44 protein-coding genes (2 of these 44 only partly in view) are annotated in these 57,671 nt (G+C 71.7%); 19 read left to right on the top strand and 25 right to left on the bottom strand.

Annotated elements, in window-relative coordinates; all coding sequences use genetic code 11:
- The 5 genes from ACIGXJ_RS19335 to ACIGXJ_RS19315 all read right to left on the bottom strand — a co-directional run.
- Positions 1 to 1,176: the 5' portion of a PP2C family protein-serine/threonine phosphatase gene (locus tag ACIGXJ_RS19335; RefSeq protein ID WP_399646655.1), read on the bottom strand. 51 nt of this gene lie to the left of the window's left edge; only the first 1,176 of its 1,227 coding nucleotides appear in the window; its start codon is at positions 1,174 to 1,176; the stop codon falls past the left edge of the window.
- Between the two features lie 180 nt (positions 1,177 to 1,356).
- Positions 1,357 to 3,861 (bottom strand): SpoIIE family protein phosphatase, encoded by a 2,505-nt coding sequence (locus ACIGXJ_RS19330; RefSeq protein ID WP_399646975.1) that lies wholly within the window; start codon positions 3,859 to 3,861, stop codon positions 1,357 to 1,359.
- A gap of 280 nt (positions 3,862 to 4,141) precedes the next feature.
- Positions 4,142 to 5,386, bottom strand: a complete 1,245-nt coding sequence (locus ACIGXJ_RS19325; protein ID WP_399646653.1) for a sugar ABC transporter permease — start codon at positions 5,384 to 5,386, stop codon at positions 4,142 to 4,144.
- A 115-nt stretch (positions 5,387 to 5,501) separates the two neighbouring features.
- Positions 5,502 to 6,290 (bottom strand): ATP-binding cassette domain-containing protein, encoded by a 789-nt coding sequence (locus ACIGXJ_RS19320; RefSeq protein WP_399646651.1) that lies wholly within the window; start codon positions 6,288 to 6,290, stop codon positions 5,502 to 5,504.
- Positions 6,291 to 6,307: 17 nt separating this feature from the next.
- On the bottom strand, positions 6,308 to 7,369 hold the full coding sequence (locus ACIGXJ_RS19315) for a substrate-binding domain-containing protein (protein ID WP_399646649.1): 1,062 nt from the start codon (positions 7,367 to 7,369) through the stop codon (positions 6,308 to 6,310).
- Between the two features lie 446 nt (positions 7,370 to 7,815).
- On the opposite strand from ACIGXJ_RS19315, the gene ACIGXJ_RS19310 reads away from it, so the two are divergent.
- Complete coding sequence (locus ACIGXJ_RS19310; RefSeq protein WP_399646646.1) at positions 7,816 to 11,064, top strand: ATP-binding protein; 3,249 nt, start codon at positions 7,816 to 7,818, stop codon at positions 11,062 to 11,064.
- A 10-nt stretch (positions 11,065 to 11,074) separates the two neighbouring features.
- Here ACIGXJ_RS19310 and ACIGXJ_RS19305 read toward each other — a convergent pair whose 3' ends face one another.
- The gene (locus ACIGXJ_RS19305) at positions 11,075 to 12,442 is read right to left on the bottom strand and encodes a peptidase M23 (protein WP_399646643.1); all 1,368 of its coding nucleotides are present in this window, start codon (positions 12,440 to 12,442) and stop codon (positions 11,075 to 11,077) included.
- Positions 12,443 to 12,483: 41 nt separating this feature from the next.
- On the bottom strand, positions 12,484 to 13,920 hold the full coding sequence (locus ACIGXJ_RS19300; protein WP_399646641.1) for a hypothetical protein: 1,437 nt from the start codon (positions 13,918 to 13,920) through the stop codon (positions 12,484 to 12,486).
- Between the two features lie 202 nt (positions 13,921 to 14,122).
- Between ACIGXJ_RS19300 and ACIGXJ_RS19295 the strand changes: the two genes are divergently transcribed.
- Complete coding sequence (locus ACIGXJ_RS19295; protein WP_399646638.1) at positions 14,123 to 15,799, top strand: carboxylesterase/lipase family protein; 1,677 nt, start codon at positions 14,123 to 14,125, stop codon at positions 15,797 to 15,799.
- A gap of 330 nt (positions 15,800 to 16,129) precedes the next feature.
- Positions 16,130 to 19,558, top strand: coding sequence for an NB-ARC domain-containing protein (locus ACIGXJ_RS19290; RefSeq protein ID WP_399646636.1), 3,429 nt, complete (start codon positions 16,130 to 16,132; stop codon positions 19,556 to 19,558).
- Between the two features lie 717 nt (positions 19,559 to 20,275).
- Here ACIGXJ_RS19290 and ACIGXJ_RS19285 read toward each other — a convergent pair.
- The 6 genes from ACIGXJ_RS19285 to ACIGXJ_RS19260 form a co-directional block, all read right to left on the bottom strand.
- The gene (locus ACIGXJ_RS19285; protein WP_399646634.1) at positions 20,276 to 21,139 is read right to left on the bottom strand and encodes a MurR/RpiR family transcriptional regulator; all 864 of its coding nucleotides are present in this window, start codon (positions 21,137 to 21,139) and stop codon (positions 20,276 to 20,278) included.
- A 116-nt stretch (positions 21,140 to 21,255) separates the two neighbouring features.
- Positions 21,256 to 22,551, bottom strand: a complete 1,296-nt coding sequence (locus ACIGXJ_RS19280; RefSeq protein WP_399646631.1) for a cyanophycinase — start codon at positions 22,549 to 22,551, stop codon at positions 21,256 to 21,258.
- 363 nt (positions 22,552 to 22,914) lie between these two features.
- Complete coding sequence (locus ACIGXJ_RS19275) at positions 22,915 to 24,162, bottom strand: M20 family metallopeptidase (RefSeq protein ID WP_399646629.1); 1,248 nt, start codon at positions 24,160 to 24,162, stop codon at positions 22,915 to 22,917.
- Positions 24,159 to 24,911, bottom strand: a complete 753-nt coding sequence (locus ACIGXJ_RS19270; RefSeq protein ID WP_399646973.1) for an amino acid ABC transporter ATP-binding protein — start codon at positions 24,909 to 24,911, stop codon at positions 24,159 to 24,161. Before ACIGXJ_RS19270 ends, ACIGXJ_RS19275 begins: the two co-directional genes overlap by 4 nt.
- A 56-nt stretch (positions 24,912 to 24,967) precedes the next feature.
- Positions 24,968 to 25,933: an amino acid ABC transporter permease gene (locus ACIGXJ_RS19265; protein WP_399646626.1), complete on the bottom strand. Its 966-nt coding sequence runs from the start codon at positions 25,931 to 25,933 to the stop codon at positions 24,968 to 24,970.
- A 2-nt stretch (positions 25,934 to 25,935) separates the two neighbouring features.
- Entirely contained in the window at positions 25,936 to 26,883 is a 948-nt protein-coding gene (locus tag ACIGXJ_RS19260) for an ABC transporter substrate-binding protein (protein ID WP_399646623.1), read from the bottom strand.
- 283 nt (positions 26,884 to 27,166) lie between these two features.
- Here ACIGXJ_RS19260 and ACIGXJ_RS19255 point away from each other — a divergent pair, with 283 nt between their 5' ends.
- The 3 genes from ACIGXJ_RS19255 (at position 27,167) to ACIGXJ_RS19245 (ending at position 30,382) form a co-directional block, all read left to right on the top strand.
- A complete protein-coding gene (locus ACIGXJ_RS19255; RefSeq protein ID WP_399646620.1) occupies positions 27,167 to 28,213 on the top strand; it encodes a hypothetical protein in 1,047 nt (348 codons plus the stop codon).
- 219 nt (positions 28,214 to 28,432) lie between these two features.
- Complete coding sequence (locus ACIGXJ_RS19250; protein WP_399646617.1) at positions 28,433 to 29,098, top strand: TetR family transcriptional regulator; 666 nt, start codon at positions 28,433 to 28,435, stop codon at positions 29,096 to 29,098.
- Between the two features lie 84 nt (positions 29,099 to 29,182).
- The gene (locus ACIGXJ_RS19245; protein WP_399646615.1) at positions 29,183 to 30,382 is read left to right on the top strand and encodes an alkane 1-monooxygenase; all 1,200 of its coding nucleotides are present in this window, start codon (positions 29,183 to 29,185) and stop codon (positions 30,380 to 30,382) included.
- Between the two features lie 204 nt (positions 30,383 to 30,586).
- On the opposite strand, the gene ACIGXJ_RS19240 is transcribed toward ACIGXJ_RS19245, so the two are convergent.
- The 3 genes from ACIGXJ_RS19240 to ACIGXJ_RS19230 are packed head-to-tail and all read right to left on the bottom strand — an operon-like array spanning position 30,587 to position 31,802.
- Positions 30,587 to 30,895, bottom strand: coding sequence for a sulfurtransferase TusA family protein (locus tag ACIGXJ_RS19240; protein WP_399646612.1), 309 nt, complete (start codon positions 30,893 to 30,895; stop codon positions 30,587 to 30,589).
- Positions 30,892 to 31,554: a class I SAM-dependent methyltransferase gene (locus ACIGXJ_RS19235; protein ID WP_399646610.1), complete on the bottom strand. Its 663-nt coding sequence runs from the start codon at positions 31,552 to 31,554 to the stop codon at positions 30,892 to 30,894. Before ACIGXJ_RS19235 ends, ACIGXJ_RS19240 begins: the two co-directional genes overlap by 4 nt.
- A gap of 35 nt (positions 31,555 to 31,589) precedes the next feature.
- Positions 31,590 to 31,802 (bottom strand): hypothetical protein, encoded by a 213-nt coding sequence (locus tag ACIGXJ_RS19230; RefSeq protein ID WP_399646971.1) that lies wholly within the window; start codon positions 31,800 to 31,802, stop codon positions 31,590 to 31,592.
- Positions 31,803 to 32,177: 375 nt separating this feature from the next.
- Here ACIGXJ_RS19230 and ACIGXJ_RS19225 point away from each other — a divergent pair, with 375 nt between their 5' ends.
- The 3 genes from ACIGXJ_RS19225 to ACIGXJ_RS19215 all read left to right on the top strand — a co-directional run bounded on the left by ACIGXJ_RS19225 (position 32,178) and on the right by ACIGXJ_RS19215 (position 34,154).
- Positions 32,178 to 33,020 carry an SH3-like domain-containing protein gene (locus tag ACIGXJ_RS19225; RefSeq protein ID WP_399646608.1) on the top strand — a complete coding sequence of 281 codons (843 nt, stop codon included), beginning with the start codon at positions 32,178 to 32,180 and terminating at the stop codon, positions 33,018 to 33,020.
- Positions 33,021 to 33,102: 82 nt separating this feature from the next.
- A complete protein-coding gene (gene scnC / locus ACIGXJ_RS19220; RefSeq protein ID WP_399646605.1) occupies positions 33,103 to 33,768 on the top strand; it encodes a thiocyanate hydrolase subunit gamma in 666 nt (221 codons plus the stop codon).
- Between the two features lie 17 nt (positions 33,769 to 33,785).
- Positions 33,786 to 34,154: a hypothetical protein gene (locus ACIGXJ_RS19215; RefSeq protein ID WP_399646602.1), complete on the top strand. Its 369-nt coding sequence runs from the start codon at positions 33,786 to 33,788 to the stop codon at positions 34,152 to 34,154.
- A gap of 40 nt (positions 34,155 to 34,194) precedes the next feature.
- Here ACIGXJ_RS19215 and ACIGXJ_RS19210 read toward each other — a convergent pair whose 3' ends face one another.
- Complete coding sequence (locus ACIGXJ_RS19210) at positions 34,195 to 35,151, bottom strand: hypothetical protein (protein ID WP_399646600.1); 957 nt, start codon at positions 35,149 to 35,151, stop codon at positions 34,195 to 34,197.
- A gap of 803 nt (positions 35,152 to 35,954) precedes the next feature.
- On the opposite strand from ACIGXJ_RS19210, the gene ACIGXJ_RS19205 reads away from it, so the two are divergent.
- On the top strand, positions 35,955 to 36,536 hold the full coding sequence (locus tag ACIGXJ_RS19205; RefSeq protein ID WP_399646597.1) for a snapalysin family zinc-dependent metalloprotease: 582 nt from the start codon (positions 35,955 to 35,957) through the stop codon (positions 36,534 to 36,536).
- A 415-nt stretch (positions 36,537 to 36,951) separates the two neighbouring features.
- Here the strand turns inward: ACIGXJ_RS19205 and ACIGXJ_RS19200 are convergent, their stop codons facing one another.
- Both ACIGXJ_RS19200 and ACIGXJ_RS19195 read right to left on the bottom strand, forming a co-directional pair.
- Positions 36,952 to 37,110: a hypothetical protein gene (locus ACIGXJ_RS19200; protein ID WP_399646594.1), complete on the bottom strand. Its 159-nt coding sequence runs from the start codon at positions 37,108 to 37,110 to the stop codon at positions 36,952 to 36,954.
- 2 nt (positions 37,111 to 37,112) lie between these two features.
- Positions 37,113 to 38,024 (bottom strand): hyaluronoglucosaminidase, encoded by a 912-nt coding sequence (locus tag ACIGXJ_RS19195; protein ID WP_399646591.1) that lies wholly within the window; start codon positions 38,022 to 38,024, stop codon positions 37,113 to 37,115.
- A gap of 396 nt (positions 38,025 to 38,420) precedes the next feature.
- Between ACIGXJ_RS19195 and ACIGXJ_RS19190 the strand changes: the two genes are divergently transcribed.
- Positions 38,421 to 39,131, top strand: coding sequence for an MOSC domain-containing protein (locus tag ACIGXJ_RS19190; protein WP_399646588.1), 711 nt, complete (start codon positions 38,421 to 38,423; stop codon positions 39,129 to 39,131).
- 451 nt (positions 39,132 to 39,582) lie between these two features.
- On the opposite strand, the gene ACIGXJ_RS19185 is transcribed toward ACIGXJ_RS19190, so the two are convergent.
- From ACIGXJ_RS19185 to ACIGXJ_RS19160, 6 genes are all read right to left on the bottom strand, one after another.
- Positions 39,583 to 40,884 carry a chloride channel protein gene (locus tag ACIGXJ_RS19185; protein ID WP_399646586.1) on the bottom strand — a complete coding sequence of 434 codons (1,302 nt, stop codon included), beginning with the start codon at positions 40,882 to 40,884 and terminating at the stop codon, positions 39,583 to 39,585.
- Between the two features lie 556 nt (positions 40,885 to 41,440).
- Positions 41,441 to 42,304, bottom strand: coding sequence for an oxaloacetate decarboxylase (locus ACIGXJ_RS19180; RefSeq protein ID WP_399646582.1), 864 nt, complete (start codon positions 42,302 to 42,304; stop codon positions 41,441 to 41,443).
- Between the two features lie 305 nt (positions 42,305 to 42,609).
- The gene (locus tag ACIGXJ_RS19175; RefSeq protein ID WP_399646579.1) at positions 42,610 to 44,076 is read right to left on the bottom strand and encodes a rhodanese-like domain-containing protein; all 1,467 of its coding nucleotides are present in this window, start codon (positions 44,074 to 44,076) and stop codon (positions 42,610 to 42,612) included.
- Positions 44,077 to 44,394: 318 nt separating this feature from the next.
- Positions 44,395 to 45,294 (bottom strand): universal stress protein, encoded by a 900-nt coding sequence (locus ACIGXJ_RS19170; RefSeq protein WP_399646577.1) that lies wholly within the window; start codon positions 45,292 to 45,294, stop codon positions 44,395 to 44,397.
- Positions 45,295 to 45,518: 224 nt separating this feature from the next.
- Positions 45,519 to 46,400 carry a universal stress protein gene (locus tag ACIGXJ_RS19165; protein ID WP_399646574.1) on the bottom strand — a complete coding sequence of 294 codons (882 nt, stop codon included), beginning with the start codon at positions 46,398 to 46,400 and terminating at the stop codon, positions 45,519 to 45,521.
- 179 nt (positions 46,401 to 46,579) lie between these two features.
- Positions 46,580 to 48,955 carry a glycoside hydrolase family 65 protein gene (locus ACIGXJ_RS19160; protein ID WP_399646572.1) on the bottom strand — a complete coding sequence of 792 codons (2,376 nt, stop codon included), beginning with the start codon at positions 48,953 to 48,955 and terminating at the stop codon, positions 46,580 to 46,582.
- A 449-nt stretch (positions 48,956 to 49,404) separates the two neighbouring features.
- Between ACIGXJ_RS19160 and ACIGXJ_RS19155 the strand changes: the two genes are divergently transcribed.
- The 8 genes from ACIGXJ_RS19155 to ACIGXJ_RS19120 all read left to right on the top strand — a co-directional run.
- Positions 49,405 to 49,857: a universal stress protein gene (locus tag ACIGXJ_RS19155; RefSeq protein WP_399646570.1), complete on the top strand. Its 453-nt coding sequence runs from the start codon at positions 49,405 to 49,407 to the stop codon at positions 49,855 to 49,857.
- A 416-nt stretch (positions 49,858 to 50,273) separates the two neighbouring features.
- On the top strand, positions 50,274 to 50,915 hold the full coding sequence (locus tag ACIGXJ_RS19150) for a CBS domain-containing protein (protein ID WP_399646567.1): 642 nt from the start codon (positions 50,274 to 50,276) through the stop codon (positions 50,913 to 50,915).
- Positions 50,916 to 51,018: 103 nt separating this feature from the next.
- Entirely contained in the window at positions 51,019 to 52,089 is a 1,071-nt protein-coding gene (locus tag ACIGXJ_RS19145; RefSeq protein ID WP_399646564.1) for an alcohol dehydrogenase catalytic domain-containing protein, read from the top strand.
- A 1,054-nt stretch (positions 52,090 to 53,143) separates the two neighbouring features.
- Complete coding sequence (locus ACIGXJ_RS19140; protein ID WP_399646562.1) at positions 53,144 to 53,638, top strand: hydrogenase maturation protease; 495 nt, start codon at positions 53,144 to 53,146, stop codon at positions 53,636 to 53,638.
- Positions 53,635 to 55,923, top strand: coding sequence for a carbamoyltransferase HypF (gene hypF / locus ACIGXJ_RS19135; protein ID WP_399646559.1), 2,289 nt, complete (start codon positions 53,635 to 53,637; stop codon positions 55,921 to 55,923). Before ACIGXJ_RS19140 ends, hypF begins: the two co-directional genes overlap by 4 nt.
- Before the next feature lie 6 nt (positions 55,924 to 55,929).
- The gene (locus ACIGXJ_RS19130; protein ID WP_399646556.1) at positions 55,930 to 56,271 is read left to right on the top strand and encodes a HypC/HybG/HupF family hydrogenase formation chaperone; all 342 of its coding nucleotides are present in this window, start codon (positions 55,930 to 55,932) and stop codon (positions 56,269 to 56,271) included.
- Between the two features lie 43 nt (positions 56,272 to 56,314).
- A complete protein-coding gene (locus ACIGXJ_RS19125; RefSeq protein WP_399646553.1) occupies positions 56,315 to 57,457 on the top strand; it encodes a 4Fe-4S dicluster domain-containing protein in 1,143 nt (380 codons plus the stop codon).
- Positions 57,454 to 57,671: the start of an FAD/NAD(P)-binding protein gene (locus ACIGXJ_RS19120; RefSeq protein ID WP_399646551.1), read on the top strand. 589 nt of this gene lie beyond the right edge of the window; 218 of the gene's 807 nt are visible here — the first part of the coding sequence; its start codon is at positions 57,454 to 57,456; its stop codon lies off the right edge, out of view. The genes ACIGXJ_RS19125 and ACIGXJ_RS19120 overlap by 4 nt, the downstream gene beginning before the upstream one ends.

Raw genomic sequence — 57,671 nt, 5'->3', positions numbered from 1 at the left:
GAGCAGCTCGAGCAGGAGCGTGTCGGCGAGACCTTCGGTATCGGCAGCGCGGTGCCGGGTGAGCGATGCGGCGAGGCGGGCGAGACCGGCGTCGATGTCCTCGCGGCGGCGCTCGATCAGACCGTCGGTGTAAAGGACGAGGATGTCGCCCTCGGTGAAGGCGGCGGTGGCCTGGGGGCGGTCGACGTCCTCGGCGCGGGCACCGAGCGGCGGGTCGGTGGCCTGGTCGAGGAATTCCACGGTGCCGTCCGAACGGAGCAGAGCGGGCGGGGGATGGCCGGCACTGCTGTAGGTCAGGGTGTGGCTGTCCCAGTCGATGCAGGTCTCCGCGACGGTGGTGTTCTCGGCCCCCTCGATGGAACTGGCGTACAGACCGAGGACCTCCAGCGCCTTGGCCGGGCCGTCGGCGACGCGGGAGGCGGCGGACAGGGCGCTGCGCAGGAGGCCCATGACACAGGCTGCGCGCAGGCCGTGACCGACGACATCACCGACGGCGACACAGATCCGGTCGCCAGGCAGGTCCACGAGGTCGTACCAGTCGCCGCAGACGTTCAGAGAGCCCACGGCGGGCCGGTACCGCACGGCGGCGCGGTGGTGGCCCACAGGGCCGGGTGCGGGGAGCATCGCTTCCTGCAGGGCGAGGGCGACCTCGCGTTCACGGGCGTGGGCCTCACGGAGCCGTTCGTTGACTTCCTGCAGTTCCCTGGCGCGTGTATACAGTTCCGCCTCGAGCACCCGGGCGCGGCTGCCCTGCTGCCCGCCCCGTGCTCTGATCAGCTCGGTGACCTCCTCGACCCGGTGCACCAGCAGCTTCACCCGGTTGTCCGCGTCGAATATGGGAGCGTTGACCGGGCTCCAGTACCGCTCCTCCCACTCACCAGGGCGCTCCATCGACTCCACGTCGTAGCGCTGCAACGCCATCGTGTCCCGCTCTCCCGTGGCCAGCACCCGTCCGAGCGACGCCTGCAGATTCCGTGCGCCCGTCGCGGCGGCATCGTTGGGGTTGTCCGGGAACACATCGAACAGATACCGGCCCAGCAACTGTTCGCGCGTACGGCCGGACAAGCGCGCGAACTCATCATTGACGTCCGCGTACACCAGCTCAGGCGTCAGCAGAGCCACCATGCCGGGCAGCGCCCGGAACACCGCCGCGTAGTCGATTTCCGCCTCCGCCATGACTACCTGCCCAGAGTCGATACTGTCAGCTGTTTCCAAAGTAGGAGCGCAGCGGATGCAGCGCAGGCAACCCTCGGGTGCGGAGCCGCAGAGCCTGGAGCAGCGCCCGACAGGCATCCAAGATCCTGCTGCAGCGGTGGATCACGCACAGGGGCCGGACCTCAGGCGCGGGTTCGGCGGTCACCCCGCGCCCCCGGGGCGGTACGGTGCCGGGTCCGGGGGCGGTGGCACGCCGGGCGGGGGCTCGTCGCGTGGCGAGAGCGCGATGTCGCACCACACCTGTTTGCCGCCGCCGAGGGGCACTGAGCCCCAGGCCGAGGACATCGCTGCGACGAGGAGCAGGCCGCGCCCACCGGTCTCCTCCCAGTCGACGCTCTCGGCCTTGACCGGTGTGCGCGGAGAGGCGTCGTTGACGGCGATGCGCAGCCGGTCGCCGGTCAGCGTCAGGTCCAGGCGCACCTCGCCCGTGGTGTGCGCAATGGCGTTGGTGACCAGCTCGGAGACGACCAGCAGGGCGACGTCGCTCTCCTCCACCACGGACCAGGTGCGCAGGGTGCGGGCGGTGAAACGACGCGCGTGCATGACCGCGTCGGGGAGCCGCCATACCGCCCAGTGGGCCCGGACGGGCCGGACCCGCATGCCGTCGTAGCGCAGGATCAGCGCAGCCACGTCGTCACGTCTGTGGCGGGCGGAGGCGACGAGCTGGTCGGCCACCCGCTCGGGATCGGCGGGATCGGCGGCGGCGAGCACTTCGCGCACGGCCCGCATGCCGTCCTCCAGGGGGAGAGTCGCCGACTCCACCAGTCCGTCCGTGAGTAGCGTGACGAGAGTGCCGGGCGCAAGGCTGAGCTGGGTCATCGGGAAGTCGCCGTCCGCGATCACACCGAGCGGGGGTCCGCCCTCGATCTGCGGCTCCTCGGTCGTGGCGTCGGGCAGCCTCAGCAGCGGTGGCAGATGTCCCGCCCGGACGACCCAGGCGGTGCCCTCCTCCATGTCCAGGTCGACATAGGTGCATGTGGCGAAGAGATCGGTCTCCATGCCGACGAGCAGCTGGTTCGCGTGCGCCACCACGACATCGGGCGGATGGCCCTCGACCGCGTAAGCCCTGATGGCGGTACGCATCTGCCCCATGATGGTCGCGGCTGCGGCGCTGTGCCCCTGCACGTCGCCGATGACCAGTGCCAGACGGCTGTCGGAGAGCGTGACCACGTCGTACCAGTCGCCGCCCACTTCGAGGCCCACGGTCGCCGGCAGGTACCGGGCGACGGCCACCCCTCCGTCCAGTTGCGGCAGCTTGCGGGGCAGCAGACTGCGCTGCAGCATCGTGGCGAACTCGTGGCCGGCGTCCAGGGCGTGGGCGCGTGCCAGGGCCTGGCCCATCACACCCGCGGTCGCGGTCAGCAGGGAGCGGTCTCCGGGTCCGAACCGGTGCTCGCCGTCCCACCCCACAAGGCACACCCCTACCATTCGGCCGTCCGCGGGCAGCGGCAGGACGGCTAGGCCGCCGGGTCCGACGCACCTGAGGTCGGGTTCGAGCTCGGTGGCCGCGGGCCAGAGGCTGACGTGCCCCTCCCGCAGAGCGTTCCGCAGGGTGCGTAGGTCGTGGCAGGTCGCTTCGGGCCGTTGCGCGCGCCACGACCGCGGCCAGGCGTCCGGCTCCGGCGGGTCGAGGACGGTCACCACGAGGTGGTCGCCCTCCAGCTCAGCCACCGTTACCCGACCTGCGTCGAGGTGGGCGCGCAAGAAGTCGACCACCACCCTGTTGACGTCGCGAACGGTGGTCGCGCCGGACAGCGCGGCGGACAGTCGCTGGACGAGCGACACGTCGTCGGCACCGGGGCGCAGGTATGAGGCGTCGCTCACCACACCCAGCACCTGCCGCGGCCGGCCCTCGGGCCCGGCCAGTACACGGCAGCGCAGGCCCAGCCAGCGCAGTTCACCGTTGCGGTGGCGAATGCGGAATGCCAGGTTCTGATCGGAGTCGTTCTGCTGGGGCTCCACGACGGACATCAGCGCGGGCACGTCGTCCGGGGCGGTGCACTCGAGCAGGGCCGAGACATCGCCGTCGAAGTCCTGCGGGGGGACGCCGAACAGGTCCAGGACCGCCGGGTCCACGTCGATGTGCCCGGTGCCCGGGTCGAGGACGAAACAGCCGCCGCGCGCCGACAGCAGGGCGGGCCTCGGCCCGGGTACCGACCGGGTCCGGCATGTGACGCGGGCGGAGGCCGCCGCGAGACCCGCGGCCGCCTGGCCTGCGTGCAGCTCCAGCAGCGTGCGCTGATCGGCACTGAAACCGCCTCCGGCCCGGCCCATCACGAGCAGGCAGCCCAGCAGGCGGGCCTCTCCGCCCAGCGGCAGCGCGCCCACCGAGAGGGCGTCGGCCGGAGCGGCGTCATGGGGACTGCCGACGGGGGTGTGCGGAGCGGCGTCATCGGGACTGCCGACGGGGGTGTGCCCTGGCCGGCCGTACCGGGCGGACTCCTCGGTGGTCAACCACAGGGGGCGGCCGAGGCGGCAGGCGTCGGCAACCGGTGAGGGGCCGGCGAGGGCATACGCCGTCGCCGCCCAGCCCCCTTCGTCGACGCCCTCGACCACCTCGGCGAGACGGAGCTCGTGACCACTCTCGGTCAGCACGTAGAAGGCGGCGAGCCCGACCCCGCAGGAAGCAAGAATGTCCCCGTCCAAAGACACGCACCGCCTCCGTACGCCCGGGCCCCCGCCGGTCACCGCTGCCACCCGCTGTACTCCATGTTCCACGGGTCGGGTGGAGGCAGCCAATCAGGGTGATCACCGCAACGAGGGTGAAGCAGTCGCCGCGAGGGCGGCGCACCGCTGTGGCCCGTCCCCCGGGTCTTCGTCACCCGGCTCACAGGCAGCTGCCGGAACCGGGCGCCCAGCGATCGTCCGACACCAGGTGAGCGACAACGCCGTCCCCCGGGAGGACGTGAGGCCGAGCACCGCCGGGTCAGGCCGAGGCATCCGCGCGCAGGGCGAAGCGGGCTCGACGTGAGAGCGAGTCGGCGATGACGGCGATCAGGAGGATACCCGCGGTGATGGTGATCTGAATGGCGCCCTGGAGGCCCAGGAGCGCCATGCCGGAGGCGACCGACTGGATGACCAGGATGCCGAGGAGCGCGGACCAGGTGCGGCCGCGGCCGCCGAACAGGCTGGTGCCGCCGATCACCGCGGCGGCAACCGCGTTGACCAGCAGAATCAGGGTGGGCGAGCCCGCCCCGACGGTGCTGGTCCGTGAGGCCAGAAACAGGCCACCGAGCGCGGCCGTCGTCCCGGAGACCATGAATACCGAGATCTGCACCGCCACCACACGCAGTCCGGCGCGACGGGCTGCCTCGACGCTGTCACCCTGGGCGTAGACGGAGCGTCCGTACGAAGTGCGGCGCAGACCGTAGTCCAGCCCGGCGACGATCAGCAGGAAGATCAGCAGGGCCAGCGGCAGCCCTTGGTACTGGTTGAGTACGGCGGCTCCGGCAAAGGCGATGAGGCCGAGGGCGGCCGTACGGGCGGTGATCCTTCCGGTGGACGAGAAGGCCGCGCCGGAGGCACGGTGGTACCGCGACCGCTGGTGGGCTGCGAGGAAGTAGGTGCCGGTCACCGCAGCGGCGAGACCGTAGGCAGCGGCAGGATGGCCGAAGTGGTGGCGGGTCAGTGTCGCCACGAACCCTTCGTCGTCGAAGACAACGGTGCCGCTGCCGCCCAGCACGATGACCAGCATGCCGCTCCAGCCGAGCCCAGCGGCGAGGGTCACCGCGAAGGATGCCACGCCCAGGCGGGCGAAGACGACGCCGTGCAGCGCTCCGGCCGCGCAGCCGACTGCGACCGCGAGGAGCGCTGCGAACTCTTCCGGGATGCCGTGGTGGACGTTCAGCACGGCGAACAGTGCGGCCGTGAATCCGCTCAGCGCACCGATCGAGAGGTCGATCTCGCCGATCAGCAGCACGAAGACGAGGCCGGTGGCGATCAGACCTGTGCCGACGATGTCCACGCCGAGGTTGGAGAGGTTGCGGGGGGAGAGGAAGCTGGGGTCGAGGATCTGGAAGACGGTCCAGACGACGATCAGGACGACGATCGCGGGCACCGGGCCGAGCCCGCCGGTGAGCAGTTTGCTCCGCCGGGCGTCGAGGTGGCTTCGCACACCCTGCTCGCGCAGGGTGCGAAGCCGGTCGGCGAAGGTGGGTGGAGGTGTGTTCACCGCGCCCCCTCGTTCTTGCCGAGGACTCCGCTCCGGGGGGTGCCCGCACTTCCCTCCGCACGGCGGGCTCGGCGGGTCGAGAGCGTCTGCGGTCCCGCTGCCGCGCCCGCATCGCTCACGTTCCGCCGCCCTTCCGCTCCGTGCGGCGATGAGCCACGGCGTGGTCCGTGGCTCCGCTGATCGCGGAGATGATCAGTTCCTGGGAGGCGGTGTGCACGTTGAAGACGCCGTTGTTGTGGCCGAGGCGGAGCACCGCGACCCGGTCCGCGACCGCCTTGATGTCACCCATGGCGCGGCTGATGAGCAGGATGCCGAGACCGCGGTCACGCAGTCTTTCCACCATGTCGAGGAACTGGTCGGCCTGTTGTGCGCTCATGGCCTGGGTGGGTTCGTCCAGGAGGAGCAGGTCGGGTTCCCTCAGCAGCGCGCGGGCGATCGCCACGATCTGCCGCTGGTCGGCGGGGAGCGAGGCGACCGGGACGCGGGCGTCGGGGATGCGGATCGACAGTGTGTCCAGCAGGGCACGGGTACGGCGCCCCATCTCCATCTCGTCGAGGACGCCGTACCGGCGGAGCTCACCGCCGAGGAAGAGGTTGCCGACGACATCGAGGTTGTCGCACAGTGAGAGATTCTGGTACACGGCGGAGATGCCGAGGCTCTGGGAGTGCTGGGGGCGGGCGAGTTGCACCGTGCGGCCTTTCCAGCTGAACACGCCCGTGTCGGCCGGCTCGACGCCAGTGATCACCTTGACCAGGGTGGACTTGCCCGCACCGCTGTCCCCCATCACCGCCACCACTTCGCCCGCACGGATCTCCAGGTCGATGTCGGTCAGCGCACGGACGGCCCCGAAGGACTTGACGACGCCGCGCAGGCTGAGCAGGGGTGAAGCCGATGTCTGGGCCATTTGGTCCTTCCTCGCGGTCAGTCGGTGAGTCCGGCCTTCTCGCAGTCGGGCCGGTACTTCGGACTGCAGATCTCGTCGATGGTGTACATGCCGTCCCGGACCACGGTCTCCTTGATGGTGTCGATGGTCACCAGGGTCGGCGCGAGCTCGACGCTGGGGACGTTCTCGGCCGTATCGGTGCTGATCCTGCCCGTGGTCATGGAATCGAGGGACTTGCCGTGGGCGAGGGCGAGTGCCATGTCCGCGGCGGCAGCCGCCTGGATCCGGTAGGGCTTGTAGATGGTCATGTACTGCTCTCCGCTGACGATGTGCTGCACCGCGGAGAGGTCGGCGTCCTGTCCCCCGACCGGGGGCAGCGGGCTGATGCGTGCGCCCTTCAGGGCGGAGATGGCTCCGGCGGCCATTGCGTCGTTGGCGGCCCAGACGGCGTCGACTTTGTCGACGCCCAGGTCGGCGAGGGCGCCGACCATGATGGCGTACGCGTTCTCGGGGGTCCAGCCCGATGCCACATAGGTCCTGCTGATGTGCGCCCCCGCCCGCTCGAGCATGGAGACCGCCACATGTTCGGGGTTCCACAGGGGTCCCTCGACCCGGACGATCCCTGCCCCGTCGACCCGGTCGCCAAGGCCGTCGAGCATGCCCTCGCCCTGGAGCGCACCGATGGCGTCCGCGTCGAAGGAGACGTAACCCGAGATGGGCCCCTCGGCGACCCGGTCGTAGGAAACCACCGGCACGTCCATCTCTGCCGCTTCGGTGATCAGGCCGCGGAGGTAGACCTCCTGGACCGGGTCGAGGATCAGCACATCGACGCCCTGGGTGAGCATGGCGTTCATCTGCCGGTGCTGGATCTGGACGTCGTTCTCCGCATTGGCATAGCGAACGATGCAGTCCGGGCACCGGTCTTCGACCGCCTGCTCGATCAAGGGCCGGTCAAAGGTCTCGTAGCGGCTGGTCTCGGTCTCCGGGAGCAACAGGCCGATGGTGAGGCCGTTTCCCCCTGGGGCGCCGGTGGGTCCGCAGGCGGTGCACGCCAGAACGAGAGCGGCGATCATGGCGATGCCGACAGCCCATGGCTTCATACGGGACCTCCGCCATCCGTAGCCACGGCCGGCGCTTTGAGCGAGAACGTCCTTGCCTGAACGTTGCACCGCAGTTTATCCGGGTCGGCTTCCCGGCGAGCACGAACGACCCGCCGACGAGGCGGGCGGCGGCGCCTCCTGCCCGCGCGCAGCGAGGCGCGGCCTGGCGATCTCGCACGGCCCGCTCGGCACGATCCGCTCCGCGCTCCCCCGCGTTCCGGTGCCACGTCTGCCTCACCACGCAGAACGTGCCCTGAGCCATCGGTAGCCCCGTCGACCGGTGGGCCCGCCCGCTCCGCCCCGGCGCATTGCGCGAAGTTGATCCACTTTTCGAACAGCTACTACGCTCCCGAGCAGGAACGACGGCTGCGGTCGCAAGGCCGCGGACGCTGCGGGGGTGGTGGCATGGGTTGCTCGGGGAGCGGGTGCCGTGGCCGGTGCCGGACATGAGCGCACCACCGTCCGGACAGGCGCTGCTGGGGCGCGACGACTTCCTGCGCGCGGTGCGGGCCCATGTCGAACGCGCGGTCGCCGGACACGGAGGAGTGCTGCTGCTCACCGGTGAGGCGGGCATCGGCAAGACGTCCCTCGCCGGCCGCGCAGTCCAGGAGGCGCGGAGCAAGGGCCTGGCCGTGCTGCGCGGAGCGTGCTGGGACGCCGACGGCACTCCCGGCTACTGGCCCTGGACGCAGGTCGTCCGCAGCCTGCGCAGGTCCGCGCGGGCGGATACATGGGAGGCTGCCTCGGCGGCGGCCGGGGTGGCCTGGGAGATCCTGCTCGGGGGGAGCGGGGCCGAGGCCGAGGACGTGGAGCGGTTCCAGTTGTTCGACGCGGTCACCACCCTGCTGGTCACCGCCGCGCAGCACCAGCCCGTGCTGGTCGTTCTGGAGGACGTGCACTGGGCCGACCCGGCTTCGGTGGCGCTGCTGGAGTTCGCCGCCCAGCACCTGTCGCTGGAACGGGTCCTGATCCTGGTCACCTGCAGGGACGTGGAGATCGAGCGGCCCGACCATCCCTCGCGCGACCGGCTGCGCTCGCTCATGACCCGGGCCACGACGCTCGCACTCCCCGGCCTGGAGGCGGCGGACGTCGCCGAACTGATGCACCGCACGGCGGGGAGGGCTCCGGACGGCACCCTGGTCACCGAGGTCCTGCGCCGCACCGGAGGGAACCCCTTCTTCGTCCAGGAGACCGCCCGTCTGTGGGCCGGCGGCCACGAGGTGACGGCGGTGTCGCCGGGTCTGCACGCCTCGCTCCAGCAGCGGCTACGGCTGCTGGAGGACCCGGTGGCGGCCTGCCTCGGTGCCGCGTCGGTGCTGGGTCGCCGATTCCGCACCGACATCCTGGCCCGCGTCCTGGGCAGCCCGCCGACGCAGGTACGCCGTTGGCTGGCCCAGGCGACCGACGCCCAGCTGGTCGAGCGGGAGCGCTCCGGAGCAGTCGTCTTCAAGCACGACCTGGTGCGCGAGACGCTGTACGGGGATCTGGACGCACAGCGCGCCCGCAGGCTCCACGCGGCCGCCGTGCACGCGCTGCGCAACACGGCGGCGGCCTCGATGGACGTGATACTCCCCGTGGAGCTGGCCCGCCACGCCCATCTCGCGTTCGAGGAACTGGACCGGGACGAGGCCGTGGAGCTCATGCTGTCCGCGGCGCGGCACGCGGAGCACCGCATGGCGCACGAGGAAGCGGTGGGCCACTACGGGCGTGCCATGGACCGCCTCGCCGACGCGGACCCCGCCCGGCGCGTGCTGATCGGCCTCGACCTCGGGCTCGCGCTCCAGCTGACCGGCGAACAGGAGCGCTCCTGGCGGGTGTTCGCGGACGCCGCCACAGCGGTGAGAGGCCTGGGCCGACCGCTGCTCATGGGACGCACGGCGCTCACGCTCTACGGCGCCGACGGACGTGGCGACACGACGTCGCTGAAACTGCGCGCCCTTCGCTGGGCGCACGCGCAGCTCGTCGCTTCGGACATGCTGACGGCTACCGCAGTCACGACGGCCACCGGGGGACCACTTGGCGCCGGGGGCGAGGAAGCCGCACCGGCCCTGGACCGCGGTGAACCCCCGCTCTCCGAGTCCCGCTTGGCCGGCGGCGTCGCGGCGGCGGTGGTCGCCAGGGCCCGCACGGCGGGCGACGACGACGCCCTGCACATCGGACTGTGGGCGCGCATGCAGGCGGAGTGGGGTCCACAGGCCGCGGGCGGCCGACGCGACCTGGCGGCGGAACTCGTCGCGGTGTCCCGGCGGCGTGGCGACCGCTGGACCGAACATGTGGCGATGTCCATGCAGTGGGTCGCGGCGCTCGAGGCGGACGACCCGCGGTTCCTCGAGGCCTTCCACGCCATGGTGACCGTGGCCGCCACCGACGGCTCCCCCCGTCTGCGGCTGACCTCCGTCATCGACCGCAGCGTCGTCCACGCCATGGCGGGCCGGTTCGCCGAGGCGGCGCAGCTGCTCGACGAGTCGGAGGCCTTGAGCGTCCCCGGCCCGAACTACCACCGGCACTTCCTCGACCACCACCGCTGGGCGCTGCTCGTCCTGCGGGGCGAGTTCGCCGAGGCGAGGCGGTCACTGGACGCCTTACGGCGCAACCAGCACCCCTACGTCCACCTCCTGGAGGCTCTCACCGAGCTGGAGGCCGGTGAGCGGCTGCGCGTGCCCGTTCCCTGGCCGGGCGCGGGAGCCGATGGGGACACGGCGCTGTACCGCAGCCTCACCCCGCTCTGGCTGCGCCACCAGGCTCAGGCGGCCGCCGCCTCGGGCGACCCGGCGTGGTGCGACGACGCCCTCGCCGCGCTGGCCCCGTACGAGGGCCAGTGGCTGGTGTCCCTGCTGGGATGGGACATCGGCGGCCCGGCGACCCTGTGGCTGGGTGTCCTCGACGCCGCCGGCCGACGGTGGGACAGCGCGATCCGGCGGCTCACCGCGGCCCTCCGGTCGGCGGAGCGGCTCCACGCATCGCCCTGGTCGCTGCGGGCTCGGATCGAACTGGCCCGCGTGCTCGCGGAGCGGGGCACCGACGGTGAGCATGACCTCGCCGCCCTGCTCGACGAGGCGACGTCGCAGGCGCAGCGCCTGGGCGTGCCCCATCTGCTCGGCCGCGTCGAGCACCTCACCGCGCGCCCGCCCGGAAAGCGACCGGTATCCCCGCCCTGCGAGTTCCGCCGCAACGGCGAGGTGTGGCGCCTGACGTACGAGGGCCTCACCGTGCACCTGCCGGACGCCAAGGGCCTGCGGGACCTGCACCTCCTGCTGAGCCTCCCCGGCCAGGACATCGCCGCCGTCCACCTGCTGAACCCGCACGACGACTCCGTGGCCACGGCGCACGGCCTGGGCGCCGACGAGGTCCTGGACGAGGAGGCCCGCCGACGCTACCGCCGTCACCTGGAGCGGCTGGAGACGGAGATCGAACGGGCGGTGGAGCGGGGCGACGACGCACGCGCGGCCGCATACGACCGGGAACGCGCCGCCCTGCTGGACGAACTGCGTCGTCACGCGGGCCTCGCGGGCCGCCCACGCCGTCTGGGCGACCCGCGCGAACGCGCCCGCAAGAATGTCACCGCTCGTATCCGCGACACCCTGCGCAGACTGGACGAACAGCACCCGGCGCTCGCCGCGCATCTGCGCCGCGCCGTCTCCACCGGGACGATGTGCCGCTACACCCCGGACCGGGACATCCACTGGCACCTGTGAACGGTGGGTGTCAGAGGGGCTGCCAGTCGTGCCAGGTGCTGCCGGGCTGGTGCTGCCAGCGGTGGTGGACGCCGCCGGGGTTGTTGGCGACGATCTCCAGGCGGCCGTCGCGGTTGCGCACGGCCCGCACGAAGTAGCCGCCGCCCCCGAAGTCCTGCCAGGTCCGCCACGCCCCGGACTGGTCCACCTGATAGTTGTGCTGCAGGAGATCGTCGTTCATGGCGAACACCTCCAGCCGCCCGTCATGCGACTCCACCACCGCCAGCCGCGCCCCGGACGGCCCCCCGAGCGGCTGCCACTCGTACCAGTCACCACCCGGCACGTTCTGCCAACGGTGATGCACACCCGAGGAGTTCGACGCGAACACCTCCAGCCGCCCATCGCGGTGCCCGCCCACCACCACATGCTCGCCGCCCAGACCGAAGTCCACCCACTGCCGCCACGTCCCCGACAGATCCGTCTGACAGGTGTGCCGGAACACGTCATCGGTCAGAGCGAACACCTCAAGCCGCCCGTCCGACGCCGGCGCCACCGCCAGCCGCGCACCCGCCGGACCACCGAGCGGACGCCAGTCGTGCCACGTACCACCCGGCGTGTCGTGCCAACGATGATGCACACCCGAGGAGTTCGACGCGAACACCTCCAGCCGGCCGTCATGGTTGCGGCCCACAGCCACATGCTCACCCCCACCCCCGAACGTGTACCAGTCCGCCCACTCCCCCGACACCTTCGCCTGATACCGGTGAACGAACGTCTCACCGTTCATCGCGAACAACTCCAGCCGCCCGTCCGGCGCCGCCGCCAACGCGATCGTCGCCGACGCAGGCCCACCGAACGCCCGCCAACCCGACCACGCACCACCCACCGCCACCTGATACGTGTGATAGATCTGATCCACCGCCGCATGGAACACCTCCACACGACCATCCGCCGACAACCCCACCGCCAACCGCTGCCGCCGATCCGGCACCACCGGAGTGACCGCTTCCCTCGCTTCCGCGAGGAGGGCTCGTGCCTTGCCCTCGGCCTGGTCGTAGCGGTCGGGGAACGCGGAACGCTGTACCTTCTGCGCCGTCTGGCCGGCCGTCAGATGCGGCTGCTGACCCTCGACGCGGATGGCGCGAGTGAAGAACTGCTCGGCGGCGTACGGCACATGCATGATCTGTTGCGGTGTGCCCCAGCCCTGGCTGGGGCGCTGCTGAAAGACGCCGAGCGAGTCCCGGTCGCCGCAGTCGAGGTTGTTCATATGCGACTCGACCCATCCGGCTTCGAAGCCGGCGAGCATGACCTTGTCGGACACGCCCAGATCACGGCCGACGGTGTACACGGTCTTCGTGACGTCCAGGTCGCGATCCGGTGGGACGTGGCAGGGTGCCATGAAGTGCTCCTGTTCTGTGGGGAGGGTGGAGTGGGGAGGTCTCAGAGGGGCTGCCAGTCGTGCCAGGTGCTGCCGGGCTGGTGCTGCCAGCGGTGGTGGACGCCGCCGGGGTTGTTGGCGACGATCTCCAGGCGGCCGTCGCGGTTGCGCACGGCCCGCACGAAGTAGCCGCCGCCCCCGAAGTCCTGCCAGGTCCGCCACGCCCCGGACTGGTCCACCTGATAGTTGTGCTGCAGGAGATCGTCGTTCATGGCGAACACCTCCAGCCGCCCGTCATGCGACTCCACCACCGCCAGCCGCGCCCCGGACGGCCCCCCGAGCGGCTGCCACTCGTACCAGTCACCACCCGGCACGTTCTGCCAACGGTGATGCACACCCGAGGAGTTCGACGCGAACACCTCCAGCCGCCCATCGCGGTTCCCGCCCACCACCACATGCTCGCCGCCCAGACCGAAGTCCACCCACTGCCGCCACGTCCCCGACAGATCCGTCTGACAGGTGTGCCGGAACACGTCATCGGTCAGAGCGAACACCTCAAGCCGCCCGTCCGACGCCGGCGCCACCGCCAGCCGCGCACCCGCCGGACCACCGAGCGGACGCCAGTCGTGCCACGTACCACCCGGCGTGTCGTGCCAACGATGATGCACACCCGAGGAGTTCGACGCGAACACCTCCAGCCGGCCGTCATGGTTGCGGCCCACAGCCACATGCTCACCCCCACCCCCGAACGTGTACCAGTCCGCCCACTCCCCCGACACCTTCGCCTGATACCGGTGAACGAACGTCTCACCGTTCATCGCGAACAACTCCAGCCGCCCGTCCGGCGCCGCCGCCAACGCGATCGTCGCCGACGCAGGCCCACCGAACGCCCGCCAACCCGACCACGCACCACCCACCGCCACCTGATACGTGTGATAGATCTGATCCACCGCCGCATGGAACACCTCCACACGACCATCCGCCGACAACCCCACCGCCAACCGCTGCCGCCGATCCGGCACCACCGGAGCGTTCCACCAACTGGTCTCCTTGCGGGCGCCGGCCCAGGAGAAGCTGAAGTGGACGTGATCGGTGTGGGGGTTGGCACCGCGGTAGGGCTGCCAGCCGGCGTCGGGGCGATTGGCCATCCAGATGCGCCGGTTCCAGATCATGTACATGACGCCGAAGCGGCGGGCGAGGGCGTGTGCGTTGCCGTGCCGGTCGGTGGCGTGGAGCCAGCCGATCAGATCGTCGGCCAGATGGCCCTGACCGTTGACGCTCACGCCCCAGTCCCAGGCGCGGCCCTCCTTGTGTTCGCTCTGGCCGCCGCTGCCACAGGCCCTGCTGATCCCCATGCTGGTCGTGCCGGGGTAGGCGGCGAGCACCAGGTCGCGGAAGCCCAGCAGACCGGGTTTCGCGTCGGGGTCGCAGTCGCGTTGGGGGTCGTAGGGGGCGTAGGGGTCGATGTCGGGGCCGAAATCGGGTGTCGTCGGCGCCATGCCGGGCTCCTTCGGGCTGCTTCCCCCGCCCAGTGCGAGGGTCCGTACCCCGGGTGCGCGTGATCGGAACGCGCGGGTGTCAGACGCGATCACGCGCCCCCTCCACGACCGGACCGCCCGGCTGGTGCGCGAGCAGCGGCCGATCAGGTCACACCGGCGCGTCCGTGCGCCAGGGCCGATGGCCACAAGGAAGGCTTCCGTCGTGACGAATCGCAGAACTTCCCGCCGGTCGTACGTCGTGATGACGGTGTGCGCCCTGACGCCGACCACGATGGTGTCCGCCCCCTTCGCCTCCGCCGCGCACCCCGCCCACTCGGCCGTCCAGGTCCGGCACACCGCTCCGGCCGGCGCCGTCGTCGGCGAGACGGTGCACACGGCGGCGGGGCTGGTGGCCGGGACCCGGTCGGGCGCGTACCGGATCTTCCGGGGCATCCCCTACGCGGGCGCTCCCGTGGGACCTCATCGGTGGGCGCCGCCCCGGCCCGTTCAGCCGTGGAAGGGCATCAGGGACGCGACGAAGCCGGGGCCGCTGTGCCCGCAGGTGCCTTCCGCGTACGCGCAGATCTCCAGCACGAACGAGGACTGCCTGGTCCTCGACGTCACCACACCACCGGCAGCCGACCGGCGGCGGCCCTCGCCCGTGCTCGTATGGATCCACGGGGACGGCGCGGTGGGCGGCGGCTCCTTCTTCGACGGGCGTCGGCTGGCCGGCCGGGGACTGGTGGTCGTCAGCCTCAACTACCGTCTCGGCGTCTTCGGCGGCCTGGCCCTGCCCGGGCTGGAAGGGTCGGGCACCTTCGGACTCCAGGACCAGCAGGCGGCGCTGAGGTGGGTACGGGACAACGTGCGCGCCTTCGGCGGTGATCCCGGCAACGTCACCGTGGCGGGGGTGTCCTTCGGCGCGTCCGCCGTCGCCGGGCATCTGACGTCACCAGCGTCCAGGGGCCTGTTCCACCGGGCCGTCATGGCGAGCGGGGAGGGCATGATGGACATGCCGGCCGGTGCGATGGGCCCGGATGTGCCGGGATACCCCTGGTACGTCTGGCGGAGCGCTCGGGAGATGGAGGACATCACGACCGAGATGACCCCCTCCCTCGGCTGCCGCGACGACCTGCCCGCACGCACCCTCGCCTGCCTGCGCGCGCTGCCGGTGAAGACGATCCTCAAGGTGCCGTACATCATGAACGCCTTCCAGGCGTTCGGCTACGGGAACACCACGCTGCCCCAGCTGCCGCCCGCGGCCCTGCGCGCGGGACGTTTCCACGCTGTGCCCGTTCTGTCGGGGGCGACCCTGGACGAGCACCGCGTCTTCGTCGGGATGACGTACGACGCGGTGGGCAAGCCGTTCACCGAGGCCGACTACGAGCGCGCGCTGCGCACCGCCTTCGGCCGGTCGGCCGGGCGGGTGCGAGAGGAGTACCCGACGGCCGCCTTCCCCTCCCCCGCCCTGGCGTGGGCCACCGTGATCACCGACCGCATGTGGGCGCGCGGCACCCAGGCCATGCACGACGCCTTGGGGCGGCATGTGCCGCTGTACGCCTACGAGTTCGCCGACCGTGAGGCGCCGATGTTCCTGCCGCTGCCCGGTGCCTTCGACTTCGGCGCCTTTCACGCGGCGGACATCCCGTATCTGTTCGAGGACGAGGCGGCCGAGCCGCTGTTCACCCCGGAGCAGCGTCGGCTGTCGGCGGCGATGACCCGGTACTGGGCCTCGTTCGCCCGCACCGGCGCACCTCACAGCCCCGGGTTGCCCGCCTGGCCGGCCCACCGTCCGGGGGGCGCGGGCCGGCCGTACACGCAGTCCCTGGCGCCGCGGCGTATCGGCCCCATCGACTATCACCGCACGCACAACCTCGGTTTCTGGCACCGCACGCCCTGACCCGGGCCGGCGCCCGGCCCTCTCGTTCGTGTGGAGGTCGGGCGTCGTCACGGGACATCGGCGCCGGCGCTCCCGGGGGGGGCAGGCCCACAGTGCCGTCGGCCTGCGTCAGCACCGGCGAGGCCGGCACTCGTCCTGGACGATTGCCGCGTCCTGCCCGGGCGCTGTGCCCGGTCTCGTGCAAGCGGCGCACGGTGTGCGCGAGACTGGGCACGGCGCACCGTCTCTCGGTCGTGACGAGCGATCACAGCTGGACCGGGTCCCCGGCCGGACCCCGAGCACGTGAGAGGTGCCCGCTGTCGGCATCGTGACGACCAGTAGGGGTGGGGCTTGAGACGGCTGGGGTGGAAGAGGATCGCGGGCGGCCTGATCCTTGTGGGCTCGCTGGGCTTCCTGGCATGGACAGTCCTGCGCAAGGGATGGGATGCGGGGGATCCGGTCGCCGGCGTGATGGGGGGCGTCTTTCTCCTCGGGTCCACGGCGATGGTCGTCCTCGGCCGCCCTCCCGCGGCGCCCGCACCTGTCGCGCCTGCCCCGATGGTGGTCCCGGACGGATGGGTGGACCGTGCGGAGGCCGACCAGGTCGTCGATGCCGTGCTCGCGCGTACGCGCCGGCACTGGCGAGGGGGCGATGCCGTGGCCATCACCGCCGGTCTGCACGGGGCGGGTGGATTCGGCAAGACGACGCTCGCCCGGTACGCGGTCGCCCAGCAGAAGGTCCGCAGGGCGTTCCCCGGCGGGATCTGGTTCATCACCATCGGGCGTGACGTCCGGGGCAGAGCTGCGATCGCAGCCAAGGTCGCCGCCGAGATGGCGCGTATCACGGGGGTCGAGTCGACAGGCGGCGACGATCCGGAGCAGACCGGCGCTCAGCTGGGCAGACTTCTCGCCTCGCTGCCGCGGACCTTGCTGGTGATCGACGACGTGTGGGAGGAGGAACAGCTGCGGCCGTTCCTCATCGGTGCGGAACGACGCTGTGTCCGTCTGATCACCACCCGCAGTCCGAGAGTGCTTCCCGCCCATGCCGCGCGGATCACCGTGGACCGGATGACGTACGACCAGGCCCGCCTGGTCCTGACGAGAGGACTGCCGCAGCTGCCTGAACAGGCGGTGGTCGACGACCTGGTGGAGGCGACCGGGCGGTGGGTGCTTCTGCTGCGGATCACCAACCGCGTCCTGCGCGAGCAGCTCTCGACCGGGGCCGATGCCGATGGTGTCGGTCGACGCCTTCTGGACCGGCTGCGGGTGCACGGGCCCGCAGCCGGCGACCCGCAGAGGGACTTCGACCTCGACGACACCGACGAGCGCAACAGGGCTGTACGGGCCAGTCTCGCAGCCGCCCTGGAACTCCTCCCCGGCGAGGGGGAGCAGAGGTTCGCGGAGCTGGGCGTCTTCGCCGAGGACGAGGCCGTGCCCATTGCGCTGGTGGCCCGCCTGTGGGAGGGGACGGCCGGGCTCGACGAGACGACCGCGCGAAGCCTGTGCGGGCAGATGGCCGATCTGTCCCTGTTCCATCTCGACTCCGGCGTCCCCGGCGGCACGGTGGCGCTGCACGACGTGATCCGCGACCACCTGCGGGCAGAGCTGGCGGCTCGGCTGCCGGGGGTGAACGCCGTTCTTCTCGACACCCTCACCTCTGCCGGTGAAGGCGGGCCCGAGTGGTGGACGACGCCTCACGAGTACCTGCGCAACCACCTCATAGCCCACCTGGTGGACGCGCAGCGCACCGAGGACGCGGCCGCCCTGGCCACGGATTTCCGGTGGGTCAGCATGCGCTTGCGCCACCACGGCCCCACCGCACCTCTGCGAGACCTCTCCCTGGTCCCTCACCCCGAGGCGAGTGCTCTCGCTTCCCACCTGGAACGTGCCGCGCACCTCCTCACCCCGACCACACCGCCCCAGGCTCTCGATGCTGTGCTGCGCAGCCGCGTTCCTGGAGGTCCGCAGTGGTGCTCGGCCGCCGACGGGGTCTTGTCGGGGCCGGCGCTCGTCGACCGGTGGACACCGCCCGATCTGCCCAGCTCCGCGCTCCTGCGCACCCTTACGCATCAGGCACCGGTCGAGGGGATGGCCTTCAGCCCTGACGCCTCCCGCCTCGCCACCGTCGAGACCGGTGGCAGAGTGCGTGTCTGGGACGCCGTGAGCGGGGTGCAGGTGTGTGAACTGCCGCGTCGCAGCCGCATGAGGGACGTGGCGTTCAGCAAGGGGGGAACGCGTCTGCTCACCATCGATGTGCGTGGCACCGTCCACGGGTGGGAGCTTGCCACCGGGTCGGAGCTGCCTCCGTTCTTCTCAGGTGAGCACAGTGCTGCCGTCTTCAGTGCCGATGGTTCTCGGCTCTTCACCGGGCAGGAGCACGGAACGGTGGCGACCTGGGACACGTCCACCGGGGCCCGGCTCGGCGAGTTTCAGGTGCCCGCGAGCAGAACGGGCCACCGCCTGCTGGTGAGCCAGGACGGCACGAAGCTGGTCTTGTCCATGCGTGGCGGCTTGCGGTGCTTCGCCTGCGACGCCGCTACCGGCGGCGATCTGCAGTCCTGGCGAGGCAGGCCTGTGGCGGTCACAGCGGACGGGGCCCGCGTCGCCACGGCCCTGGGGCGAAACGTGGGGATCTGGTGTACGTCGTCCGGGGCGCGCCTGTACGAACTTCGCGACTGCCTCGACGTGACCGTGGCGGCCTTCGATGCCGGCGGTACACACCTGGCCGTAGGAAACCGTGAGGGCGTCGTGCAGGTGTGGGACCTCGACACGCGTACACAGGTCCACCGCTTCCACCACGGGTCGACATGCACATCTCTGGGTTTCGGTCCAGACGGTTCGACACTCACGAGCGCCGGCCTCGACAGGACCGTCCGGATCTGGAACCTCGCCGCCGGTTCTCCCCGGCCGCCGGAGATCGCCGTCGGTGTCGCAGCGGTCTCGGCTGACGGATGCCGCGTCGTCACCGTGAGCCGTGACGGCTTCGGCGTCTGGGACGCTGCGAGCGGAGCGCAGGTGCAGCGCTTCGCGGAAGGCGACGGAGTCACCGGGCAGGAGTTGCAGTTCGTGCCTCCCCTGTACGGAGACAGGGCCGATGTGCTCTCGGCGGCTTGCACGGCGGCAGGCATTCGCTTCGCCGCGGCGACCGACCGCGCCCGCGTCGGTGTGTGGGACGCCGCCGGCGCACTGCTCGTACAACTGGACTGTCCCGGGCCGCTGGAGGCACTGGAACTCAGCCCGCCGGGAGATCTTCTGGCCACGGTCGACCGGCAGGGAACCGCAAGCGTCTGGAAGACCGCCGACGGCACGCTGATGCACCAGTTCCCTCACCACAGGGTTCACCCGCTGGTGTTCAGCCCCGACGGATCCCGTCTCGCCACGTACGATCGCAATGACGGAACCCGCATCTGGGACACCGCGTCAGGCGCGCAGGTCGCTCGACTCACGCGCCGCTCGGCACGGGCATTGGCGTTCAGCCCGGACGACTGCCGGCTGGCCGTCGTCGACCGTTCGGCCGTTCTCCGGGTCGTGGACATCGCCACAGAAGCGGTCGTCCACCGGTTCGGCCGCGTCCGAGCCACGACAGCGGCCTTCAGCCCCGACGGCAAGTACCTCGCCCGCGCGGCCGCCAACACCCTCTCCGTCCATGACTCCACGACAGGCGAACCCCTCACCGGCATGCGCGCCGACAGCGACCTCGAATCCGTGATCTGGCATCCCTCCGGCTGTGCGCTCTTCGTCGGCGGCCGTGGCCTGCTCGGCTACGAGTTCACGGCATAGACCCGCGCGACGCACGAGGTCGAGCAGTGGCCCTCCCCCGCCGACTGCTCGGACGGCTTGGTGGAGGCCATGGTCTTCCGGCGGCAGTCACTCGGATCGGCGGCAGTCACAAGGGAGGGGGGGCTTCCGGCTCGTCGGCGGTGCGGTACGACCGGGCCGGTGCCCACAAGGCGCCGTCCGCGGCCACCGCCTCCGTCCCGGCCGCCATGGCGGGCAGGTCCGTCCACGGCCAGACGTGGCCGCCGGCGCCTGGTTCCGGGCCGTCAGCCGAGCCGCGGCTCGGCCGCGACACCGCGCCCCGCACGGGCCGCTGTTCCCAGCGGGGCCTTCTGCCGCAGCCTTCGGCCGTCGTGCGTGGGGGGGGCGGCTGCCCAGGTCCTCCCCAGCCGCCGTCGGGCACCGTGCCCGCCGGCCGGGTGCCCGGCATCGCGATGACGTCCCCGGCAGAGTCCCACCGGCCAGGGTTCTCGGCGACCTTGACCGGCTTGCGGCCGTGGAACAGTCCCCGGACGGGAGTGGCCCGTGGAGCAGGGCCCGGCCGAGCCCGCACCGCTCCGGGATGGCGGGCGGTCCGGCCGGGGCTCGGGACCGAAGTCCCTCAGTACCGCACCGCGGTTGCGGTCTGCCCGTCGCCGGAGAGCTCGTGGTGCTGCGTGCCCGTCGTCGAGCCGGCCGAGAGGGACTGACCGGGGAAGCCCTCGGGACAGCGGCGTCCGGTCACACCAGTCCGACGCGGCGGGCGACGTCCTCGGTGCGCTGCATGTGCTGGTGTGCCTCGTCGCCGAGGACGATGAGCAGACCGGCGACGACGGTCTCGACGACCGCGAGCGTCGGCACCAGACTGTCGTACGGGGACGGGGCGGTGACCTGGCTGGGCAGGACCACCTCGGCGTGTGCGCTGGCGGGTGACAGCCAGGTGTCGGTGAAGACGACTACCTTTCCGCCGCGTTCCTGGGTGAGCTGGGCGAGAGACACCTTGTCGTGCTCGTAGCGCCGGTAGTCGAAGACGACGATGACGTCGCGGCGGCCGAGCCGGGCGAGGGCGGCGGCTCGCTCCACGTCGCGTTCGGGCAGGACGTGGACGTCGTCGCGCAGCTGCATGAGATGCAGGCCGAGGTACTGGGCGAGCAGGTGGGTGAACCGGCCGCCGACCAGGGTGATCCGGCGCTTGCGGTCGGACAGCAGCGCGATCGCCCGCTCCAGGTCGTGCGGCGGGGTCTCGGCCAGGGTCTGGGCGACGGCGGTGGTGAACAGTCTGCTGCTGCGGGCCATGAGGCCCGCCGCCGAGTCGTCGCCCGAGGTGTCCTCCGTCTCCTCGTACAGGGACAGCGGCGAGGCGTTGCGCTGGTCGAGCTCGGCGCGCAGAGCGGCCTGGAACTCGGGGAACCCGCTGTAGCCGAGGCGGGCGACGAAGCGCAGCACCGTGGGCGCGCTGACGGCGGCGCGCTCGGCGATGGTGGCGACGGTCTCGAAGCCCGCGGCGGGGTAGGCGGCCAGCAGCACCCTCGCGACCTTCCGCTCGGCGGGGCTGAGGGTACCCAGCTTGAGACGGATGTCGTCGGCGAGTGTGCCGGAGGCCATCAGGGCTCCTTTCGGATAGTGCGGTGCGCCGGGGCCGAGCCTAGCGCCCGCACGGGCGGCCGGGGCCGGCCCGAGACACTGGCCGGCCCGGGCCGCACCGGGCGTGCGGGACCGGGTCACCGGGGTGCGATGTCGATGCGCAGTCCCACCAGGGTCCGGGCGGTGGTGCCGTCGCTCGTCCAGGCCGTGAAGCCGGGCCGCTTGGCGAAGGTGACGGTGAAGCGCGGCGCGCTCTCGTAGGTGGTGGCCGTGGCGGTGCGCCGGCTGCTGGTCGTGGCGAGCGCCCGGGCGGTGCGCAGGAAGGAGTACGGGACAGCGGCGGGGTTGTCGAGCGAGGAGAACACGTCGTTGTTGGCGGGCACGGGGGACGCCGTACCGGGGATCATCGGGCGCTTGCCGGGAGCCGGTCGCACGGCCCAGCGGCGGGCGTCGTAACGGTCGCCGTCGGTGAGGTGGGTGTAGCGGGCGCGGGTCAGGGTCCAGCCGTCCCGTGTGGTGCGGGCGTGGGCGTCGCGCAGATCGAGGACGCCCACGCCGTTGCCGCCGAGGACGGTCATGGTCTCGTCGCGCGTTCCCGGGGCGTCGACGACGAGTGCGCTGTTCTCCTGCAGGGCGTAGACGCGGTCGTGACCGGTGTCCGCGGCCAGGCGCAGCGCCCGGCCCTCCCGGCCGTAGGCGCCGGTGTGGGTGTCGACGAGCCCGGAGCGAAGGAAGCCGAAGCCGCCCTCGGGCAGGTAGCCGAGCCGGGTGGCGTCGTCGAAGTAGCCGGGGGCGCTGCCGTCGCGCAGGCCCTGGTAGGACTCGCCGCCGGTGACCATGTTCGGGCCTGCGGCGATCTGCGCGCCCGCGGAGGTGCCGGCGACCACCGCGCCGTCGGCGAGCTTGGCGCGAATGGCGGCGAGCACCTTGGAGTCGGTGTGCCGGTCGCCGTGCAGAAGGGTGGTGACGTAGCGGTGCTGGTCGCCGCCGCCGAAGAAGAACCCGGTCATGGAGTTGATCTGGTCGACGACGGCGTCCGAGTCGGCGTTGGCGATGTGGTCGAGGTCGACGGGGATCCATTCGGCGTCGGCCGCGCCGTGCTTCTCGAAGAGGCCGGCGTAATAGGCGCCGTTGCAGGCGGAGTTGCTGCACCGCTCGGGGTCGTCGGCGTGCGGGTCCTGGCTCTCGGGGACCGATGCGGCGGTGAGGACGCCGATGCGGGCGCGGGAGCCGCCGGCCCGTTCGATGATCTCGCCGTAGACCTGAGTGTTGTCCGCCGCGAGCGCGCCTCCTATCAGCACCAGGGAGCCCCCTTGCGGTGCGCCCTCGGCGCGGACGGTCGCCTGGGCCGCGGGCGCGGCGGTGAGGGCCAGGACGAGGACGGTGGGCGCGGCGAGGAATCGGCGTCGGCCCGGTCGGGAACGGTCGCGCATGGTGTCTCCTTGGGAGGGCGATCGGTAGTTCGGGGTGGGGATACGGGCTGCGGCCGTGGTCGTACGCGCGGCCGGTATCGGGTGGACGGACGCCCTGTCGCGGCCGTGATCGGGTGGATGGACGCCCCGTCGCGGCCGTGATCGGGTGGACGGGCGCCCCGTCGCGGCCGTGATCGGGTGGACGGACGCCCCGTCGCGGCCGGTATCGGGTGGACGGACGTCCTGTCGCGGCCGGTATCGGGTGGACGGGCGCCCCGTCGCGGCCGTGATCGCTGCCGCGGTCGCCGAGCGACATGAAGGGCGCGGCGCGGCCTGTACGAAGGGTTGCCGGTCTTCGAGGGGTCGTAAGCGCGAGGGACCGGGTCACTCCTCGCTGCCGCTGCCGCTGTCGGCGAGCGCGATGATCAGCGCGGCCAGCAGGGCGATGCGGTGGGGCACCGTCGCGATGTCCAGCCACTCCTGCGGGCTGTGGTCGGCGCCTCCCACGGGACCGAGACCGTCCAGGACCGGGACACCCGTCCCGGCGATCAGGTTGGCGTCGCCGACACCGCCGGTGGCCGTGGCACCGAGGGTGAGACCGAGCGCGGCCGCCGCCTGCTCGGCCGCAGCGAACATGCGGTGCGATGCCGCGGTCGCCTCCAGCGGGGGGCAGTCGTCGAGCTGTTCGACGGTGACGGAGGTGCCGGGGACGGCGGGGCAGGCGGCGGCGTCCTCGATGGCTCGCCTGACCCTGCTCATGCCCGCGGCGGTGACCGCGCGTACCTCCAGGCGGAGTTCGGCCTCGGGGCAGACGATGTTGGGGCGGTGACCCGCCCGGACGACACCGACATTGACGGTGACGTCGTCCCAGCGCCCGTTGAGCGCCTGCAGGGCGACGACGAGGTGCGCCGCGGCGAGGGCGGCGTTGGCACCCCGCTCCGGCTCGATACCGGCGTGGGCGGCGCGGCCGACGACGGTGAGCCGGAAGTCGGCGACACCCTTGCGGGCGATCACCAGGTCCCCGTTCTCCCGCGCGCACTCCAGACCGAGCGCGTAGTGCGCGCCGCGGGCGACGCCCTCCGTGATCCCTCGGCTGAACGGAGAGCCGATCTCTTCGTCAGGGGTGGCGAGAAATACCAACTCCGCGTATTCCAGCACTCCTTGCTCCTGGAGGAGCTCCAGCGCGGACAGACCGGCCAGCAGGCCGCCCTTGTCGTCGCTGACCCCGGGCCCGTACGCGCGGGTGCCGTCGAGGGTGAAGGGCCGCTCGGCGGCGGTGCCGTCCTGGAACACGGTGTCCATGTGGGCTGCGAGCAGAATCCTGCGTCCGCCGTCGTCTTCGGTGAGACGTCCCGCCTTGCGTGCGACCAGTACATCGCCCGTACGCGGGGCAGCAGGACGGCCGGAGCCGTCCGCGGCGTCGGGCCGGATCCGCTCGACGGCGAACCCGAGCGACGTCAGGCGCCCCTGCACCCAGTCGGCGACGGCGTTGACACCGTCGGGACTGTAGGAGCCGGAGTCGATGGCGACGAGTTCGGCGAGGTCGTGCAGGTAACGCGTGAGACGGCTGCGGGCCGGGCCGAGCAGGTCGGCGGGGCGAGGGCGGGGCCGCTGCCGTGAGGGGGCGCTCACAGGACCTTCGACAAGAACGCGCGGGTACGTTCCTGTGCAGGCTCGACCAGGACCTGCCGCGGGTCGCCGGCCTCGACGATGACTCCCTCGTCCATGAAGACGGCCGTGTCACCGACTTCGCGGGCGAAGCCGATCTCGTGGGTGACGACGACCATCGTCATTCCGTCGTCGGCCAACTGCCGCATCACGTCCAGGACATCGCCGACGAGTTCCGGGTCGAGCGCGGAGGTCGGCTCGTCGAAGAGCATCAGCTTGGGCTTCATGGCGAGGGCCCTGGCGATGGCCACGCGCTGCTGCTGCCCGCCGGAGAGCTGCGCGGGGTAGTGGCCGGCGCGGTCGGCGAGGCCCACCCGCTCCAGCAGGTGCCCCGCCTCCTCGCGGGCTTGCGCCCTGGGCACTCCCGCGACGCGCACGGGTGCCTCGATGACGTTCTCCAGCGCGGTCAGGTGCGGGAAGAGGTTGAAGCGCTGGAAGACCATGCCGATGTCCCGGCGCCGTTCCGCGACCTCCCGCTCCCTCAGCTCGTGCAGCTTGCCGCCGTGCTGGCGGTAGCCGACGAGCTCGCCGTCCACGGTGAGCCTGCCGCCGTCGACCTTCTCGAGATGGTTGATGCAGCGCAGGAACGTGGACTTGCCCGAGCCGGAAGGCCCGAGGAGGCAGAACACGCTGCCGCGCCGGACGGTGAGGTCGATGCCCTTGAGGACCTCCAGTTTGCCGTAGTGCTTGCGCACGCCTTCCGCGTGCACCATGGGCGCGCGCTCGTCGTGCACGGTCGGGGCGCTGTCGTCGTGCACCGTGGGGGCGTTCACCGGCCCGCCTCCTTGTTCTTCACGCGGGTGGGCCGGGCGGCCGTGCCGAGCAGGCGCCGCAGCGGCGACGCGTGCTGGGCGCGGGTGGTGCCGCGGCCGTAGCGCCGCTCCAGGTACGCCTGCGGGACGCCGAGCAGGGTGACCAGGGCGAGGTACCACAGGCTCGCCACGACCAGCATGGGGATGACCTGGTAGTTCTGGGCGTACACGTCCTGGATGTTGGACATCAGGTCGTGCGCGGAGATGACCGAGACCAGGGCGGTCGTCTTCAGCATGTTGATGGTCTCGTTGCCCATCGGGGGAATGATGACGCGCATCGCCTGGGGCAGCACGATGCGGCGCATGGTCAGTGCGGGTCGCATACCCAGTGAGTGCGCGGCCTCGGTCTGACCCGTGTCCACGGACTGGATGCCGGCGCGCACGATCTCGGAGGCGTAGGCGGCCTCGTTGAGCCCGAGGGCGAGCAGGGCCGCGACGGCCGGGGTGAGCAGCGAGTTGGTCTCGGCCCTGAAGAAGGTGATGTCGGTGAAGGGGACCCCGATCATCACGTACTTGTACAGCGCGGCCGCGTACCCCCAGAAGATGATCTGCACGAGCAGCGGGGTGCCGCGGAAGATCCATACGAAGAAGGTGGCCAGGCCGTACAGGACGGGGCTCGGGGAGAGCCGCATGACCGCGATCAGCGTGCCGAGGGCGAGTCCCAGGACCATGGCGGCGGCGGTCAGCCACAGGGTGGTGAACAGACCGTCGAAGATGAGGTCGGCGAAGAGGTAGTCACCGACGACGTCCCAGCGCAGGTTGTCGTTCTTGGCCAGCGAACCGACGAGCCCGACGAGGGCGGCGACGGCGGCCGACGCGGCGATCCAGCGGCCGTGGTTGCGCACCGGCACGACGACGAGGGCTTCCGCCTCGCGCGCGGGTGCCGGCGCTGTCGTGTCCCGGGGTGTCTTCAGCTCCACCATCCTCAGTCGACCGCCGCGTTCTTGGTGGCTTCCTTCACCGCGATGGAGGCGACGCCGTACTTCTCGTAGATCTTTGCCACCGTGCCGTCGTCGATCAGGGCCTGCAGTGCCTTCTGGATCGCGTCGGTCAGTTCCGGCAGCTTCTTGGTGACGGCGATGCCGTTGGGCGAGGCGTTGTAGCCGCCGGGTGCGGCCGGGTCCTCGACGAGGTCGAACGTCTTGCCGCCGTCGGCCGTCTTGGCGGTCCAGCCGGCGGCCGGCTTGGTCAGCAGCTGAGCGACGACCTTGTCGGAGCGCAGGGCGAGCTGGGCGTCGGAGTCCTTGGGGAAGGTCTGGATGTCGATCTGGCCCGCGCCGGCCTTCTCGCACTGCGCCTGGTGTTCCTTGAGCAGGTCGAGCTGGTTGGTGGCGGCCTGCACGGCGACCTTCTCGCCGCACAGGTCGTCGAGGGTGGCGATCTTCTCAGGGTTGCCCTCGACGACGAGGATGCCGGAACCGGACTGCGAGTAGTCGACGAAGTCGACGACCTGCTGCCGCTCCTTGTTGTCGGTGATGGCCGACATCGCCGCGTGGAACTTGCCGGCCTGGATGGCCGGCACGATCCCGTCGAACTTCTGCGGCGTGAAGGCGAACCGCACGCCGAGCTTGGCGCCCAGGGCCTGGCCCAGGTCGTAGTCGAGGCCCGTCAGCTCGCTCTCGCCCTCCTTGACGTACATCTCGAAGGGCGGGTACGGCACGTCGGTGGCGACCTTCACGGTGCCCGCGTCCTTGATCTCCCCGGGCAGCGCGTCGTGCAGCGCGGGGTCCTTCTCGATCTTGACGCCGGCGACGGTGACGCTGCCGCTCGCGGCGGGTGCGGAGTCGTCGCCGCCGGAGCAGGCGGTGAGCGCGGTCAAGGCAGTGGTCACTGCGGTGGCGGCCGCCAGGCGGCGGGCCGTGCGAGCGTTCATGGCGGATCGGGCCTCTCGAAATCCTTGTCGGCGGAGGTGCCGCCGACTGCCCTCCGGAAATTACAGATCGCACACCCGCTTGGCTAGATGTATCGCACGTTACGTTCGCGTAACGCGCTATGAGTGAGCGTTCTCTTCCCACATACACGCCAACAAACGGAACTTTCCACCCCTCCCCCCGCCCTTCGCCTGACCGACCGGGCGTTACATCTGTCCGCCGCGACGAAGGAGATGTACCGTCCGATAGAGCCCGCTCCGAACTCCCGTCGCTCCCGGAGGACTTATGCCACGCCACTCGGCCACCGCCGCCACCGTCGCGCTGCTCTCGCTCACCGGCATGCTCGTCTCCACCGCCCCCGCCCAGGCTGCGGCCGACCGGATCCGGCTGGGCAGCGCGTCCGACGCACACCGCGCCGCCTGGTCCGGCCCGGCGTTCACCATGAACGGCGCCGGTTCGGTCGTCGCCGCCTCCATGACCCGTGCCGTCGACACGATCCGCGGCGGCTCCGGCTCCCTGGACGTCGTGGTGCTCGCCGGCTCCGCTCCGTCCTCGGGCAGCACGACCCCGGAGTGCGACGCCGTCATGAAGCTCGCCGGAATCAACTCCTGCACCACCTGGACGCTCACCCGCGCGGCCGACGGCAACAACACGCGCGTCAACACCGACATCCGCAACGCCGAGTTCGTGTACTTCGCGGGCGGCGACCAGTGCCGGTACGTGCGCTGGAAGGGTACGGCCCTGGAGGCCTCGGTGGAGTCGGTGGTGGCCAAGGGCGGCGGGGCGGGCGGGGGCAGCGCGGGCCACCACGTCAGCAGCCCTGTCGTGTACGACGCCTGCGGCGGCAGCGCCACCAGCGCCGACGCCCTGGCGGATCCGTACGACCGCGCTCTCACCTTCACCACCGGCATGTTCGACTGGCCTCACTACGCCGGGGTCGTCAACGACTCCCACTTCCGCGACCGCGACCGGATGGGCCGCACCATGACGTTCGTGGCGCGGGCCGTCAAGGACGGCCTGACCCCGGGCGGCCGTGCTTGGGGAGTTGGGGTGAACGAGGGCGGCTCGCTGTTCATCGACAGCCGCGGCCTGGCCACCCAGTACGGGGCCGACGCCTACGTCGTCCTCGGCGACCACCAGCCCGAACGGGCCCTCGCCGGCAAGCCGCTGACCTTCACCGACTACAAGATCTGGCGGCTGGCCCCGGGCACGACGTTCGACTTCGCCGACCGTCCCGCATGCGGCTACTACCGCCGCAGCGTCATCGACGGCGTCCCCGACGCCGACCTGTACAACGGCACACCCGAGAGCTGCGCGACGAGCGGGTCCTGAGGCAGACGCCCGTACCGCCGCCGGCCGGACGGACGACGGCGGTACGGGGCGCGTCACCAGCTTGGCGGACACGAGGGAGCTCCGCCGACGGCCGGCGTGCCATGCGGTCCGCACGGCTCACAGGGTGAACCGCTGTCAGAGTTCTGACGCTTCATCAGGCTTCCGGTGGGACTGCATCATCGGCACCCTGCCCCCACACCGGATGCGAGGAGAGACAGCGTGAAGGACACACCGTCCGCCGCAGCCACCGACAGCGGCCCCGTAGCCCTGCCACCCCGCGAGGCGTGGCGTAGAAAGATGCGCGACGACGTGCTGGACGCGGCACGCGCCATGGCGGCGGACAAAGGCTGGGACTCGGTGAGCCTGTCGCAGGTGGCGGCCCGCGCCGAGGTGTCACGGCCCACCGTCTACAAGGAGTTCGGCAGCCGCGGCGGTCTGAGCCAGGCGCTGGTGCACCGCGAGGCGGAGCGCTTCCTCCTCGGCGTGGACCGGGCCCTGCGACAACCGGCACCCACCGCGTCCGACGCGCTCGCCTCCGCCATTCTGTACGCGCTGGAGGAGGCCCGGGGCAACGCGCTCGTCGCCTCGGTGGTCAACGCCGCCCGCGGAGGCACCGACTCCCTGTTGCCCTACCTGACGGCGCGCTCGGAACCGGTGGTCACGGGGGCACGGCTCATGGTGCGGGGGTGGTGCCAGAGCCACTTCCGGCAGTTCGACGAGGCCCGGACGGATCAGGCCGCCGATGTCATCGTGCGCCTGACCCTGTCGTACATCGTGCTGCCGCCTCCCGACCACTCGCTGCGCGAGTCAGCCGAGATGATCACTGCGGCGGCCACGGGAATCCTGGCTCTCCCGACAGTACTTGACGCTCCATCAGAACATTGACACGGCGTCCCCGATTGTCAGCGCCGCGGGCCGGTGTCACGCTCTGCCGGGTCCGAGCCGAACCCCCGCAAGGAGCCCAGACCGATGACAGCACCGTCGACGACGCCCCCTGCGCCCCCCGCCGGCACACCCTGGCGCGACAGCAAGCGCTACGCGTGGCTGCTCGGCCTGGCCGTCCCCACGCTGCCGTTCCAGGCCGCCGCACTGGTGGCCGTCAGCGACTGGCAGGTGCTCTGGTGGTGGGGGCCGTTCTTCGCCTTCGTCATCATCCCGCTGCTCGACGCGCTCGTCGGCCCGGACCAGGAGAATCCCCCCGACGAGGTGATCCCTCTGCTGGAGGAGGACCGGTACTACCGCTGGTGCACGTACCTGTACCTGCCCCTCCAGTACGCCGGTCTGCTGTACGCGTGCGTGCTGTGGTCCGGCGGCATGAGCGTGCCGGACGCGCTGGGGCTGGCCGCCACGGTGGGAGTCGTCGCCGGTGTCGCCATCAACACGGCGCACGAACTCGGGCACAAACGGGAGACGGTGGAACGCCGGCTGGCCCGGCTCGCGCTCGCCCAGTCCGCCTACGGTCACTTCTACGTCGAGCACAATCACGGCCACCACATCCGCGTCGCCACACCCGAGGATCCCGCCAGCTCGCGGCTCGGCGAGAGCCTGTGGGCGTTCCTGCCGCGAACAGTCGTGGGGAGCGTGCGGTCGGCCTGGCGTCTGGAGGTCCGTCGCCTCGATCGCCGCCGTCACGGCACCTGGTCGCACCACAACGACGTGTTGACCGCGTGGGCGGTGACAGTGTTGCTGTTCGCCACGCTCACCGCCGCCTTCGACGCCGTGGTGCTGCCGTACCTGCTCATCCAGGCGGCGTGCGGCATCCTGCTGCTGGAGACGGTCAACTACCTGGAACACTACGGCCTGTTGCGTGAGCGTCGACCGGACGGTCGCTACGTGCGGGTCGCCCCGCGCCACAGCTGGAACAGCAACAACACCACCAGCAATATCTTCCTGTACCAGCTGCAGCGCCACTCCGACCATCACGCGAACCCGCTGCGCCGCTACCAGACGCTGCGCCACTTCGACGAGGCACCGCAACTGCCCTCCGGCTACGCCTCCATGATCGTCCTGGCCTGGGGGACACCGCTGTGGCGCCGGGTGATGGACCCCAAGGTGCTGGCCCACTACGACGGCGACGCACGGCGCGCCAACCTGTATCACCGGCGGGCGGGCCGCTATGGCGTACAGACCAGCGCGGGTGCGCAGGAGGTGCCGTCGAACCGGGGATGACGAGGGGATGACGATCGGCCGGTCGAAGTCCCTTAGCCGTCAGTGGCGGACTCCCCGGCCCGGAGCCGACCCGGGCGGGACCGGTCCTGTCACGATGGGGAGGCACCGCATACTTCACGCGTCCGGTCAGGCGCGCCCCAGCGCCCATCCGCCGTCCCGTGGCACCGCGACGGAGAGCTTCCCACGCTTATGGCGCGGGTCACCTCAGCGGTCCGGCGTGGTGGTGCGCCAGGGAGCGTCCGGACGAGTGGGGCGCGCGTCCGCTGCCAGCCGCAGGGCGTACACCGGCCGACCGTGGTCGTCGCCCGGCACCAGGCCGAGGTAGGTGTGGCCGGTCATGTGGCACCAGGCGGCCAGGTCGAGCGGGGCAGCCGGGTCGGTGGCGATGACATGGACGACCGTGCCCGCCGGCGCGTCGGCGATGCGGCCGCGCAGCCGCAGCAGGAGGGTGACGCACAGCAGACCGGTGCCGTCGACGGTGATACCCGCCGGCGGCCGGGGGGGTTCGGTCATCGGGGCAGCATCTGGGTGACGCGCCACAGACGGCGAGGCAGTTCGCCCTCCTCGAAGGCGTGGACGTCGTCGAGGATCCAGCCGTCGGCAAGGGTCTCGACCAGCTCGCGGTCGAAGAAGTGGACCGCGAAGCCGCCGTGCTCGAAGATGTCGTCGCCGTGCGCGGTGCCGGCGCCGTAGTGGGCGTCGCCGGTGTGCCGGACGGTGTAGACGAACACCCCGCCGGGCCGGAGGACGCGGCGGATCTCGCCGACCAGGGCGCGGATCTCGCGCGTCGACAGGGCCATGCAGAGCAGCATGTGCGCGAACACCGCGTCCACCGAGGCATCCGGCAACGGCAGGGGTTCGCGGACGTCGTGCACCGCGGTCGTCACCCGCTCGTCGACCGCCTGGAAGCGGGCGGCATCGCGCAGCTGCTCCAGCCCGACCGGGCTGAAGTCGGTCGCCTGGACGGTGAAACCCTCGCGGGCGAAGAACAGCGCGTCCCGGCCGTGCCCTGCGCCGAGCTCCAGAACGTCCTGGGCCCCGGCTGCCCTGAACGCGGCGGCGGCGTGGACGGCGGGCTCGGACGGTTCCTCGCCGTACATGCCCGGGTGAGCTGCGTAGGTGTCCTGCCAGTGCCGCCGCTGGATCTCTGCCAGCCCGTCCTCGTCCGCCACCGCGCATCTCCCTTCCCGCTGTGTCCGGAGGCAGCTTAGAGGGGCCGCTGCCTGGTCAGTGGCTGCGGGGTTGCGTACATGATCACGGCATGTCGGCGAGGCGGACCTGGGCGCCGATGACGTCGTACCGGACGATGTCCGTCGGCGACCATGCCCCGGGCGATCGAACCGGCCACGAAGATTCCGCCGTACGCGGCGAGGCTGCGGCCGAAGTGGCCGTCGGACTGAACGGTGGCCACCACGCACAGGCCGAGCGCGATGACGCCGGCGCCGATCCGGATCCAGCCCGTGTGCTCGCGGATCCCGGGCAGCAGGTGCTCGGCGCGCAGACGGTCGGGTCGTCGCAGCCCGCCGCGGCGGCGGCCAGGGCGGTGCGGGTGGTGGTGAGGTCGGTGATCCTCGTGTCGACCTCGAAGAAGGAGCAGCAGCCGCTCTCGCGCTCCACCAGATCACGGGTAAGGTCCCCGGTCCCCCTCCCCGTCTCTCACGGCCAGTCCCACGACCGGATGATCGGAAGGACACTGTCCAGGGGCGTCGTCGGCCGCGTCGCACTGCGAGGCCGTGCGGCCGGCGTTACGGTGTGTCTGACGGTGTGCCGCCCGTCCCCAGCGGAGGTGACAGCCGTGGCCAACTCTGTCATGGACGATTTCCCCAGCCTGCTGCGCGTGGCGTTCCACCAGCTCCAGGACTGGTCCTACCCGGATGAGATCGATCACGCGCTCTTCCAGGCCTATATGAAGACGTCGCACGACGTCGGAGGCGAGCCGGACGCCCCGGCGACGTTCGAGGAGAAGGAAGAGGAGCAGTGGGAGCTCAACACGTTCGTGACGTGTGAGGTACTCGGCTGGAGAGGGATCTGGACGTCCGAGGAGCGCAGACGGCTCGGCAACGTCGACGTCGGAAGGACGACGTACCTCGGCTTTCCCTACTACGGCCGCTGGTTGTGGGCCGTGGCCCGCTGCCTCGTCGACAAGCGCCACATCACACTCGGCGAGCTGATCGAGCGGGTCGGCGAGGTGCGCGAACGTCACGCCCGTGGCACTGTTCCGATCGATGCCGCGCCTCGCGCCACCGGGGAGGGACAGGCGGTCCCCAGGAACCGCCATCACACCGAGGCGGTGGGCAAGGGAGACCCCCAGTGCTTCGCCGGTATGGCGGGCGCTCCTCGGCTTGCGGTCGGTGACGCCGTCCGGGTACGGGATCTGCCGACATTCTTCTACACACGGACCCAGGAGTACCTGCGGGGCAAGCCCGGGACGGTCGTCAAGGTGTCGTACGAGAGCCCGGCGCCGGAGGACGAGGCCTTCGATCGCGAGGACGAGAAGCCCGAGTGGTTCTACATCGTGCGCTTCACGATGGCGGACCTGTGGGAGGGCTACGCGGGCTCCCCGAACGACACGCTCCAGGCGGAGATCTCGGAGCGCTGGCTCCAGCCGGTCGCCCGGACCAAGAGCCCCCATCAGTGAGAGGACCAGGCTTGCCGAGATGACCGACCACGAAGAGACCGACGAGGCGAGTCACGACCCGGCTCGGCGACACGGAGCACCGATGGTCGAGGAGGTCACCGACTTCGAGGTGCTGGAGATCGCGTTGCGTGAACTCGCGATCGAGAAGGGGCTGTTCACCGCCGAGGACCATCGCCGTTACACCGAACACGTCGAGCAGCTGGGACCGGCGCCGGGTGCCCGGTTCGTCGCCAAGGCCTGGCTCGAGCCGGATTTCAGGCGGCTGGCGCTCGATGACGCCATCGCCGCCTGCCGGGAGGTGGGAATCGACTGGCTGGAGCCGACCGGTTTCGGGACACCCAGCGATTTCACGGCGCTGCAGGTGCTGGAGGACACTCCGACCCTTCACCATGTGATCGTGTGCACCCTCTGCTCCTGCTATCCCCGCCCGCTCCTCGGCATGTCGCCCGAGTGGTACCGGACACCGAACTACCGGCGCCGCATCGTGCGCTGGCCCCGCCAGGTGCTCGGGGAGTTCGGCCTCCACCTTCCCGAAGACGTCGAGATCCGCGTCGAGGACTCCAATTCCAAGCACCGGTTCATGGTGCTTCCGGTCCGGCCGCACGGGACGGAGGGATGGAGCCAGGAGCAGCTGGAGGAGATCGTGACGCGCGACTGTCTGATCGGCGTCGCCCTTCCCAAGCCCGGCGTGACCTCGAACACGGCCCGCCCGGTGCACCCCGCGATCCGCCCGGCGGAGAACCACTAGCCCACGAGGAAGAAGAGATGCCGACCGATCACGACATCACGTCCCTCAGAGTGCGGACGCTGGAGCGGATCGTCACACGCGGACAGGTGTGGCCACGCATGGCGGAGAAGTACGGAGTCACCAAGCCGGTGCCACCCTGGAAGTCGAGTCTCGACGGGATGTGTGACGCCCTCGACGTGGGGGAGGGAGGGGTGCTGCCACCCCTCGCGCGTCGCGACGAGGAGGACCTGCTCTCCCGTGAGGTGTACGGGACGCTGCCGTTCCCGGAGAATCAGCTCGTCGCGCTGGCGCACTCCCTGATCGCCAGGAACGTCGTGGACGAGACCGTGCTGGCCGAGCGCATGGAAGCAGTTCGCGCGCGGCTCGAAGCGGGTGGGTCGCCCTAGGCAGCGTCTTGTCGATCAGGTGTCGAGCCATGTGAGACGGTCAGAGCTCGCCGTAGTGGACCGGGAAGCGGGCAGGTTCGCGGACGCCCGCCCGCTTCAGGTCCTCGACCGTCGACTCCATGGCACTCACACTCGACTGCAGCTCATCGGCCTCAGCACTGCCCGGCCGGGCTCGCAGCGCGAGACGGGCCACCGGGTGATGCCCGTGGCCGTGCACTTCCTCAGGTCCGCTCCAGGGCGGGTCGAAGCTCCACGGCACCGGCCCTTGCAGGTCGTTGGCGGCCATCCAGTCGTCGATCCGGGCGTCCACCCACCCGTGGAGGTTCCAGAACAGCGGGTTCACGTGGGAGGAGTAGGTGTCGCCGAGCCAGTTGTAGGAGGAGTCGTCCCACTTCGGGTCGACGTCGAACTCGTCCCCGCCGGGCCGGTACTCGGGCATCTGCGCCGACCAGCGCATGTGCAGCGCGTTGTGGATGAAGAACTCGACGGCGGCGCCGAGACGGCCCAGCGAGATCTGGCGCAGTACCGCCGGGTCGGTGACCTGCTTCTCCACTGCGTGGATCCGGTCGTACCCCGCCTGCGACTTGACGTCCAGGAGACCCTGGGCTCCGTCGGGGTCGCCCGGCAGCTCGTACGCCGGCGGAACCGGGAAGTCGAGGTCGCCCGGCGCCGGGATCGTCACCCACCCTTGCACATGCGGGTGCTGAGGGTCGCCCGCCTCGGCCAGTATGTGGTTGACCTCGGCGATCATCTCCCGGTGCATGTACAGGAAGTCCTCGCCCGATCCATTGTCGAGTTCCACTGACCTGTCCCGCGTGGCGGGGTCCGTCGGCCCGAGGGACGGGCGGGGCGGCACCCAGCCGTGGTCGCTGAAGACTTCCTTCTCCTCCGGAGTCAGATCTGCCCACGAGTCTCGTGTCTGGTGCCACAGCATGTGGTGCAGGCGCATGGCGCGGTCGGCCATGGCGTCGATGACGGGCTTGGGAAAGGCGTTCATGTGCGCTCGGCCTTCCTGAATTCCTGAAGTCGGCGAGGTTGCCTGTGCAACAGCACAGCCGCCGCACGGTGCGAACGGCAGCGCGGGGCAGGGGGCGCGCAGAACAGTGACGCGCGAGCTGCGCGCACGCCGCACGGTAGGACGGAGGCCCTACGGCGGGGTACCCGAGGCCGTGCCGGCAGTCAGCTCGCAGAGCACACAGGTGCATCCGCGCTCATATTGCCCTGCAGAGACGGCTGTGCGCTTTTCTCACTTCCACTGTGCGACTCAACGCCTGCCCACGCATCTGGGCGGCACCGTGCTGCGGGTCGACGTGTCCGGTGCCGCGGACGACGAGGGGGCCGTGCCGACGGCTCGCCGGGCACCATGCACCGCTGCGCGACGACACCGTGTCCCACGAGGGCACTCGTGGAGCCGGCGGCGGTGCTCGAGGCAGACAGTTCCCGCGGCCGGGACTGGGGCGCCGACGAGCCTGCGCCGGTGCCGGCGGACCAACCGTCTAACCCTGCAGGGGAGCGAAGTCACTGCACAGGGCCGATCGCCGTCGGGAGCAGGCCGATCGGTGACGGCCAGGCTCCTGCAGGTGCGGCGGAGGCGACCGACCGACTTGCGAGACGGGCTGGATCTGACGCGAATTCACCGTGTCAGGTACATGCCTGGCAGTGATAGTAGGGCATAACATCGCAACGTCCCGGAGGGGCGGCCGACGGTGTCTCCGGCCCCCCACCGGACAGCCCTTGCCGCTCCTTCGCACAACCGGCCCGCCGGGGCCGGATCCCCCCCCCACGGATGAAGGAGCATCGATGCCCCTCGGCACTTGGCTCAAGGCAGGCACCTCGGCCACAGCGCTCGTCCTGGCCATGGCGGGCGCCGCGACCGCCGCCACCGTTCCCGCGGGTGAATCGTCCGCCGCGCAGGCGGCAGCGGTGACCCTTCACTACGACGACAGCCGCGCCTCAGGCTGGGAAGCCGCGATCGCGGCCGGAGTCGCCTCATGGAACGCGAGCGTGAGCAACGTCCGTCTGGTGGAAGCGGCGCCGGGCACAGTGGCCGAGATCGTGATCGTCGCCACCACCGGCTGGCCCCAGGCCACGCTCGGCCCCGTTCGCCCGGGCCGTCAAGTCCGCGTCGAGCTCGGCAGCCAGGCCGTGGACCAGGGCTACAACAAGACCCGTATCATCGCCCACGAGCTGGGACACAGCCTGGGCCTGCCGGACACCAAGCCCGGTCCCTGCTCACAGCTGATGTCGGGATCGAGCGCCGGCACGGCCTGCACCAACGCCACACCGAACGCCACCGAGCGCTCCCGCGTACAGTCCACCTACGCAAGCGCAAGCGCCGCCGCTCGCGCCGCTGACGGCCGGACCCTCATCGACGCAGCCTGACCACACGGTCTCCGGCGGACGCGCCTCCCGGGGACCTCGCCGAGATCCCCGGGACGAAGTGACCGACCCGTCGCCGATGGCGATGCTGACGGGAAAGGGGCACGCCTCGCCCGCGTGATGAGCGGTGATCGAGCCGCCACCCGTCAGAAGCTCCACATCCGCCGCGCCACGACACCCTCGCCAAGATCGCGGCCGGCTTCGGCATCTCCCTCCGTCAGGTCACGAGGGGCAGCAGTGGGAACACGGAGCGGCCGCGACGGAGTCGCGTCCCGGGTTCTCCGGGTGTGTGCGGCGCGGAAGGGCCGAAGTCGCGGAGCGGACGCCGATCAGGATCTTCCGACGCGCACGCGTGCGGCGGACGGGCGTCACCGCCGAGGCCCGGGACGATGCCGAGCGGCCCGTGACAACGACGGCTTCATCCCTCCCTCGCTTCCGACGTCCGCTCGGAGGCGGCCAGATGCTCCCGCAACGCCGCGTTCTCAGCTTCCAGGAGGGCGATGCGCTTGCGAGCGAAATACAGCTCCATGACGGCGTCCTGGAACTCCGACACGAGCTGCTCAGGGGTCAGTTCCATGGTCAGGCCGGTCCGATCACGGTGACGGTGCCGGAGGAACCGCGCCACTTGAGGGCGCCGCCCTCGGCGTAGAGGACACCACCGTTCGTCGGGTTGCCGACCGGGGCCGCGGTGGCATTGCGGATGCCGATCACGCCGTCGCCGCCGCCGTAGGATTCGGCGCCCGTGACACCGAACATGGCGTTGTGGGCGGCCAGGGCGCCGCTGTTGAGCACGCGCAGCTTCGCGGTGCCCGTACGGTCGCGGATCTCCAGCAGTCGGCCGGCGGAGTCCTCGTTGGCCTGCATCAGAAGCCCGATCAGGGAGTTGCGCTGGGCGATCTCCACCCGCCCGCGCGGGGTCGCCCCGATGGGGAGGCCGATGCCCACCGCTCCGGAACCCTTCACCACGAAGTCGTCCACGCCGTTGTTTCGCAATGTGATGAGGTTGCCCTTGGTGGGACCGGTGGTGTGCGTGACGAAGATGCCCTGCGCGGCGGTGCCGCCCGACTGGTCGGTGACGCCTTCGGTGTCCAGGTACACGGAGACCGCGGCCGCTCCCCCGTCCGAGGCGTCCGCCTGCCCCCGGTGCAGGATCTTCAGTGTGCCCCTGCTCTTCTCCCTCCCGGACAGGTACATCGCCGAGTCCTCCGGATTGTCCGAGGTGACGTTGAGCGCGACACCGTCGCCGGCCACACCGGCCTGATACACGGTCAAGGCGTGGAGCTTCGCCGTCGCCGCCGTCGACGCGGTCTTGAACACTGAGGTCGTGCCACCGTCGGTGCGGAAGTTCCGGGCCTTGACCTCGCCCGGGTACGTCACGTCCCCCTCCGCCTGTCCGGCCTCCTCAGCCGCCGACGCGGTACCCGATCCGGCCGCCACCGTCACGGCCCCCGCCGTGAACGCCCCCATGAACAGCCTGCGCGTACTGGTCACTCTCGCTCCTCACCCCGCCGGATCAACAGTGCGGCACGCTACGCCGTAGCGTGCCTGCGCGCCAGCGCGTCCGACCCTCCGACCACCCAAGTGAACACCGCCACGGCCGAGGTGGCCGCCCACGAGGCAGTTGAGTCGGCCGGTCACGGCGTCCCGAGCGATTGGCCTCGCCGTCGTAGGGGACCAGTCCCACCTCCCCATCCGGGATGGAGCGCCGCACCCGCATGACACACCGTTGCTGCCGTCGTTCACCGCTCGTCCGCAACGTGGCGGGATCGCTCCGCATGACAAGCGGGCCGTGTTCGCGGCAACGCCGTACACGCCGACCGGCGGCCCTGCATGGCGGCATCCGGCGTTGCAGGAAGTGCGTTTGATCGTCTGTTGTAGCCTTCCCGGATGGCGGACGAGTTGGGCGTGGTCGAACGGATCTGGCGGTACCCGATCAAATCGACCGGCGGTGAGCTGCTGCGACGAGCAGAGGTCGACGCGCGAGGTCTCGTCGGTGACCGCCTCTTCGCAGTACGCGACGCCGACGGCAAGTTCGGCTCGGGGAAGAACACCCGCCGCTTCCGCAGAATGCCCGGTCTGCTGCAGTTGCGCTCCCGCTACCTCGATGAAGCCGGAAAGCCGGAACTGCTGGACCCGCAGGGCGTGGCCGTTTCGGATCCGACTGCCTACCTGCGCTGCTACCTCGGCCGTAAGGACGTCGAGATAGCCCGCGAGGAAACGATCTCCCACTTCGATCAGCTCCCCATCAGCGTTCTGACCACTGCCACCCTCGAGTGGGTGCGCGCGGCTGTCCCCGGTGTACCGGTGGACGAGCGGCGCTTCCGGCCGAATCTCCTGCTGCGCACGCCGCCGGGCACCCCTGCGTTCGTGGAGGACGAGTGGTTCGGGAGTACGGCGAGGATCGGCTCCGGCCTGTGCGTGGAGTTCGTGCGATCGAGCGAGCGATGCGTGATGACCAATGAGGCCCAGCAGGACTTGCCGCACTCCCCGCTGGTGTTGCGGGCCGTCGCGCAGGCGCACGACGCCCGGTTGGACGCGCTGGCCACGGTGGTGGCGCCCGGGCTGGTGCAGCTCGGTGACACCATCGCGCTTCTTTGACACCTGCCGCCAAGAGGTCCTGGCAAGGATGTGGACATGGTGCCGTGCGGCTCGCCCCGCTCGGCGGTCACCGGCCGGATCCCGCGCTGTCGCAGGAGCCAGCGGTACTTGTCGGGGCGTGACCGCGGTCCACGAAAGGCCTGTCGGGCCGCCGGCTCGGCCTGCCGACGACTCCCGCGAGACCGGGATCTTGTCGAGCAGTGGCAGAAGTCGAATGGCGTCGTTGCGGCTTCGGCCGGTCAGCGACGCCGCGAGCCGGATGCCCTGGCCGTCGGTGTCGATGTGGTGTTCGCTGCCCGGTCTCGCACCTTTCGGCGATGTCGACGGTCCCGCCGAAGGAACCACCCGGTGCCTGAACAGCAGCCTCCGACGCTTGACCGCCCGCGGTGGTGCTCGTCCTTCGGTGCCGGCTCACCACGGCCTCGCCAGTTCTTCATCCGCGTACCGCTCTTCACGCCCCTGACGCCCCCCGCGTCCGGCGGGCCCCGCCTTCGCCGAACTCCGGAACGCGGGGGCCCGGCGGCAGTCGCTGGCCGACCACGAAGGACCCGACCGCGGCGATCACCACCAGCGCCACCGTTTCCACGTTGCCGAGCAACAGCACGACCAGAACAACACCGCTGACGGGCAGCCGTAGAGCGGCGGTCACGGAGGCCGCCATCCCGATCGCCATGGCCGGCACCAGCCCGAGACCCGGCAGCGGCGCCAGCAGAACGCCGGCAGCACCTCCCAGGAACAGCGCGGGGAACACCGGGCCACCGCGCAGGCTGCCCAGACACAGCGTGTAGGCAAGGCCCTTGAAGACCAGCACAGCGAGAAGTGCGCCCACGGACCAGGCGTGCGGATCATGCGCCAGGCCGGCCAGCGTGGACTCTCCGGACAGGGCGGCTTCGGCCGGCGAACGACCGGTGGCGAGCGCGTAGGCCGTGACACAGCCCGCCGCGCCCAGCGCGCACACCACGGTGTTCCGTACGACGCGGCTTTCCACGAACCGCGCGACGAACTGCCCGCCGACGAAGATCCAGTGGACGAAGAAGGCCACGGAGGGAGCCAACACCGGCACCCAGAGCACGTCCGCCCAGTCGAGGGGTGGCGGCGTGGGCAGGCCGATGTTCAAGCTCCCCGTCTCGAAGCCGGTCCAGTGGACGAACCCGGTGAAGATCAGGTCGCCGACGCCACTGGCCAGCAGAGCCGGCAGCATCACCGCGAACAGTTGCGGCCCGCCCACCCCCGCCACCTCCATCAGGAGTACGGCGCCCACCACCGGGTTGCCGAAAAGCGCGGAGATGGCTGCCGCGGCCCCGGCGGCGCCGAGCAATGCCGTGCTCGCTTCGGTCTGCGGCGCCCGGGCGAGACTCGCGAGATACAACGCCAGTCCGCCGCCCAGGGCGATCAGCGGAGCCTCGGGTCCCAGGACGGCACCGAGCGGCAGACCGACCAGCGCGGCGATCACGACGCCCGGCAGCGCCGCTTTGGTGACCCCGCCCGCGTGCAGCCCGCCCGCCGGAATGTGCCCACCCCGGCCAGGAAGGTGTGCGACCACCAGGGCGACCACAAGCCCGGCCACTGTCAGCAGGGGAATCCCCCACCACCAGGGAGCCTGCCGCCGGCCCAGGTCCTTGGGCCAGTCCGTCCAGATCAGCTGTTCCAACTGGTGCACCGCTACGAGAAACCAGAACGCGGTCAGCGCCACCGGGATACCGATCAGTGCACAGAACACCAGCGCTCTGCGGTACTCGGGGCGGCCGAGCATGGTCCGTAGCAGGTCGGCTTCCGGCAGCTGGCTTCCCGAGACGATCCCGGAGCCGCTCTCCGACGTCGTTTCGGCGATGAGTCCTCCCCGAGTTTGGTGCCACGGACATGGCCGTGTCCGTGTGAACGCTGGACGCGCGTCATGGCCACATATCGGGATGAACGTACATCCAGTGGGTCACGCGCTCGTCGTCCCACGCCTGCCAGGGCGGCTCAGCCCCGCTTGACCGCCTGCTCAGCGGGGCGGTGACGGAGGGGCGAACCGACGGCACGACGCGCTGCGGTGGGCACGACGGTCGAGTCCGTTCGACAGCCGAGGCCGACGACACGGTGGTGCCGGCTTCGGCCGACGGCCCGGCCGGCCGGCCGGCTGCGCCCTCCCGGTTGGAAAGCCGAGCGTGATCAGACCGCGGTCACGTCGCACGGCTTTCGGTGTGCCCCTTGTTGCGGGCTGCCTTCGGTCACCGACTGCTGGGCCCGCCTGCCCGCGAGACCCCCCTTGGCTCGTGGCAGCATGCAGGTCGGCGAACGCCCCGTCCAGTGTGCTTCTGCCGACGTCAGACGCCTGCACGGTCGAGGGTCAGCCGTTCGGGACCGATGTTGCGCTCCAGCAGGCTGGTGGACGCTCTCACACCGACGCCGCTGACAGGATCCACCTCGGGCAGCCGGCCGTCGGCCGCCCTCAGCCCGATGAGCGCAGCGTCGATCGCCTCGTGCGCGGCGAAGAGGCACGGGGTGCTGTAGATCGCCACGTCGATGCCGAGGTCGGACAGTTCACCCAGGGAGAGCCGGGGGGATTTGCCACCTGCGATCTGGTTGAACAGCAGAGGCTTGCTCCCGACCACCTTGCGGATACGCCCGATCCATTCGGCGCTGCGTACGCCGTCGACCAGTACCACGTCCGCGTCGGTCGCCGCCAGCCGCTGGGCACGCCGGAGGATGTCCTGCTCGTCCGTGGCGTCCGTGCGGGCGACGACGACCAGGTCCTTGCGCGTTCGCAGTACCTTGTCCAGCTTCTCCAGGTACTCCTCCAGCGGCAGCACCTGCTTGCCGTCCGCGTGACCGCAGCGGCGGGGCCGTTTCTGGTCCTCCAGGATGACGCCCGAGGCGCCGATGCGCTCCAGTCCCTCGACGACGTGACAGGCGACCTCGGGGTCGACGTAGCCGTCGTCGATGTCGACCAGCAGATGGTGGTGCGGAAATGCGCCCCGCAGCCGCTGGACGAAGGCCATCATGTCGGGCCAGGCGATGAATCCGATGTCGGGCAGGCCGTAGTACGAGGCCGCGAACCCGAAGCCCGAGACGAACATCCCGTCGTAGTGCTTGGCCGCGATCGAAGCGGAGTACATGTCGTACACGCCGATCAGCGGTGTGGTCCCGGGCCCGGCGATGCGCTCGCGCAGTCTCATGCCGTGGGTCAACGTCCGGCTCCTTCTGTGGGTGGTGACGCGGATCGGGCTCGGCCGCCGCGTCTGAACGCCCTTTGCCGAGACAAGAGCATCCCCAGGTGGTCACGTGACCATCCATGAGGGCCCGGCTCTGCTCACTCCAATGGCGGAGGCGGTTCACCGCAGAAACGTCACTCGGCAGGCCATACCGTCAGGGAAGACCACCTTCGAGCTGCGTGCGACACCTGAGGAAGGCGATGCTCGACCGGCTGGGGACTGTCGCTCGGATCCGGGCCCGCCGACCGGTTCGCGCACCAGGTCACTCGGCGAAGGACACCTCACCGTCCCGGTCCCGGCCACGGCGGGGTGTCCGCCCACGCGCCCTCGGAGCGCCGAAGACAGCCGGCGTGACCGGCGTGACCGGCGTGACCGAGGAGCGTGGCGGGGCGGGTTTGGACCAGTCCGGCCTCGGTGGCGGCGTCGAAGCCGTCGTCGACGGCGACCACGTCGCGGCCTGCGGCGTCGAGCAGGGAGGCGGCGATCGCCGCGCGCATCCCGCCTGCGCAGTGCACCCACACCACTCCGTCCGGCACCTCGCCGATGCGACCGCGCAGTTCGTGGATCGGGATGTGGACGGAGCCTTCGACGTGGCCGCCCGCACGCTCGGAGTTCCGGCGCACGTCCAGCACGATGACGTCGTCGCCGCGCCTGCGGGCATCGGCCAGGTCGGCGAAGCGGGCGCGAGGGAAGGTGGCGAGCCGCTCGCCCGCACGGATCCAGCCGGCCGGGTCTCCGGTGGCGGCGGCGGCCGGGCGGTCGATGCCCACGCGCGCCAGCTCCCGCTGCGAGGCGGCGATCTGTCCCGGATCCCCGGCGAGCAGGGTGACGGGCTTGCCCCACGGCCGGAGCCAGGCGAGGTAGGTGGCGAGCTTGCCGTCGCCCTCGAAGTTGAACGATCCGGCGACATGTCCCTCGGCGAAGACCATGCGGCTGCGCAGGTCCACGACCCACTCGCCGGCGGCCAGCCGCCGGGCGATCTCCTCGGCGTCCGCGCGCCGGGGCGGGGTGAGGTCGACCGGCGCGGGCCCCTCGGCGTTGGCCGGGCCCATGTGCGCGTAGTAGGCGGGCACGTCGTCGAGCCCGGCGAGCAGCTGGGAGACGAAGGTGTCCACGTCCAGGGTCAGCGCGTCGTTGGTCCTGCGCTCTTTGCCGATCGTGGTCGCGTCCCCCTTGGTCCGCGAGGAGGTGCAGAAGCTGCCGAAGCCGTGGGTGGGCAGTACCGGCACCTCGTCGTCCAGCTCGTCGACGAGCCGGTGGGCGGAGGCGTGCTGGGCGCGGGCCAACTGCTCGGTCAGCCGCGGCTCGACCAGATCGGGGCGGCCGACGGTGCCGATGAGGAGGGATCCGCCGGTGAAGGCCGCCACACCGCGGCCGCCCTCGGTGAGGGCGTAGGAGGTGTGGTGCGGGGTGTGCCCGGGCGTGGCCATCGCGCGCAGCACCAGCCCCTCGTCGACCGTCACGGTGTCGCCGTCGGCGACCGGGGTGCGGGCGAACGACACGTGCGCCCCGGCAGGCACCAGGTACTGGGCGCCGGTGACTCGCGCCAGCTCCAGGCCGCCGGTGACGTAGTCGTTGTGCACGTGGGTCTCGGCCACGAAGGCGATGCTCACCCCGCGGCGGGCCGCTGTGGCGATGACCTGGTCGATGTCCCGCGGCGGATCCACGACCACCGCGGTGGCGGGGCCGCCGGCGAGGTAACTGTGGTTGCCCAGGCCCTGGAACTCCAGGGTGTCGACGAAGAACACGGCTCATGACTCCTTTCGTGCGGTCGACGTACCCCCGGGGGTATCCGCCTCCCACCTTGACAGGTGTAACCGGGGGGTATCCAGGAGGAAGGGAAGCCCCCTGCTCACGGACGCGTCCACTCGTCTCGGCGGGGCCGCGGTTCACGGTACGGAAGAGGAGGACGCCGCCGGCGATCAGCAGGGCCCGGAACAACACGATGGTCAGCGACCTCGGCGAACCAGCCCCAGCCGGTCATGTCATGAGCGTTCCGGTACGCCATCGGTGATCACTCCCTCGCCCCGACACCCGGGCCCTGGAACGGCCCGGGCAACCAGCCCTCACGCGTGCGGAACCAGTGCGACCGGGCAGCGCACGTGGTGGATCAGCGCGTGGGCGACCTGCCCGGTGTGCGGGCCGACCGCGGGGTGACGCCGGCGGCTGCCCACCACGAGCAGGCCAGCGCCGCCCGCGGCCCGGACGAGGACATGTGCCGGGCGTCCCTCGTGCAGGTCCTCCCTGACGAAGACCGCGGGATACTTCTCCCGCCAGGGGCCGAGCCGTCCGGCGAGTTCGCGTTCCGCCGCCGTCCTGACCCTCGCGCGTTCTTCGGCGTCCGGCAGGCCGTGGGAGAGCGGCACGCGCCAGGCGTGCACGACGCGCAGCGGTGCCCGGCGCAGGTCGGCTGCGTGGAAGGCGAAGTCGAGGACCTCCTCGCACGGGCCGTCGAGGTCGACGGCGACCGCGATGTCACGGAACGGGGTGCGCAGCGACGGCTTTCCGTCGCCGTCCGGCAGATGCTCGTCCTCAGCGGTCTCACCCGCCCGTACGAGGACGATCGGCCGCTCGATGCGGGCCACGGTGGCCATGGCGACCGAACCCGAGATGAACCCGCCCAGGCCGCTGGGGCCCTGGCTGCCGATGACCAGGAGGTCGGCGTTCCCGGCTTCGCCGAGCAGGGCGGGAACGGGCAGTCTGCAGACCTGCTCCGCGGTGATGGTCAGCTGCGGGTACCGCTCGCCCAGCCGGTCGAGCGCGGTGTGCAGCACATGACGGGCATGCAGTTGCGGGGCCCTCAGCTCGGGCAGCTCCGCCTCGGCGGCCCCTTCCGGCAGGCCCACCTCCCACGCGTGCACGAGCCGGAGCGGCAGTCCGCGCCGCAAGGCTTCCCTGGCCCCCCACTCGGCCGCGGCCTGGCCCTCGGGCGTGCCGTCGACACCGGTCACAACGTATCTGATCATGACCGTCACCTTCCTGATCACTCGCGTGTACGTGGGGGGGGGAATGCGGCTGCGGCCGCCGGGCCGCGCTCACCTGCTCGCCGCCGTGTCGGCCGCGCCATACCCAGCACCTCCGTGGAGGCCGGTCGCTCCTGGGACCAGCGTCCTGCCGCAGCGGACGCGGACGGGAGGGGCCGACCGGCCCGATCGGGGGCCGGGCAGCCCCCACGGACCGACGCGGCCGCTCACCCGCGATGCGGCACGACGGCCACCGGGCACAGAGCGCGGTGCAGCAGTGTGTGGGCCACCCGCCCGAGCTGGAGCCCGAAGTGTCCCTGCCGGCGGCGGGCCCCGACGACCACGAGGTCGGCCGCGGCCGAGCGGCGCACCAGGACCTTGTGGGCCGGCCCCTCCGCCGTCGTACGCCGCACCCGCACGTCCGGGTGGCCGCCGATCGCGTCGCGCAGCAGCTCGTCCAGCAGGGCGCGGGCCTGCTCCTCGTGCTCCAGGCCGGGAGCCTCGGCGGGCTCGGCGGTGTCTGCGGTCTCGTACGCGGGGCAGCGCCAGCTCCGTACCACGTCGAGCGCGCATCCGCGGATCTCCGCTTCGCGCAGGGCGAACCGCGCCGCTTCCCCGCCGGCCTCGGGGTCCCCGGCACCGAGGAGGATCCGCTCGTGGGTGCCGGCCAGGCCGGCCCTGTCACCTCGTACCACGATCACCGGGCAGTGCGCGCGGGCCGCGACGGCCAGGCCGACGGAGCCGAGCAGCAGTCCCGTCAGCTCGCTGCGGCCGCGGGAACCGGTGATCAGGGCGGTGGCGTTGTCGCCCTCCTTCAGCAGTGCCTCCGTCGCTTCGGCCGGGAAGACGTCGGTGGAGAACTTCACGTCGGGATTGCGGCGCCGGGCACGCTCCGCCGCCGAAGCGACGATGTGATCGGCCAGCACCTGCGCGGACGGCCGTGCGAGAGTGACCGACGGAAGGGCGCTCTCGTAGTGTTCCCAGAGGGAGGCGTGGACCAGCCGCAGGGGAAGCCCGTGCCGGGCAGCCTCGTCCACCGCCCAGTCGACCGCCAGCAGGCTGCCGTCCGATCCGTCCACGCCCACCACGAGGGGAAGTTCCAGCGTCATCGTGCCCACCGCCTCGAAACTTGGGCAGTCTTCAGGTCCACTGCCACCGTGGCACCCGTGGCAGCCGGACAGGAGGGGCTGTCCGGCCCCGGCCGGGACCGTTCGGCCCACCTCGCCGCCCGTGCGGACCTGCGATCGGGTCGTGCCGTCGGTCGCCGCACCTGTCCCGCGGCTGCGTTTCACCCGGGGTCGCCCAGCAGCAGCCGGCGTGTGCTCCCCGGCTGCACGAGGACCGTCCGGTCGGGCAGCCGTACGTCGATCGGCAGGAGGTCGGACGAGGGCACGTCGATCTCCAGGTGTCCGCTACCCAGCTTCAGCCGCACGCCCCAGTGCCCCTGGTAGTGCAGCGAGAAGGCGTACGACGACAGTTCCGGCAGGGGCACGGGGTCCAGCCACAGCGCGCCCTGGCGGGTCTCCAGCCCGGTGAGACCTCGCTGGACCAGGTCGAGGGTGCCGGCCATCGCCCCGAGGTGGATGCCCTCGCCCGTGGTCCCGCCTTGCAGGTCGGCCACGTCTCCCCTGAGTGCCTCCAGGCAGAAGGCCCATGCCTCGGCGCGTCGGGCGCGGGCCAGGACCCAGCCGTGGACGAGACCGCTCAGAGTGGAGCCGTGACTCGTGCGGCCCAGGTAGTGGTCGACGGTGCGCCGCCAGGTGTCCTCGTCGAGTGGATGTCCCAGTCGCTCGAACAGGGACCGGAGTTCAGCCGGTGAGAAGAGGTACCCGAGCATCAGCACGTCCGCCTGCTTCGACGCCCGGTAGCGGTTGACCGCATCGCCCTCCGCCTCGAGGATCCGGTCCAGGCGCCTGATGTCGTCGTACCGCCTCCGGTATCCGTCCCAGTCCAGTTCGGCCAGGTCGCCGTAGCCGTCGAACTGGCTGACGAGTCCCTCGTGGAAGGGGACTCGCAGAGTCCGCGACACCTCCTCCCAGCGTTCCAGCTCGCCGCTGTCCAGGGCGGTGCGCTCGAAGAGCTCGGCCCGGCGCGGCGCAGGAAGGCGTCGCAGCACCTCCAGGGCTCGGACCAGCACCCAGGCAGCGGTGACGTTCGTGTAGGCGTTGTCGTCGACGCCGGGTCTGTCGGCCCCGGGGTACGCGTCGTGATACTCGTCCGGGCCGACCACCCCGAGGATCCTGTGCCGGCCCAGTCCGTCGTCCCAGGTGGCCGAGTCCGCCCAGAAGCGCGCGATCTGCAGCAGCATCTCGGCGCCCTTGGTGTGCAGGAACTCGTCGTCCCCGCTGGCCTGCCAGTACTGCCACAAGTTGTACGCGACGGCCGAGCCGACGTGGTGCTGAAGGTGGGTGTGGTCCGGCAGCCAGCGCCCCGATCGCGGGTTGAGGTGAAGCCGCGGGGACTCCTCACGTCCGTCGCTGCCGCTCTGCCACGGGTACAGCGCGCCCCGCCGGCCGACGGCCCGCGCCGCCGCGCAGGCCCGGTCCAGCCGCCGGTGGCGGTAGCGCAGCAGGGCGCGGGAGACCTCGGGGAAGTGGAGGTTGAGGTAGGGCAGGACGAACAGTTCGTCCCAGAAGACGTGGCCGCGGTACGCCTCACCGTGCAACCCACGGGCCGGTACGCCGACGTCCAGGTCCGCGGTGTGCGGCGACAGGGTCTGCAGGACGTGGAAGAGGTGCAGGCGCAGAATGGCCCCCGGCTCGCCGGGTACGTCGATCTCGGCTCGCCGCCACAGCTGCTTCCAGGCAATGCGATGGGACTTCAGCAGCGCGTCGTACGCGGGCGCGGCCGTGACCCGGTCGACGGCGGACTGTACCGGGTCGCTGATCGCCGGGTCGCGCGAGGTGTGCAGCGCCACCGTCTTGTCGACGGTGAGGGTGCGTCCGGGCTCCAGCACCAGGCGTACCTGCTGGACGGCACGCAGGTGCTCGTGCGCGGTGGTGACCGGAGCATGCGTCGTCAGCCGGCAGGCCATGCCGATCCGGATGTCCGACGTACGGGTGCGGCAGCGCAGCCAGACGGTCTCCGCACCGGTGGTGCCGGTGTGCACATGGACCAGGTGCCGTCCGTCCAGGCCGCGGTAGCGCGGTACGCCCGCGTTGGTCACTCCCCCGTCCAGTGCCGCTTCGACGTCCAGTTCCGTCGTCGCGCCCTGCACGGTCACCTCGGTGCGCAGGGCGGCCAGGTGGGGATCGGCCATGTGCACGATCCGCTGCTGGCGGACGGACAGGACCGCGCCCGCGGCCAGTCCGTAGCGGGTGGCACGCTCCAGCACCCCAGCCTCCAGGTGCAGAACCTCGGTGTGGGCGAGGACCGGTGCGGTGTCGGGGGTGAGCCAGGCCCCACCTGCTTCTCTGAAGCGCAGGGGCAGCCAGTTGGGGAGGTTGACCATGTCCTCGTTCTCGACACGGTGCCCGGCCACGACGGAGGTGAGCCGGTCATGGCAGCCGGCCGCGTACGTACCCGGATAGTGCGTGTCGTCGGCATCGCACTCGGGCAGGGCGCCACGCGTTGCGAAGCGGCCGTTGCCCAGGGTGCACAGCGTCTCTCGCAGGCGTGCGCCGACGGGATCGTAGCCCTCGTACTCCCAGGTCCAGTCCGTCATGCGGACCCTCTCGGCCGTTCCGGGCCGGTCGCCCGGGTGAAGGTTCCTGCCGGTCCAGTGTCACTCCGGACCGGGCGTCACGCCGCCTTCACGGGGTTGGCGCGGCCGGACCGGGCTCGCGCGAGGTGTCCCGGTGCGCCCCGTCGTTGTGTCCGGCCGTGTGCGCGGCCGGCGCCGAAGCGGGCGCGCACACGGTTGGTGGTGCAGGCACCCGTCCCGCCGCACCGGACCGTGATCGTCAGCGCCCCGTTCCTTTGGTCCGCCTCGGCCTCGTCGCCCCTCGCTCCGGCGGGAGCCGGACGGTGCGGGCGAAGGTGCCCAGGCGGAACCCGGTGCGGCGACTGCACCCCGGAGAACCCGGTCTCGGCCCAATGCCTCGACTGGCGCGGCGGCGCGCGGCCCGGCAGCGTGGCAGATGACGCACCCTCCGAATGCCGAGTGAGGTGACCATGCAGACCTCTGAGCCGCTGCCACGGGTGATCGTGGGCGTGGACGGGTCCCCGTCGTCCTACGCGGCCCTGCGCTGGGCCGACCGCTACGCACGCCTCGTCGGCGGTGTCGTGACAGCGGTCCACGCCTGGGACACCCCGTCGGAGACGGGCTGGAGCGGACCGGCGAGCGACACCGACTTCGACCTGCAACAGGCGCGGGAGCGTTTCACGCAGGAGCTGAGTTCGGTCTTCCCCGACGGGCGTCCCCCCGGAATGACCGAGCACCTCGTCGAGGGAGACCCCTCGGAGGTGCTGATCCGGGCCTCGGAAGGCGCGGACATCCTCGTCGTGGGCCGCCGGGGACGGGGAGGCTTCGCGCGCGCGATGCTGGGCTCGGTCAGCCAGCGCTGCGCCCAGCACGCAGCCTGCCCCGTGGTCGTGGTCCGTCCCGACGGGGACTCCGCCCGCTGACACGACGGGCTCCGTCCGGCCCGCCGGAACGCGCCGGAGGGCCGCGGCCGGGCGACGGTGTCCGCTGCCGTGGCACACGGCCTCCGGCGGAGGGACCCGCGCCGCCGAGGCCGAGGTGGCCCCGTCACCGGTCACGCCTACCAGACACGGGTACGCGGCCACCTCCTGACCGTGGATCAGCCGCGCTTCGACGGCGGCAACGACACCGCCCCCACGCCCGTGGAGCCCCCGGCGCGACGACGGGTCCGGGCTCGAACACGGTCCGCGCCGACAGGGCCGACAGGCCTCGATGACCGGGGCCGAACCGGACCGATGTCGTGCACAACGGCTCAAGTCCGCCACCCGCGGCCGGTGCCAGCCTGGATGCACGGCACGCGAACGACATCGGAGAGTGAGGGGCCCGAAGGGAGAACGTCATGCGCCACCGTACGGTAGGAGATCTCATGACGCGCGGTGTCGTCCGGGTGGGAAGGGACGCCCCCTTCAAGGCCGTGGTCAAGCTGCTGGCCGAACACGACGTGACCGCGCTGCCCGTGATCGACGCACTGGGGCACCCCGTCGGTGTGGTGTCGGAGGCCGACCTGCTGCGCAGCGTCGCCGTGCGGCCGGACCCCGTCGGCCTGCCGCTGGTGTCCCGCCACGCGAACGGGGCCCGGCCAGGGGACAGCGCTCCGACGGCCGGGGAGCTGATGACCACGCCCGCGGTGTGCGCGCGGCCCGGGTGGACCGTCGTCGAGGCGGCCCGGGTGATGGACGCCGAGGGCGTCAAACGTCTTCCCGTGGTGGACGAGACCGAGACGCTGGTGGGCATCGTCAGCCGAAGCGACCTGCTGCGCGTCTTCCTGCGCCAGGACGATGCGCTGCGCGAGGAGATCGCCGGGGACGTGCTGACCGGGACGCTGGGCCTCGCCCCGGCGGACGTGCGGGTGGACGTGAACGAGGGCAGGGTCGCGCTGAAGGGGCGTGTCCAGGCCCAGGAACTGATTCCCGTCATCGAACGGCTGTGTCTCGGCGTCGACGGCGTCGTGTCCGTGACCACCGACATCGTGGCGGTCTGACACCGGCCCGACGGCGAGGGACGTACGGGCCGGAAGAAAGGGTCCGGACGTCCCTACCGGGTGACGGGGCCGGCATGCCCAGACTGGATTGGGGGTGAGGACAATGCGTGCGCTCATCTACCACGCCCCGGGGCGGATCTCCTGGGACGTCGTCAAGGATCCGGTGCTCCAGGCGCCGACGGACGCCCTCGTACAGGTCGAGGCGACCACCGTCTCCGAACGCGACCTGCGGGTCGTACGGGGAGATCTGCCGCAGGTCGAGCCGGGCACCGTGCTCGGCCACGAGGCGGTCGGTGAGGTGGTGGACGTGGGGCCCGCCGTGCTCGCCCGCAAGCCGGGCGACCGGGTCATCGTCTCGGCCGTGTCCGCCTGCGGGCAGTGCGCCTGCTGCCGGGCCGGCAGCTACGGCCTGTGCGAGGCCGGAGGCCGGCTCCTCGGACGCCGGATCGACGGCACCCAGGCGGAGATGCTCCGTGTGCCGTTCGCCGATCACTCCACATACCTGTGGCCCGCCTCGCTGCAGGCCCAGCACGCCGTTCTGCTGTCCGAGGTGTTGCCCGCCGCGTACGAACTGGGCGTACGCGCGGGCGGAGTCGGCCCGGGACACACCGTGGTCGTCGTGGGCGCGGGTCCGGTCGGTCTGGCGGCCGTGCTCCTGGCACGCGTCCACTCGCCCCGGAAGGTCATCGCGGTCGACCTGTCCCAGGCCCGCCTCGACACCGCCGTACGAGTGGGCGCCGACGCGGCCCACCTGCCCGGGACGGCGATCGCGGAACTGGCGAGGGGGCCGGGCGCCGACGTCGTCATCGAGGCTGCCGGGAGTCAGGAGAGCTTCCTGCTGTCCACCCGCCTCGTGCGGCGCGGGGGCACGGTCGCCGTCGTCGGCATCCACACCAGCCCCGTTGCCCTGCACCTGGAGACGCTGTGGAACAGTGACGTCACCATCCGGACCGGCCAGGTCGACACCTACTCCGTGCCCTGGCTCCTCGATCTCGTGCGGCCCGGCGGGCTCGATGTCTCGCCGCTGGTCAGTCACGTACGAGCTCTGGCGGACATGACGGACGTCTACGACGACGCCTCACACGGGACGGCGACGGGAGCCCTCAAGATCGTCGCCCTGCGTGAAGCCGCCGAGGCCGACTACCGGTTGAGCGTGGCCGATGCCTCCCGGTGACGCCGCGACCAGGAGGCCGCCAGGGGACTCCGGGCCGAAGAGGCATGCTCCGGTGGCTCGGGCGGTGCTCCTGGACGGCTGAGTGCCGAAGCCCCTGGCGGGCCCGGCGTGAGGACGCCCCCCGGCGTGAGGACGCCCCCCGGCGTGAGGACGCCCCCAGCCCTGAAGAGCCTTCCGCTTCACCGCTCGGCTCCCGCCAGGGTCTTCCGGCCCCGTGCGCCGGGCGCCCCGGCCTCCGCGACGCCGGCCTTCGCGACGCCGGCCGACGCCGCCGCCATCCTGGTCGACGGGACGGGCCGGGCCCAGCGGTCCCGCCGACGGGTCCGGACGGCACGGTGTCCGAGGACGTTCGCCCCCTCGCGTGTCCTCAGGCGGCCGACGAGGCTGGGTCATGTGCGACTTCCGCCCGTGAGCCACAGCTCGGGAGACGATCACGATGAAGCGGATCCAGCAGGAGAAGCGCCCGCCGTCTCCTCGTAGGCCGGCGCCTCTCGACCTCCGTTCCCCTTCCGGTCGGCCGTTGCCCTACTGACGGCCCGGCCGGCAGCCGGAGCCGGAGCCGGATGTCCGTCGCCGCCGCGGGCACCCATCCCAGTCACTCCGCGGTGTCCCCGGTCCCTTCGCCTCGTCCGGGCAGCTGGAGGCCGATCTCCCGGGCCCAGTCGTCGACGGCGGGCCGGTCGCGGTGGTCGCCGTGGCGCAGGCCCATGACCCCGGACTCCAGTCGGCCCGCCCGGGTCAGGTGGCCGGGTTCGATGTGCCCCGAGAAGAAGCGGTGGCCCCGAGGGTGCGCCCTCGCGCGTGCCCGGCTTCACCGGGGTCGTCCCGGCGCTCACGCTGCCCTTCTCAGGGGTCCGGTGGCATGCCCGCCGCTGTCCGGCGGTCTCCTGCGCTGACTCCCGCCTCAGGAACGCTGTCGCGTCGGACGCCGGTCCGCAGGAGAAGGCCCGGGCCCCGGCAGCGGACCAGCCCGCACGGCCGTGGGGCCGCAGGGCCCGCTTCGGGGCCGTTCGGCCCCTGTCCGGCCGCGGGGACGTTCGGGCAACGTCGGGGTATGAGCACGCGCGGGCGGATCGCCGTCATCGGCGTCGGCAACGACTTCCGACGCGACGACGGGGTGGGCTGGTCCGTGGTGCGCCGACTGAGTGAGCGGCCCCTGCCGTCGGGGACGGACCTGGCGGTCTGCGACGGCGACCCGGGACGTCTGATCGGCCTGTGGGAGGGCGCCGGACTGGCCGTGGTGGTGGACGCGGCGCACGCACATCCCGGCACGCCGGGGCGCGTGCACCGGCTGGAACTCGATGGCGGCCAGGTCACCGGCGCGTCCTCCACCAGTTCCCACGGACTGGGGCTCGGTGAGGCCGTGCAACTGGCGGACGCCCTGGGCCTGCTGCCCCAACGCCTGGTGGTGTACGCGGTGGAGGGTGCCGAGACCTCTCTCGGCACCGGCCTCTCACCCGCCGTCGCGGCCGTCGTGGACGCGCTCGCGGACGCCGTGGAGCGGGAGGTCGTACGGCACCTGGACATGCCGGCGGGGAGGTTCACATGACCACGCGGCACTTTCACGTCGAGGGCGTCGTGCAGGGCGTCGGTTTCCGGCCCTTCGTGTACCGCACCGCGACCGCGCTCGGCCTCTCCGGCTGGGTGGCCAACGTCGACGGGCGGGTCGAGGGAGACGTGTGCGGTCCGGCACCGGTGATCGAGGAGTTCGCCGCCCGGCTGCGCGACGACGCCCCGGCGCTCGCCCGGGTCCGTCAGGTCGAGCTGACCGGGAGCGACGGGCGGGCGGTGTACGGCGACGGGTTCGACGTACGGCGCAGCGCGCCGGGCTCCCGCGGGCCCTGCGTCCGCGAGGTGCCGCCCGACGCCGCGATCTGCGACGCCTGCCTGCGCGAGCTGCGCGACCCCGCGGACCGTCGCTACCGGTATCCGTTCGTCAACTGCACGGACTGCGGGCCGCGCGCCACGATCATCGAGGACCTGCCCTACGACCGGGTCCGCACCACCATGCGCCGCTTCCCGCTGTGCGCCGACTGCGCGGCCGAGTACGCCGACCCAGGAGACCGGCGCTTCCACGCCGAGCCCGTCGCCTGTCCGGCCTGCGGCCCCCGCCTGGCCTGGGACGACCTGCGCGGCGAGGCCGCCCTGCGGGCCGCGGTGCGCACCGTCGCGGCGGGCGGGATCGTCGCGCTGAAGGGCCTCGGCGGCTACCAGCTGGTCTGCGACGCGACCGATCCGCGGGCCGTGGCCGACCTGCGGCGCCGCAAGCACCGCCCCACGAAACCGCTCGCCGTGATGGTCCCCGGCGTGGCGGCGGCGACCCGTCTCGCCCACCTGAACACCGGCGAGCTGCACGCCCTCACGGCCCCGGAACGGCCCGTGGTGCTGCTCGGCCGGCGTCCCTGGCACGGCACCCCGCCTCTCGCACCCGAGGTCCACCCCGGTCTGCGCCGGGTGGGCCTGTTCCTGCCGACCACGGGACTGCACCAGCTGCTGCTCGACGAACTGGCCCGGCCCCTCGTCGTCACCAGCGGCAACCGCAGCGGCGAACCCATAGCCGTCGACGACGCCGGCGCCCGGCGTGCGCTGGCCGGCGTCGCGGACGGCTTCCTCACCCACGACCGGCCGATCCGCTCCCGCTACGACGACTCGGTGGTCGCCTTCGCCGGCCGCACCCGCGTCACGGTCCGCCGGGCCCGCGGACTGGCTCCCGCTCCCCTGCCGCTGGACGTACGGCAGCCCGTCGCCGGGGTCGGCGCCCACCTCAAGCACACCTTCACCCTGGCCGCCGACGGACGCGCCCACCTCGGGCCGCACACCGGCGACCTGGCCGACCTCGCGGTACACGAGGCGTTCCTCGCGTCGTACGAGCAGCTGAAGCACCTCACCGGCGTCGAGCCGCAGGTCCTCGCGCACGACCTGCACCCCGGCTACCTGTCCACCCAGTGGGCCGAGACGCAGCCGCTCCCGCGCATCGCCGTCCAGCATCACCACGCACATGTGGCGGCCTGCGCGGCCGAGCACGGCGTGACCGGCCCCTTCGTCGGAGTCGCCTACGACGGGCTCGGGCTCGGCGACGACGGCACCCTGTGGGGCGGGGAGATCCTCGTCGCGGATCTGACCGGCTACCGCCGGGTCGGCCGGTTCGCCACCGCCCCCCTGCCGGGCGGCGAGGCCGCGGTGCGCCACCCGTCCCGTACGGCCCTCGGACATCTGCTGGGCGGTGAGGTGCTCGGCTCGCCGCGCCCGTACCCGTGGCTCACCCGGTCCTTCACGGGCCGGCTCGACCCGGCGGAGCTCGCGGCCGTGCGCGCGATGATCGCGCGCGACGTCAACTGCCCACGCGCCTCAAGCGCCGGACGTCTCTTCGACGCCGTCGCCTCCCTGCTCGGCCTCACGGACGAGGTGAGCTACGAGGGTGAGGCGGCCGTGCTGCTGGAGGCGGCGGCCGACGCGGAGCCCGCGCTGCCGCTGGCCGGCCGGGTGGTGCGGGCCGGCGGACTGTGGGTGTACGACTCGGCGCCCACCCTGACCGAGCTGCTGCACCGGCGTCTGGAGGGGGAATCGGTCAGCCACCTCGCCGCGGCCTTCCATCTCACTCTGGCGATCGTCACCGCGGACATCGTCGGCCGGGCCGTGGCGGAGGGCGCGCCCCGGACGGTGTGCCTGGCCGGCGGCTGCTTCGTCAACCGGCGCCTGCTCGGCGAGGTCCGCCGCCGGCTGCGCGCCCAGGGGCTGACGGTCCTGGTGGGCGGCCAGGTGCCGGTCGGGGACGGCGGAATCAGCTACGGCCAGGCCGCCGTCGCGGCGGCACGCCTGGCCGGGAAGGAGTGAGCGGCCATGTGCCTGGGCATTCCCGGACGGATCCTGGAGATCCACGACGACGCCGGACTGCGCGTGGGCACCGCCGACTTCGGCGGCGTACGCCGAGAGGTCTGCCTGAGCTGCACGCCCGAGGCGGACGTCGGGTCGTACGTCATCGTGCACGTCGGCTTCGCCATCACCCTCGTCGACGAGACCGAGGCCCGGCGCACGCTCGCCGTGCTGCGTGCGATGGCGGGCGCCGTCGAGGCGGAGCTGGGCGAGCCCCTGCCCGCCGAGCGGCGTCAGGAGGGACCCGGGCGGCCCGGCGGTGAGGGCCGGTCGGCCCCTGCCGCGCCCGCCCCCGACAGCCCACGCTGAAGACAGGAGGGCACCACAGCGGCCACGGACTAGGAGGCCCGCCATGACGGCCACAGTTGTCGACCGGGACGGTCTCGACGCCCTGGTCGCCGCCCTGGTGGCGGATGGCCGGACCGTGATCGGTCCGACGGTGCGGGACGGCGCGGTGGTGCTCGCGGAGCTGACATCGGCGGACCAACTGCCCTACGGCTGGGGCGTCGAGCTCGACGCCGGCCGCTACCGGCTGGTCCCCCGGGAGGACGGCGCCGCCTTCGCGCACAGCGCGGGACCGCAGTCCTGGAAGGACTGGCTGCACCCGGCGCGCGAACGGCTGTGGAGTGCCGACCGGACCCCAGAGGGGCAGCTGGACTTCACCGCGGAGCCGGAGGACGACGTCGCGTACGCCTTCCTCGGGGTCCGCCCGTGTGATCTGCGGGCCATCGCGATCCAGGACCGCGTCCTGGCCGGGGGGCGGCAGGAGGACTCCCGCTACGGTGCGCGCCGCCGCCGTGCGCTGCTGATCGCCGTCGAGTGCACCGAGCCGGGCGCGACCTGCTTCTGTGTGTCGGCCGGCGGTGGCCCGGCGGCCGACGCCGGGTTCGACCTGGCCCTCACCGAGGTGGTGGACGACGAAGGGCACCGCTTCCTGGTGCGCGCGGGCAGCGAGGAGGGCGCCCGGCTGCTGGAGCGGGTGCCGGCCCGCCCGGCCGACCAGGCCACCGAGGACGCCGCGCGGACGTCCGTCGACGCCGCCCGCGCCCGTATGGGCCGCGCCCTGCCGACGGGCGACCTGCGCGAGCTGCTGGCCGCGAGCCCGGACGCCGAACGCTGGAACGACGTCGCGGCCCGCTGCCTGACCTGCGCCAACTGCACGATGGTGTGCCCCACCTGCTTCTGCACGACGACCGAGGAGGTCACCGACCTCACCGGCGATCACGCCGAGCGCTGGCAGCGCTGGGACTCCTGCTTCGACCTCGACTTCTCGTACCTGCACGGTGACGGCCCGGTGCGGGCCTCGGCCCGCAGCCGCTACCGGCAGTGGCTCACCCACAAACTCTCCACCTGGTACGACCAGTTCGGCTCCTCCGGATGTGTCGGCTGCGGGCGCTGCATCGCCTGGTGCCCGGCCGGCATCGACATCACCGAGGAGGTCGCCGCACTGGACGCGGAACGCCGGGTCCGCAGCGGAAGGGACGATCAGCGATGACCGCCGTGCCCGTCCCCCATCGGGTGGTGGCCCGGCGGCGGGAGACCGCCGACACGGTCACGCTGCGGCTCGCACCGGTCGGCGAGGGCCTCGCGCCCTTCGCGCCGGGCCAGTTCGCGATGGTGCACTGCTTCGGGCGCGGCGAGATCCCGGTCTCGGTCAGCTCCGTGCAGGCCACCGGTGGTCTCGCGCACACGGTCCGGGCGGTGGGCGC

The organism is Streptomyces sp. NPDC053367 (assembly GCF_044545925.1).
Lineage (GTDB): Bacteria > Actinomycetota > Actinomycetes > Streptomycetales > Streptomycetaceae > Streptomyces.
Note: the sequence above shows the minus strand (reverse complement) of the source record. Positions and strands in the feature narration are given on the sequence as shown.

What these genes read in the sequence shown, in the direction of transcription:
- ACIGXJ_RS19240 (WP_399646612.1), bottom strand. Translation starts at nt 30,895, where the DNA reads ATGACCGAACCCCCCCGGCCGCCGGCGGGTATCACCGTCGACGGCACC.
- ACIGXJ_RS19300 (WP_399646641.1), bottom strand. Translation starts at nt 13,920, where the DNA reads ATGGCGCCGACGACACCCGATTTCGGCCCCGACATCGACCCCTACGCC.
- ACIGXJ_RS19145 (WP_399646564.1), top strand. Translation starts at nt 51,019, where the DNA reads ATGCGTGCGCTCATCTACCACGCCCCGGGGCGGATCTCCTGGGACGTC.
- ACIGXJ_RS19315 (WP_399646649.1), bottom strand. Translation starts at nt 7,369, where the DNA reads ATGAAGCCATGGGCTGTCGGCATCGCCATGATCGCCGCTCTCGTTCTG.
- ACIGXJ_RS19285 (WP_399646634.1), bottom strand. Translation starts at nt 21,139, where the DNA reads ATGGCCTCCGGCACACTCGCCGACGACATCCGTCTCAAGCTGGGTACC.
- ACIGXJ_RS19255 (WP_399646620.1), top strand. Translation starts at nt 27,167, where the DNA reads ATGCCACGCCACTCGGCCACCGCCGCCACCGTCGCGCTGCTCTCGCTC.
- ACIGXJ_RS19170 (WP_399646577.1), bottom strand. Translation starts at nt 45,294, where the DNA reads ATGATCAGATACGTTGTGACCGGTGTCGACGGCACGCCCGAGGGCCAG.
- ACIGXJ_RS19310 (WP_399646646.1), top strand. Translation starts at nt 7,816, where the DNA reads ATGAGCGCACCACCGTCCGGACAGGCGCTGCTGGGGCGCGACGACTTC.
- ACIGXJ_RS19190 (WP_399646588.1), top strand. Translation starts at nt 38,421, where the DNA reads ATGGCGGACGAGTTGGGCGTGGTCGAACGGATCTGGCGGTACCCGATC.
- ACIGXJ_RS19130 (WP_399646556.1), top strand. Translation starts at nt 55,930, where the DNA reads ATGTGCCTGGGCATTCCCGGACGGATCCTGGAGATCCACGACGACGCC.
- ACIGXJ_RS19210 (WP_399646600.1), bottom strand. Translation starts at nt 35,151, where the DNA reads ATGAACGCCTTTCCCAAGCCCGTCATCGACGCCATGGCCGACCGCGCC.
- ACIGXJ_RS19150 (WP_399646567.1), top strand. Translation starts at nt 50,274, where the DNA reads ATGCGCCACCGTACGGTAGGAGATCTCATGACGCGCGGTGTCGTCCGG.
- ACIGXJ_RS19215 (WP_399646602.1), top strand. Translation starts at nt 33,786, where the DNA reads ATGCCGACCGATCACGACATCACGTCCCTCAGAGTGCGGACGCTGGAG.
- ACIGXJ_RS19155 (WP_399646570.1), top strand. Translation starts at nt 49,405, where the DNA reads ATGCAGACCTCTGAGCCGCTGCCACGGGTGATCGTGGGCGTGGACGGG.
- ACIGXJ_RS19200 (WP_399646594.1), bottom strand. Translation starts at nt 37,110, where the DNA reads ATGGAACTGACCCCTGAGCAGCTCGTGTCGGAGTTCCAGGACGCCGTC.
- ACIGXJ_RS19260 (WP_399646623.1), bottom strand. Translation starts at nt 26,883, where the DNA reads ATGAACGCTCGCACGGCCCGCCGCCTGGCGGCCGCCACCGCAGTGACC.
- ACIGXJ_RS19125 (WP_399646553.1), top strand. Translation starts at nt 56,315, where the DNA reads ATGACGGCCACAGTTGTCGACCGGGACGGTCTCGACGCCCTGGTCGCC.
- ACIGXJ_RS19305 (WP_399646643.1), bottom strand. Translation starts at nt 12,442, where the DNA reads ATGGCACCCTGCCACGTCCCACCGGATCGCGACCTGGACGTCACGAAG.
- scnC (WP_399646605.1), top strand. Translation starts at nt 33,103, where the DNA reads ATGGTCGAGGAGGTCACCGACTTCGAGGTGCTGGAGATCGCGTTGCGT.
- hypF (WP_399646559.1), top strand. Translation starts at nt 53,635, where the DNA reads ATGACCACGCGGCACTTTCACGTCGAGGGCGTCGTGCAGGGCGTCGGT.
- ACIGXJ_RS19140 (WP_399646562.1), top strand. Translation starts at nt 53,144, where the DNA reads ATGAGCACGCGCGGGCGGATCGCCGTCATCGGCGTCGGCAACGACTTC.
- ACIGXJ_RS19160 (WP_399646572.1), bottom strand. Translation starts at nt 48,955, where the DNA reads ATGACGGACTGGACCTGGGAGTACGAGGGCTACGATCCCGTCGGCGCA.
- ACIGXJ_RS19185 (WP_399646586.1), bottom strand. Translation starts at nt 40,884, where the DNA reads ATGCTCGGCCGCCCCGAGTACCGCAGAGCGCTGGTGTTCTGTGCACTG.
- ACIGXJ_RS19265 (WP_399646626.1), bottom strand. Translation starts at nt 25,933, where the DNA reads ATGGTGGAGCTGAAGACACCCCGGGACACGACAGCGCCGGCACCCGCG.
- ACIGXJ_RS19205 (WP_399646597.1), top strand. Translation starts at nt 35,955, where the DNA reads ATGCCCCTCGGCACTTGGCTCAAGGCAGGCACCTCGGCCACAGCGCTC.
- ACIGXJ_RS19270 (WP_399646973.1), bottom strand. Translation starts at nt 24,911, where the DNA reads ATGGTGCACGCGGAAGGCGTGCGCAAGCACTACGGCAAACTGGAGGTC.
- ACIGXJ_RS19280 (WP_399646631.1), bottom strand. Translation starts at nt 22,551, where the DNA reads ATGCGCGACCGTTCCCGACCGGGCCGACGCCGATTCCTCGCCGCGCCC.
- ACIGXJ_RS19320 (WP_399646651.1), bottom strand. Translation starts at nt 6,290, where the DNA reads ATGGCCCAGACATCGGCTTCACCCCTGCTCAGCCTGCGCGGCGTCGTC.
- ACIGXJ_RS19245 (WP_399646615.1), top strand. Translation starts at nt 29,183, where the DNA reads ATGACAGCACCGTCGACGACGCCCCCTGCGCCCCCCGCCGGCACACCC.
- ACIGXJ_RS19165 (WP_399646574.1), bottom strand. Translation starts at nt 46,400, where the DNA reads ATGACGCTGGAACTTCCCCTCGTGGTGGGCGTGGACGGATCGGACGGC.